The following is a 56674-nucleotide window of genomic DNA, read 5'->3' on the forward strand; positions in this document are numbered from 1 at the left end:
GTCCGTCTCTGGGGGGCGCCCGCGTTTTCGCTCCCCGGGGGGGGGGCGTGCCCGCCCCCCCGCGCCCCCCCCCCCGCTTCGAGGATGCCCGGCATTTCCCGCCCGAGCGGGCTCCCCGTTTGCAGAAAAAAATTCGAGAGCATCATGGTCAGAGATGTCGTATTCGTGTTCGGTCGTTCGTGGAGAGGGTAGAGGCTGCTGAGGTGGCGGCCGCCGACGAAGGAGTTCGAGATGACTCAGTACCTGTTTTCCGTGGTTATCGACGCCAGCGTTTACGACATTCCGCGCGAGGAGGCGCAGGCCTCCTACGACGCGACGGAGAAGTTCAATGACGAGCTCAGGGCCGAGGGGGCCTGGGTGTTCGCGGGTGGGCTCGGGCGCCCGGATGAGGCGACGGTGGTCGACAGCAGCGGGGCCGATGTGGTGGTGACCGACGGGCCGTTCGTCGAGACCAAGGAGGTTCTCGGTGGGTTCTGGGTGATCGAGGCCGCTGATCTCGATGCTGCCATGAAGATCGCGGCCAGAGCGTCGAAGGCGTGCGAGGCCAAGATCGAGATCAGGACGTTCGACGGCGCATGAGCGACGACACTCGCGCGCGGATCGATCGGATCTACCGCGAGGAGTACGGCCGGGTGGTCGCCTCGCTCGCTCGGCGCTTCGGCGATCTCGACATCGCCGAGGACGCGGCGGCCGAGGCCCTGCTCACCGCCATCGAACGGTGGCCGGTCGACGGCATTCCGCCCAACCCGGGCGGCTGGCTGACCAAGACCGCGGGCAACCGCGCGATCGACCGGATCCGCCGTGAATCACTGCGCGACTCGAAGCACCAGGCAGCCATGATCATCGAAGATCACGAACCGCACGAACCGACCGGACCGATCAACGACGACCGTCTCCGGCTCGTATTCACAAGTTGTCATCCGGCATTGGCGCCGGAGGCGCGAGTCGCGCTGACCTTACGCCTGCTCGGCGGGCTCACGGTCGGCGAGATCGCAAGTGCGTTCCTGGTAGCCGAAACGACTATGGCGCAACGCATCACCCGCGCCAAAGCCAAGATCAAAGCCGCGCACATCCCGTTCCGCGTGCCCGATCGCGATGACGTCACCGATCGGCTCGGCGGAGTGCTGGCCGTCGTCTACCTCATCTTCAACGAGGGGTATCTGGCTGGTGCGCAAGCTATTCGGGTCGACCTGATGGCGGAGGCGATTCGGCTCGGCCGCATCATGCGAGAGCTGCTGCCCGATGACGGCGAGGTCGCCGGGTTACTCGCGCTCATGGTGCTCATCGATGCGCGCAGTGCGGCGCGTTTCGCGGGCGGGGAGCTGGTGACCCTCGATGAGCAGGACCGTGGCGGCTGGGACCATGCCCTCATCGCCGAGGGGCACGCGCTCGTGCGCGAATGCCTCGCTCGAGTCGCGGCAGGTGGACCTCGACCTGGTCGCTACCAGCTCATGGCGGCGATCAACGCGGTGCACACCGACGCGGCGGACTCCCGCGATACCGACTGGAACCAGATCGTCGCCCTCTACGACCAGCTCTACGCCGTAACCCCCTCCGCGATAGTCGCCCTCAACCGAGCCGTCGCCATCGCCGAACTCGACGGCCCCAATGTAGCTCTGGCGCAAATCGATTCACTGCCGCTCGACGGCTACCACGCCTGGCACGCCGCCCGCGCCGATCTGCTCCGCAGGTTGGGCCGCGGCGCCGAGGCGAGGTCCGCCTACGACGCCGCGATCACCGCCACGCAGAACCCGGCGGAGCGCGCCTACCTGACCAGGAGGCGCGAGCATCTTGTGTAGAACTGTCGTTTCTTCCGGGGCCATCCAGGGGACGGCGCGCAGTCAGGGTGTCGTCGAAGGCATGGACTCGCTTGGTTATCGCGGTCCGTTCGTATTGAGGTAGAGGACAGGGCCGTCGCCGAATCTGCCCTGCTCGTTCATCGCCAGCAGCGCCGCCATGGCCTTGGCGGTGTAGACGGGTTCGAGGAGCAGGTGCTCGCGGTCGGCTGACAAGGTTTGGGCGCGTTCGCCTTCCGGCGTGGGATGCCCGTAACCGCTGCCGAGCCAGTCGGTGACGATGTCGATGTCCTCGACCCGCGGTTCGAGATCGGACAGGTCCGCACCTCGCTTACGCAGCAGTTGCGCGGTACGGCCGGCGAGCCGGGTGATCGTCGCCGGGTCCAACCGCAACGTGTCGTTGACTACGACACCCACTGCTCGGGTCGTCAAGCCTGCTATCCGCAAACCGAGCTGCAGCCCCGCGATCGTGCCACCGGATCCGACGGCGGTCACGAGGTGGGTGGGCTCGGGTAGCTCGCCGCGGTGTACTTGTCCGGCCAGTTCGAACGCGGCCTCGACGTATCCGAGGACGCCGATCGGTGAGGATCCGCCGGGCGGCAGGAAGTAGGGCAGATGCCCCCCGCTGGTGTGCCGGGCAAGCAGTATCGGCGCGGTGAGGATGGTCCGCGTCTTCGAATGCGTGAAATACAGTGCGGCGCCGCTGTTCTCGAGTCGGCCCAGCTGCGCACGGACGTGCTCGTCCACGGGCTGGTCGACGAGGGCGAGAGCGGCGCCGAGTCCGTGGTCGCGTGCGTACAGGGCGACGGCCAGGCCCCAGTTCGTACCCAACCCGCCGACGGTCAGGATGGTCCGAGAACCGCGCCGGTGTGCCTCGGGGAGAATCCATTCCAGTTTGCGGACTTTGTTGCCACCCCACCCGCCGTCACCGAATACGCAGTCGTCTTTGAGCCAGACCGGCGCGCCACTGGCGGGCAGCGCATCGAGTCGGCGGACCGGCGTCGGGCCGGAGTTCAGTCCGATATGCGGCAGGGTTTCGCGCAGGCGTGGAAAGCGTTGGTGCAGAAGCGGAGTGTTCATCGGCTGCCGCCGGCCGGTCCGAGGACTCGCTCGATGTAGTTGGTCCAGGTCGGGGCGTCGGCCACGTTTCCTCCTCGGAGTCGGTGCTGCCTACCGTAACCAGAGAAGCGATATGCGAAGGGTGAGCGGCGCCGCGAGCAGCTGCTGCGCGCGGCCATCGGCATCGAGGCCATCCAGCTCGCGGCCGCCGCTGCTGGTGTAGAACTGCCGGGTCTTCCGTCCGGCATATGGAGAACCGAATCGGTATACTTGTGTCATGAATGTGGCCGACTATGCGGAGCTTGCTGGGGTGTCACCTCGGCGTGTACGCGCGCTGGCCCGGGCAGGTGCTGTGCCGGCTCGCAAAGTGGGCGGCCGTTGGGTGGTGGATGCGCCTCGTCCGGTTCGGCGGGCGGCGCGGCGGCCGTTGTCGGAAGCATCGCAGCGCGCGCTTGTGCGCGCGCTGCACGCCAGATCATTGGGCGAATTGACCGGCCAGGCGCGTGCCCGCACGGCCGAGCGACTGAGGTTGTTGCGCACGGTGGATGATCCGGCCGAACTATTGGTCGATTGGTGGGCCGGGCGCCCACCGATACAGTTGGACGGCGGGTCCAATCTGGTCGTGCACGCCATCGCAGGGAACAAAGCGCGGGTCTGGGAGGTGCTTCACCGGCCCCGTCAGGAGTATTTGCGATATCCGTCGACACTGGCTCGGGTGGTTCGCGACGAACGGGCCATCCAGGGCCTGGCGCGCAGTGACCTTGCCGAGCGCGCCGGGGTGGATCGCGCTCTGGTGGTGGCCATCGAGCGGGCCGAATCGGTAGGCGATCTCATCGGTCTGCGAAAGGTGTTGCGGGCGTTAGGCGTCGAACCCACCGCGTTGCCGGCGATGGATCTGCGATGACCGAGGTCCTCCATGCGTGGTTGGAGGGTTACCACGCGGGAACATTCACGCGCGGGCCATCCGGACACGTTCGTTTCGACTACAGCGAGAGCGCGCCCACCACGCCGATCTCGCTGTCGCTGCCACGCACGGGTGGTGCGACCCGGCGTGCCGCGGCGAACTTTCTGGACAACCTGCTGCCGGACAATTCCGCGGCGCGATACCAGATGGCGTCGGTGTACGGAGTCGCGTCGGTCGACACCTTCGACTTGTTGAGCCAGGCCGGCGGCGACGTCGCAGGCGGACTGGTACTGACCGCAGAGGAAGGACCGCCCGACGTAGGGCCGTTGCTGCTCGATCCGGCCGGCGACGAGGACGTGGCCGCACGTATCGCCGCGCTGAAGCGGTCCCCGGATCAGTGGGTAGGCGCGGCATCCCCCGCGCGGTTCTCGCTGGCAGGCACACAGGGAAAGTTCGCGCTCGCCGATATCGGCGGTGAGTGGTACTGGTCGAATGCGACGGTGCCCTCTACGCACATCGTCAAACCCGCACGGCCAGGGCTATCCGGACTGGAAGACGTAGAAGCGATGGCTCTCGGGTTGGCATCGAAAGTCGGCGCCGGAGCACCGCAGGCACAGGTGATGCGGGTACTCGACCAGAGTGCCTACTTGGTCGAGCGATTCGACCGAGTGCGGACCGGGCAGGTCGCGGCGCGACTTCATGCCGAGGATATCGCCCAGGCGATGGGCAAGGGGCCTGCTGAGAAGTACGACGTCTCGGCACAGCAGGTCATTCGGTTACTTCGTGAACAGGTCGGCACCGAGATCGCCTATGCCTTCGTACGACAACTCGCGGTCAACACTTTTCTGGGCAATGCCGATGCACATGCCAAGAACTACTCCCTGCTGCTCCGGCCGGACGAAATTGTCCTCTCGCCGATGTACGACGTCGTACCGGTGGGGTTGTACCCGCAGTTCGATCAGAAGCTGGCGATGGGTATCGGCGGGGCGCGGCGTGCCGCGGAAGTCAGGCTGCCGCACTGGCGCAAACTCGCCCGGACATCGGGTCTGGTCGAAGATCGGGTAGTCGAACTGGTGACATCGCTGGCCCATTCCCTTCAGGAAGCGGTCGACGCTGTCGAGGTGGGATCGGCTGTTGATGAGATCGCTCGGAGCCGCGAACTGATCGGCAAGAACATCGCGTCTATCGCGGCGCCCGGCCGCTCGGCGCTACGGCACGAATAGGTCGCTACGGCACGAATAGGTCTGTGCCGGAGCACTGCATGGTCTGGCCCGCGGACAGGCCGGAGGTGCCTACGGCGCCGGTCAGGCGGACTGTGCCCCAGCCGGTGTGGACGTCGAAGCTGGGCATGTTGCCGCTTACGGAGCCGTGCTGGGTGGTCACGCCGGATTCGCCGGTGTCGAGGTTGGTCCAGTTCACGGTCGCGTGGTAGCCGAAGGGGCCGAAGGCCGAATCGCCGCGCGGCTGGACCGAGATGGTGCCGGGGCGGTCGTCCGACGAGGTCGCCACGAGGGACAGATAGAACGGGTACAGGTGGAAGTTGGCGTTCGAACCGAGGCACTGGATCTTCGCCTCGCGCACCTCCGCCGACGCTGTTCCGGTGCCGAGTAGCGAAATCGCGACGATGGCGGTGAGCCCGATAGTCGAACGCATCTGCGAAACCCCTTCCGATAGAACCTATCTGACCTACTCAGGTCACTAGTAGGCCAGGCTTTTTGACGGGATCGTGAAAGGGAAGGGCAGGTGGTAGGTGAGATCGCCGTCGCCGACCCACTGCGCGACCGGTTCGTAGTGGAAGGCCCGCAGGGGAGTGACACCGGCTGGGCGGTGTTCCGGAGCGGGTAACAGCGCGTTGATTCGAATGGTTACTGCTTTCTCACCGGCATCGACTTCCCAGTACCAGGGGATTCCGGCCTCGGCATACCGGGTGGTCTTCCGGGTCATGTCTTGAACGGAGTTCGACGGCGACAGGACTTCACCCGCGATAACAACGGCGGACGCGGGCACGTCCTGATCCTGGTCTGGCAGACACCGGTACAGGATGAAATCCGGATTGAGGAAGTCGTTCTTGGCTGTGAAGAATATCGGCTGCTCGACGTCGGCTTCGAAGCACTCGTCGTGTTCTGAACACACTGCCGACCAGGCAGACTCCAGTGCGTTGCGCAGGCGTACCGCGGCCCGCTGATTTCGGCGGGGCCCGGTGCGTGCCCGGATGACGCGACCATGGTCGAGTCCCTCCACACACTGCGCGATGGCGTCGGGCAGCGCTAGGAATTCCTCCCAGGTGAGCATTTCTGGGAGCGAACCGGCGCTGCCGAGGTCTGCGGTCACCTTGCAAGGCTAGCTTGCGTGACGCGCGAGGTCTCCGGGAAACACGGCGCTACCGGCTCTTGGGCCGTGGCAATGTTGGTGGCATGGCCGACGAAGCTCTCGCAGAGGCGGTGCAGTTGATGGGCCGAGAAGGGCACCGTCGACGCGGCGCTACGGGAATACGGGGAGTCGGTCCGGCGGGAGGAATTCCGCGCAACTGTTATTCGAGCGCGGACAACGCGGCGACTTCGATGATGCCACCGCGGCTGGTGTGTCGGCGAAAATAGCACGCAGGCAAGCAGATACACAGAGAAGTACGTAGGCGCCGTCTGCCGCACGAGGTGATGCAACCCACATAGTGGCAGGCCATCGGCTCCCGTAGCCTCACTCGCTATGAGCACTCCTGGGGGGAGCGACGGAGGGTCGCTATCTGTCGTACCCACTGAAGTCCAAGCCGTCGGCCGCTACGTCTACGGCATCGCCGAAGCGCTGCGCACGGCCCTCACCTCAGCCAACACTGAGGTCGACACCCTATTGGCGGGCGGCTGGAGCGGTGACCTGGCTACTTTGTTCGGTACTGGCTGGACCGAAACCCACGACGGCGGCACAACCATCATCACCGCGCTCACCGACATGGCCAACAAACTCGGCATCACCGCCGATAACTATCAACAGCAAGACACCAATCGCGCATACTCACTGAACACGTCCAGCCTTGACCTCCCGGGCCTGTGATGTCGGAATTCTCGGTCAATATGGACCAACTCGACCAGATCGTGGCCCGAATCGCCGGTCTCGCCGGCTACGTCGCCGACCACCTCGACGACATCGACGATCAGGTCGCGACCCTCAAAGGCGGCAGCTGGGAAGGCATCGCTGCCGACGCCTACCAGATAGCCCACACCCAATGGGTAACCGGTGCAAGAGAATTCGCCGATGGTCTGCGCGATATGAGCACTGCCGCCAAATCAGCGCACACCCGCTACGGCAATGCCGCCGACCTCAACAAGAAGATGCTGGGTAGCGCCTAGTGACGTGGACCATCGACACCGGCATGTACTACGACGCCGGCAACAAATGCCACGCCCTAGCCAACGACCTCAGCCTTGCCCTCGGTCCACTCAATGCCGCACTGCAACACCAGTGCGGCGGCATGGCCGGAAACCACGAATCGTGCAATAACTGGATCACCGCCTACGACAACCACGCCAACGAAATCGTTACTCTTGCCGCGACATTGGCGAACGCGCTGCTTCGCTATGGCGACGTCTTGCAAGCGAACGGCTACAACTGGTGGTACTCCAACCGCACCGCAGCGACCGGTTCGGAACCCACCAAACCCACCGAGTCGGAACCGCTCTACGACTCCGGTATGGCCTTGCCGGTCAGCTCGCGCGGCGACAATGGTCCGGGGCTGGACGAAGGCGTCATTGTCGGACTCCTGGAGCGAGTCGGACGAATCCCCAACGGTGACAAGGACAAACTCGGCATCGCCCGCGACGCGTGGAAAACCTTCGCCGAACATGCCACAGTCACCGGGGCCGCGACCACAATCAGCGGGGTCAAAGCCAAATTTGATGGCAACACCGACCCCAATATCATCGCCATCGACGAAAAACTTGCGACCCTCGAGCAGGCGGCAAAACTACTCGCAGAAGCTGCCAAGGGCATCGTCACGCCGCTGACCGAACACAATGACGCGCTCTCGACAATGCGCGAGGACATCGGCAAACAAGTCGCTGCCGCCGCGGTCGAGATCGGCGCAGCCATCGCGTTAACCGTGGTGATCGTCGGCGTCGCGGCCTTCCTGACCGCCGGCGTCGGCGCCGCCGCCGCTGGTGCGGGCGGGACCGCGGTCACCATCGAGATCGTGGAATCCACGGCAGTGATCATCAAGAACACCGTCACTGTGAGCCGCATGGTCACCGCCGTCGGCGCGGTCATCACCATCGGAGTGGCCAGCGGCGGATTCACCGCCATCCCCGATCTCACCCAAGCTGGGCTGACCGCGGCGGTCGGTGCGATCGCGGCCATGGCGGTATACATAGCGGCCGACGAGGCGGCCGACGATGAGCCGGTCTGGGACCGCACGGAGGAACGCACACGGAACCCCGCGCAGGATAAAATCCTGACCGACAAGGATATTAGGGAACTGAAATCCCGCGGTCATGACCCACATGACGTAAAACCGGATCCGCCGTCGCGATATGACCTTTACAAGGATGGAAAGGGGAACGTGTACATTAAGCCAAAAGGCGGAAAAGGCCCAGGCGACCCGACGGGGATTAGATTGCAATGACGGATGAGAAGCTTGTCGAAGTAGCCGTTTCTCTACGATTGACCGGTGTTTTCGACCCAGATGAGGTGACTGCGGCGCTGGGTCTTACGCCGTCCGATCAATGGCGCTCCGGTCAGCAGGGGCCCGCCCCCAAACTACGTAGAAGTTCCGATGGATGGGTTCTTCGGCTAGCGACCGGCGTCGGACAGGTTGGCGAGCAGGTCGACCGGGCTGTAGGGCAACTTGCACAGGTTAACGGGCATTTGCGGCACATTTTGTTGGGGCAGGGGATGTCCGGCTGTCTGATCGTCGCGGTGGACGCCCCGGCGGGTTGTTGGCCTGCAATCACCTTGTCGCATGCGACGCTCGAATTTCTAGCGCCTTCTGGACTTTCACTCGATATCGATATCATTTAGGAGTAATCAATGATCGATGAACAAGACGACCAAACTCCGGTGATTCGCACTGAAGTAATCGGAATTGGCGAAAATGACGCCGATGGGACGCATTTTCATCGGATCGTCACGAACTGGAGTCTGGAGGACGCGGTCGACGCGTTCCTCGACGAATTTAGTGCCGCCAACTCGGTGGCGACATACAGCACTTCTGGCGGCGAAATTCTGGTCGAGGCTGCGTTGGCAGGCAGAAGCTTTCCTTCTATGCACTTCGATCGTCGACTCCTGAACCGCCTTGTCTCTACAGGAATGTCGCTGCGGATCAAAACCGGGCCGCGCACAACAACATAGGCCATCGACAATCGCCGTACCCGATGGAAGAACTCGCATCCGCCGACACCAAGTTCACCCTGAGGCTCACCCACTTCGTCGCCGCCGCGATCGTCATCCCGGTGAAGCCGCCGCGGCGAGTGAGGCGGCGAAAGCGGCACGCAGGCAAGCCTTCTCGCGGTGATCGGGTACCTGCTGGATACGTCGGCGCTGTGGCGCCTGTTCCGTGAGAAAGATACGTCCTGACTCAGCGGGGACAGCACCGCTCGGCAGGCGTGGTCGACCTGGTCGTCTGCGCTACTGCTGTCCACCACGACCTGACCGTCTTGCACACTGACGACGACTTCGCGACTGTCGCCCGCGTGCTACCCGAGCTGCGCCAGCGCGACATACTTACGGGGTGACGGTCCGGCCACGCCGGATTAGCTACTGCAGCCTGTTTCGTATAGAGGTGGAATTCAATTAGTGAGTTTTTTATCACGGATATCTACCCGGTTAGCTTCATGGCTAACCCGTATGTCGTGGGCAGGGCCACGGGAAACTTTAAGATCGGACAGCAGGTGACGATACGCCGGGGTGATGGAACCGAGGTCAAAGGCACGCTCGAGTCGATGCACTTGAATAGATCGGAGTCGGGTGTCTATGCCCTCGTATTTTCGGAGGAAATATCGCGTGTTGCCCAGCCCGGCGACGTCATTTGTTTTGATGTGTCCTCGTTGCAGGAATGATCTTGGCGTAGGAGTCCTGTGCAGCTATGCCGGTGCTGTGCAGGATTTCCTACGCTCGTTCGGACTTGCCAAGAATCCGCTGTGTATTGCCCGAATATGTTGGCTACCAGGCTGATTGGCGGGTGGCGGCCGTGGCTTGGTCGATCAGGCGTTGGAGGTGGGCTTCTATTTTGTCGGGGGTGGTGGGGGTTACTTCGATGCGTTCGCCTTCTTGGATGAGGTAGCGGCCGTCGTTGGTGTAGTCGACCAGTTGGAGGGTGGTGCCGCCTTCTTGCCAGCCGTCGAGAGCGGGGCCGGTGGCTACACGGAATTCCGCGTAGGTGGTGAAGGGGCGTTTGAGGAATTTGAGGGCTTGTTCGGCGGGGGTGCGGTGGCGGGCGTAGGGGTCGGGGGTGTTGGCGAAGTCGTCGCGGTGGACGTTGAAGCCGCCGGTGGTGCCCGCGGGGGTTTTCGGGAGGATGGCCAGCAGGCGGGTGGTGATCGCGTGGGCCGGGCGTAGGGAGATCAGGATGTTGCCGCCCTGGCCGTATTCGGGGCCGGGGAGCTGGGCGGCGATCGCGCCGTTGCCTGCCTCGGTGGTGGCGCAGGCGCGGACCATGCGGGTACGGCCGTCCAGCCGGTGGCCGAACAGTTCGATGCGGATTTCGGGGTGCGCCAGGGCGTGTAGGGCGTGGTAGAGCGATTCGTCGGTGCCCATCTTGGCGATCAGCGCATCCGCGGCACGACGGCACTCCAGGTCGAATTCGACCTGGGTTTCGACGCCTGCGGTGAAGGTGAGGGGCCAGGGCATGCGGTCGCGGCCGAGCGTTTCCCAGGCGACCCAGAATTCGAACGGGGTCAGCTCCCAGGTGTCGGTCATGCGTCGCCACCGATCACCGGCGGGACGTGCAGGCGTTCGGGGCCGAGCAGTTCTTCGTGGACGCCGCGCAGGTAGTCGGGGGCCTGGTGCTCGTTCTCCTCGTCCTTGCCGCCGCCGCGTGCGCCGGGAGCGCCCATTCCACCCATGCCGGACATGCCCGAGCGGCCCGACGACGCGCCGGAACCCGCACCCGCGCCCGCACCTGCGCCCTGCTTCTGCCCGGCCGTGCCGGGGACTGCCGCGCCGGGGGTGCCCGCGCCCGCGCCTGCGCCCGCGCCACCGCCCGCTCCGCCACCGGAGCCGAGGCCGCCAGGGGAGGTACCCGCCGGGGTGGTGCCCGGGGTGGTGCCTGCCGGGGTCGTGGTGGTGGGGGTTTCCGGGGTTGTCGTGGCGGCGGTGGTCTCGTCGCCGGTCGTGTCGTCGCCGGTGGTGTCGTCTTCGGCCGGGTCGTCGGTGGTGGGGGTTTCCGGCTCCGTGGTGGTGGGAGTGGTGTCGTCGCCCGGGTCGGTGGTGGTGCCCTTGTCGGTGGTCGTGCCTTTGTCGGTGTTGGTGCCCTGCTTTTCCGTGGTGGGTTTGCCCTGCGGCTGGTCGGACTGGGGTTTCGCCGGCGTGGGGACCTTCGGGACCTGAGTGTCGGACTGTTCGGCGACCGGCTTGTAGACGGTCGTCATCACCTGGCGGGCGGCTGCCTCTGCGGCGTCGGCGCGGCCTGCGCTGGTGCTGTCCATGACCAAACCGGCGGCGGAGCCGAGCCCCGGCACGACCGCGTTGGAGAGCACGGTAACGACGACGCCCGCGACGGTGCTGCTCTGATTGTCGGACTCATGGGGAACCGAGTACTTCACCTGCTGGAAGCCTGAACGAGCTTCGTTCATCTTGTTGCCGATCAACCGCGCGGCCTGCTCGACCTTGTCGATTTCGGTGAGATAGCTGTTGGTGCTGGAAAGGGCCTGCGTCGCGGCGGTACCTGACCAGCCGCGCTCCATTTCGTTGTGGATGTTGTCGCGGAAAGCTGTTGCCTTGGCCTTGGTGTCATCCGCGAGGGTTGTCCAACCCGTAATGCTCTCACCCATTTTTGTGACGTCGATCGATTCGACAAACTTCATGATTCGGGAATGTTCCATGTCGACGAATGATTCCATCACGGGAGGAACCACTTGAGCTGTATATTCGCCCGAGAATCCGGAGGCCAGCGCCTTGTTGTCGCCATAGATTTGCGTGCGTTCTTTATTTCCGTCCGCCTGCGCATCCAATTCGGATTGCGCGGGCTCGATATCGGAGTCGAACAGCGAACCTACGCGGTTGGTGACCGTGCTGACGAAAGTGCTCGGATTGGATAGTCCGACAAGGAATTCTCCGAATGACATGTTGCCCCCCTGGAATCAATCGAGTTTGTTGGTCTGCTGCTTGATGGCCAACTGGGTGGCTTCGTCGCAGGCTTTGTATGCGGCGCCAGCTTTGCGGTACATGTCGGCCATCGCGGTGAGAATCTCTTGATGCTGGGTGATGGCGTCGGTGTACGATCCACTTCCGGCCTCGCCGCTGGCGAGTTTGGCGAACTTATCACCGAGGGCAATTGCGGATTCCAGGTCCCCGAACGAGTCGGCCTGGACCATTCTCTTTGCCCGAAAGGAAAGTTGATCGAGTTCTATCCGATAGTCATCACACCGCTGCGCACACCGGTTCGCTGCGTCCTCTTCGATGATGAGACGCCCGGCAGCCGCCTCACCTGCAAGTGTTTGAAATTGTTTCGCGGTCTCGTTCACGTCCGCCATTGTTGGCTTCTTTCTTGTCCTAAAGTCAACTATCTGGGAAGCAGTTGCACGAAATGAGGTGCTATCTCATTCACTCGCGCACACGGTGCGGTTGTCGACTTGCTGCTCGACGCCTTGCTTGCGAGGATCTCGATCCTGCCCTCGGCCGTGTCGAAGACAACGCCGCATTCATCGGACGGTTTCTTGTCCCCGAGCTCGTACTGCAGTGCGTTTCTTCCGGCGACGGTGACTTCTTGGAAGTCGTGATAATAATCGTTCGCGCGATACTCGGCGATTGTGTAGGTACTCGACAGGAACGATATGAAGAAGTCGCCTGCCCGCCAACCGCACCCCTTCCAGTCCTTCCTCGGCACCGAGAACGGGTTGTCGTCCTTCGACGCAGGGTCGGCCCCCGCCGCCTGCAACACGCTGTCCGACACCGTGCACGGGTCGAACAACTGCTCCTTGGTCAGCGGAGCCCCACTGGCCTCGGGCTGCCCATCGACCGCCTTGGAACATCCGGCGAGCGCCACTACAGCGCACACTCCGGCGGCAAAGCCAACCAGTCGCATCGTCTCTCCTCTTTCGCGCACAACAACCACTCGATGTCTTAGACGCGAGACCGGTCGTTTCGGTTCCATCCAGGGCAAAATCAGGCTGGGACGTTGGCTCCGTGGCCGAGGTCGCGCAGGGCGGCCTTGATCTTGGTTTGGGCCTCGTCGAGGGATTCGGGGGTGGGGTCGGTGTTCGCGCCCGAGATGTCGAAGTCGCCCATCGTGTAGGCGGGGAAGACGTGTGTGTGCAGGTGGGGGACCTCGAGGCCGGCGATGAGCAGGCCGGCGCGAGGGGCGTCGAAGGCGACGCGGACGGCCTGGCCGATCTTCTGGGCCAGGCCCATCATCCTGGCGATCACGGCGGGATCCGCGTCTTGCCACTGGTCGATCTCCGCGCGCGGGACGACGAGGGTGTGGCCCTGGGTGACGGGGCCGATGGTGAGGAAGGCGACGAATTCGTCGTCCTCCCAGACGAAGCGGCCGGGGATCTGACCTGCGATGATCGCGCTGAAGACGGATGCCATACCGGTGAGCGTAGCTAGATCGACACGAAATGCGACAGGATGCCCTGCACCTCGTAGATGTCGACCTGACGGTTGAATCGCTGCTTGACCGGCTCGCCGCCGCTGCCGATCCAGATGTAGAGCTCGGCGTCGAGGTCGAAGGTGCCCGCGGTTTCGACGGCGAAGTGGCTGATCGAGCGGTAGGGGATGCTGTGGTAGCTGACCTTGCGGCCGGTGACACCCTGTTTGTCGACCATGATCAGGCGGCGGTTGGTGAACAGCATCGCGTCGCGGACCAGGATGAACGCGGCATACACCTGCTCGCCCTGGCCGAACAGCTTCGCGTATTCCTGCTGGGCGGCGGCCGGATCTATGCGACCGGCATTACCCATCATCCCGTCGAGCAGGCCCATCATGTGCTCCCCGTTTCGGTGGCGGCTGCTGTGCCACACCTGGTTCCATTGTGGCGCAAGCGAAGCCGGGCGGCGAGATGCTGCGCAATACGTTCACCAGTTCGCCGATCGGCCGAAAAGTCGATCATGGGCACGATCGGTGCGGTCGGCCCTAGCGCGGCGACCTATGACGGCGCGACTAATCTAAGGGCCGTGCGCGTACTCGTCATCGGTTCCGGAGCCCGTGAACATGCCCTCGTCCTGGCGCTGCGCCGGGATCCGTCCGTGACGGCGGTGATCGCGGCCCCTGGCAACCCCGGCATCGGCCAACACGCCGAGCTGCGCCCGGTCGATCCCTGCGCCGCCGAAGACGTCGCCGCGCTGGCCGCCGAAGTGGCCGCCGACCTGGTGGTGATCGGTCCCGAGGTGCCGCTGGTGCTCGGCGTCGCCGACGTCGTGCGCGCGGCCGGGTTCCCGGTGTTCGGCCCGTCGGCCGACGCGGCGCGGATCGAGGGGTCCAAGGCGTTCGCGAAAGATGTGATGGCGGTGGCCGGGGTGCGGACCGCGCACAGCGAGATCGTCGACAGTCCGGCCGAGCTGGACGCCGCGCTGGACCGCTTCGGCCCGACCTGGGTGGTCAAGGACGACGGGCTCGCCGCAGGCAAGGGCGTGGTGGTGACCACCGACCGCCGCGCGGCCCGCGATCACGGCGCCGAGCTGCTCGAGCAGGGCCACCCGGTGCTGCTGGAGTCGTTCCTCGACGGCCCTGAGGTGTCGCTGTTCTGCCTGGTCGACGGCGAAACCGTGGTTCCGCTGCTGCCCGCGCAGGACCACAAGCGAGTCGGCGACGGCGATTCCGGCCCGAACACCGGCGGCATGGGCGCCTACACGCCGCTGCCGTGGCTGCCGGACGAGACGCTCACCGAGATCATCGACGACGTGGTGAAGCCGGTCGCGGCCGAGCTCGTCGCGCGCGGCAGTTCGTTCTCCGGCCTGCTGTACGCGGGTCTGGCGATCGGCACGAACGGCCCCGCTGTCGTCGAATTCAATTGCCGTTTCGGCGATCCCGAGACCCAGGCGGTGCTCGCGCTGCTCGACAGCCCGTTCGCCGAACTCCTGCACGCCACCGCGACCGGCCGCCTCGCCGAGGTCGACGCCCCGCGCTGGAAGGACGGTTCCGCGATCACCGTCGTGCTCGCCGCCGAGAACTACCCGGCGCGCCCGCGCACCGGCGATGTGATCACCGGTGCCGACGACGGCGCGCTGGAGGGCGAGACCCTGGTGCTGCACGCCGGTACGGATCAGCGCGAGGACAAGGCGCTGGTGTCGGCGGGCGGGCGCGTGCTGAACGTGGTCGGCGTCGGTGCGGATCTCGCGCAGGCACGGGAGCGGGCCTACGCACGACTCGCGGGAATCAAACTCCCCGGCAGCCATTTCCGGACCGACATCGGCGCGACCGAAGTTGTTGTTCCGGAACGCAACAGCGTCGTGGGGTAATTCGCGGACGATCAGTTGAGCCGCAGGCCGTGCATCGCGAGCCAGGCCTGCGGATCCACGTGCTGCCCGTTCTGGACGATTTCGAAATGCAGGTGCGGGCCGGTGGAATCGCCGCGATTGCCGATGCGCGCGATCTGCATTCCGGCGGGGACGCGCTCGCCCTGGGAAACGAAGAAGTCGTACATGTGGCCGTAGATGCTGATGGTGCCGTCGTCGTGGCGGATGCGGACCCACAGGCCGAAACCCTGCGCCGGTCCGGCTTCGACCACGGTGCCGTCGGCCACGGCGTAGATGGGGCTGCCGATGGGGCCCGCGATGTCGATGCCGCGGTGCAAGGTGCCCCAGCGGGAGCCGAAACCGGACGTGAACGCACCCTTCGCGGGCAGGCTGAACCCGCCGACCGACGGGGTCGATCCGGGCACCATCGCGCCGGGGACCACCGGGGCGCGCTGGCCCATCCAGTCCTGCCATTCACCCGACGCCGCGGCCGCCGCCTCCGCCTTGGCGCGTTCGAGGGTGGCGCGGGCCGCCGCGGCGACCACATGCGCCTCACGACGCTTCTCACCTGCGGCGATGGCATCGAGCATGGGTCTCACCGATTGGGGGTTCGGCAGCAGCTGCGGGGGATAGGCGATGGCCACGTGGAGCGCTTCGCCCGGCGCGAGCGGACGCTCGGCGACGGCGCCGCCGAACTGTCCGTCGGCCGCCACGAACACCGAGACCGCGAGCACCCCGACGATGAGCACGCGCCGTTCGAGCAGTACCTGGCGCACCCGCTCGCGACTGGGCCTGCGCGCCCACATCCCCTCGGCTTGCGCCTTGGGCCGCCGCCAGAAGACCTTGCGCACCTCACCGCTACGCAGTTCGCCCGCGATCTCACCGACCAGCGGATACCGCGCGGCCCACTCGGCCATCCGATCGCGCGCCCCGACCTTGGACGGCAGCTGTTCGCGCCAATTCGCTTGCAGGATTCGGCCATTGACGCTGACGGGCGGACGGCGAAGCGCATCGGTGTTCGAGTGCGCCGACTCGGGGCTGGTCGTTTCGGTGTCGGCGGGTTCCGCCGCCTTCGTCCCTGTCCGCTTCATTCCGCCCCCGCGCCCCGGCCCCGACGTGACCACAGGGGTCGCGCCGGTGGCTGCGTCTTCGCTGTCGGAGCCATTGTGCCGACCATATCCGTGAACGCTCGCAATCGGGTGCTCTACCGTCTCTCGGGTGTCCAGAGAATCGCGCCGGTCGGCCATTGCCCCTTTCTACGTCATGGATGTGTGGAAAGCGGCTGCTGAACGCGCCAGGTCGCACGGCGATGTGCTGGTGCTCGCGGCGGGGCAGCCCTCGACGCAGGCGCCCGCGCCGGTGCTGCGGGCGACCAGAGCCGCCATCGATCACGAATTGCTCGGCTACACCGAGACATTCGGCATTCTGCCGCTGCGCGAGGCCATCGCGGGCCATCACAGCGAGACCTACGGCTACGACGTGCACCCCGACGAGGTGGTGGTGACGACCGGGTCCTCTGGCGCGTTCACGCTGATCTTCCTGGCCGCCTTCGACCCGGGCGACACCGTGGTGGTCGCGCGCCCCGGCTATCCCGCCTACCGCAACACGCTGTCCGCTCTAGGCTGTGCGGTCGTCGAACTGGACTGCGGCCCGCAGACCAGATTCCAGCCGACCGTGGCGATGCTCGAGGCGCTGCCGGAGCCGCCGAAGGGTCTGGTGGTGGCCAGCCCGGCCAATCCGACCGGCACCATGATCGACCCCACCGAACTCGCCGCGCTGGCCCGCTGGTGCGAGCAACACGGCACGCTGCTGATCTCCGACGAGATCTACCACGGCATCACCTACGCGGGCGCGAGCACGCCGACCTCCTCGGCGTGGGAGTTCTCCCGCGAATCGGTGGTGATCGGTTCGGTGTCGAAATACTTCTCGATGACCGGCTGGCGGCTCGGCTGGATGCTGGCACCGGCCGACCTGCGCCCGGCGCTGCAACGGCTGGCGTCGAATATGACGGTGTGCCCGCCCGCGATCTCCCAATACGCGGCCGTGCACGCTTTCGGGCCGGAAGCCAAGGATGAACTGGACGGGCATGTGCGCCGGTACGCGCGCAACCGGTCGCTGCTCCTGGAGGGTTTGCCCGCGATCGGAATCACCGATCTCGCCCCCGCCGACGGCGCCTTCTACGCCTACGCCGATATTGGACATTTGACCGACAATTCCCGGGCCTGGTGCGCCGAGGTGCTCGCCGAAACCGGCGTCGCACTGGCGCCCGGACTCGATTTCGACACCACAAATGGAAACCACACGGTCCGTTTTTCCTTCGCAGGCGCCACCGACGACATCGCCGCAGCGCTGGAGCGTCTGGGAGGGTTCCTGAAGGGCTGATCGGGCCCCTTGTCAACAGTGATGTGCGACAACAACTTTGCGTAGTACGAACACATCTGTGCCGGGATACGGTAAAACTCAGTTATCCCGAATTCCCAGTGTTTCCCCGATGACGATTGCGCACGGTTGAACTGATGATGACTGGCACGTTGGCACGGTGACCACCGCAACGACCCCGAAAGGCGAACGACGTCGGCAGGCTCTGGTGGCGGCGGCGGCTGAGCTGTTGCTCGAAGGCGGCTTCGACGCCGTGCGACATCGTTCGGTGGCCTCCCGAGCCGATCTTCCACTCGCGTCGACCACCTACTACTTCGAATCGCTGGAAGATCTGATCGCCCGCGCCGTGGAGTTCAGCGGCGCGATCGAACTCGACGCGATGCGCCGCCGGGTCGGCGAGGTCAGCCATCGCAGGCGCGGCACCGACGCGACGGTCGAGCTCGTCCTGGACGTGCTCGTCGGCCCCGACGACGGCGACCTGGACGCCCGCGGCCAGCTCATCGCCCGCTACGAGCGTTCCGTGGCGTCGGCCCGTCATCCCGAGTTACGTGAGGTCCAGCTCCGACTACGCACCCAGCTCGAAGAACTGCTCGCCGACGTGCTGCGCCGCTCCGACCGAGTGGTGCGCCCCGAGCAGTTACGCAGGCTGGTGGCCGTCGTCGACGGCGCGGTGGTCGCCGCGCTGATCGAAGGCCACCCCGAGCCCCGCCGACCCGCCCGGGCCGGTCTGCTCGAAATGATCGACATCGTCGCCCCGCCCGTGGTCCCGAACATGATGCCCCAGCAGGCCGAACGGGTGCGGCAATTAGACTGAGTGCTCGTGAGCCTCGTCCCGAATGTCCTCGCCACCCGATACGCCAGCCCGGAGCTCGTCGCGCTCTGGTCGCCCGAGAACAAGATCGTGCTCGAGCGCCGGCTGTGGCTGGAGGTGCTGCGCGCGCAGGCCGAACTCGGAATCGATGTCCCCGCAGGGGTTGTCGAGGACTATGAACGCGTGATCGGCCAGGTGGACCTGGCCTCGATCGCCGAGCGCGAGCGGGTCACCCGTCACGATGTGAAGGCGCGGATCGAGGAGTTCAACGCCCTCGCCGGGCACGAGCACGTGCACAAGGGCATGACCAGCCGCGACCTCACCGAGAACGTCGAGCAGCTGCAGATCCGGCTCTCCCTCGAGCACGTCTACAAGCACGGCATCGCCATCGCGGCGCGGCTGGCCGAACGGGCCGCCGAGTACCAGACGCTGGTGATGGCCGGGCGCTCGCACAATGTCGCCGCGCAGGCCACCACGCTGGGCAAGCGTTTCGCCTCCGCCGCCGACGAGATGCTGGTTGCCCTCGCCCGGACGCGCGACCTGATCGACCGCTACCCGCTGCGCGGGATCAAGGGCCCGATGGGCACCGCCCAGGACATGCTCGACCTGCTCGACGGTGACGCGGGCAAGCTCGCCGCCCTCGAACGGCAGGTCGCCACCCACCTCGGCTTCGCGACGGTGTTCACCAGCGTGGGTCAGGTGTACCCGCGGTCGCTGGATCACGATGTGCTGTCCGCGCTGGTGCAGCTGGGTGCCGGGCCGTCGTCGTTCGCGCACACGATTCGGCTGATGGCCGGTCATGAGCTGGTCACCGAGGGTTTCCAGCCGGGCCAGGTCGGGTCGTCGGCGATGCCGCACAAGATGAACACCCGGTCCTGCGAGCGGGTGAACGGCCTGCAGGTGATCCTGCGCGGCTACGGCTCGATGGCGGCCGAGCTGGCGGGCGCGCAGTGGAACGAGGGCGACGTGTTCTGCTCGGTGGTGCGCCGCGTCGCGCTGCCGGACGCGTTCTTCGCCATCGACGGGCAGACGGAGACCTTCCTGACCGTGCTCGCCGAGTTCGGCGCCTACCCGGCGGTGGTCTCGCGTGAGCTCGACCGCTACCTGCCGTTCCTGGCGACCACCCGCATCCTGATGGCGGCGGTGCGCGCGGGCGTGGGCCGCGAGACCGCGCACGAGGTCATCAAGGAGCACGCGGTGGCGGTGGCGCTGGCCATGCGCGAGCAGGGGCGCGAACCCGATCTGCTGGATCGTCTCGCCGCCGATGAGCGGATGCCCCTCGACCGTGCCGGCCTCGACGCGGCGCTGGCCGACAAGGCCGCGTTCATCGGTGCGGCATCGGACCAGGTGTCCGAGGTGGTCGCGCAGGTGCAGAAGCTGGTCGAAGCCAATCCGGAAGCCGCGCGCTACACGCCGTCGCCGATTCTGTAGAGCCGTGCGAATCAGCCCGCCCCTGCCGCTTTTCCGGCGCAGGTGGCGGGCTTTCGCGCGTCGGAGTCGATACCGTACGCGGGTGAATCCGTACACGATCTTCACCGACATCATCGCCGGGGCCGCCCCGTCCTCGAAGGTTTACGAGGACGACGAAGTCCTCGCCTTCATGGACATTCGTCCTGTGACACCGGGGCACGTTCTGGTGGTGCCCAAGGTGCCCGCGCCGAGTCTGGCCGATCTCGATCCCGCCCTGGGCGGCAAGCTCTTTCAGGTCGGGCAGCAGATCGCCGCCGCGCTGCGCAGCAGTGAAGTGGCGGCCGACGGGGTGAATTTCTTCCTCGCCGACGGGGTTACGGCCGGGCAGGAGGTCTTCCATGTGCACCTGCACGTGATCCCGCGGACACCCGGCGACGGCTTCGGCTTGCGTGCGCGGCCGACTACACCCGCGCGGGCGGACCTCGACTACCTGGCAGGCTCGATCCGGGGCGCGCTCACCCGCTGACCTGCATTTTCGGGCGAAGCGGTCATTGCAAACCGGGGAGTTTGCTGAAGAAACGCCCGAAACGCTAAATGCTTCCAGTTCGTTCACCTGTGGGTTACCTTGGACTGTCATTGGCATGCGGTTATGGAGGGTAGATCGTGCGTCGTACAGGTGTTGCTGCTGTAGTGCTGGCTATTGCTCTCGGTGTGATCGGACCGGCGGTGGTTCACCCCACGGCGGCGTCCGCCGCGCAGATCATCGGAGTCAACGAACTGACTCCGCACCGGACGGCTATCACCGTCGCCTCGCCCGCGATGGGCCGCAATGTCGACCTACAGGTGCTGCATCCCGCGGGCGGTGGCTCGCGCGGCACGTACTACCTGCTCGACGGGCTCGACCCCGGCATCGGCCAGAGCACCTGGACCAACGCCACCGACGCCGAAGCCTTCTTCCGCGGCAAGAACGTCAACGTGGTGCTGCCGATGGGCGGCCAGGCCAGCTACTACACCGACTGGATCACCGATGATCCGCGTTTCGGCCGGTACAAGTGGGAAACGTTCCTCACCCAGGAACTGCCGGGCCTGATCGACGGGCACTTCAACGGCAACGGCGTGAACGGCATCGGCGGGCTGTCGATGGGCGGCAACGCGGCCTACATCCTGGCTGCCCGCCACCCGAGCCTCTACCGCGCGGTGGCCGGTTACAGTGCCTGTCCGGACATCGCGATGGCGGCGGGCGCGATGATGTTCTCCATCGTCAATCGCGGCGGCAATCCGGGCAACATGTGGGGCGCGCCCGGTAGTCCCGAGTGGGCCGCACACGACCCGGCGCTGATGATCGAAGCGCTGCGCGGCAAGGCGCTGTACATGTCCACCGGCACCGGCATCCCCGGCCCGCACGAGGCCGAACTCAAGCCGACGCTGGCCGAGAACATCTTCCTCGGCGGACCCATCGAACTCGGCGTCAACACCTGCATGGTGGCCTTCGACCAGCGCCTGCGCGGTGCGGGCATCGGCGCGAAGATCGACTATCACCCGGTGGGCACGCACTCCTGGTCCTACTGGCAGGACGCCCTGCACGCCTCGTGGCCGGTCATCGGACCCGCGCTCGGGGCCTGACAATCTCCACACGCGACCCGGTTCTGCGGCCGTAGAACCGGGTCGCGGTGCGTTCGGGCTACCTCGCGGATCGTCGACGCAGGACCGCGCTCGCGATCACGCCGATCACCGACAGCCCGGTGACGATCAGCACGTAACCCGCAGGCAGGCCGAGTATTTCGACGTATTCCTTGCTCACTATCCGGTCACGCACGGGCACGTTCTCGGCAGCGGGGCCGAAAATGAAATCGCTGGTGATGGTCGCGGGGTCGGGGATGTAGATCGAGAGTTCGGTGAGGTAGTTGTTGCCCGCGGCAAGCGCTTTCAGGTCCGGGTCGCTGGGTTCGCCGACCGGAGAGGCGAATTCGGTGGTGATGGTGTGGGGTTTCGTGTCGGGGTCGACGCGTGCCACCCGGTGGTCACTGAAGATGTAGAGGTGAACCGACTGGGGTGTGGTCGCGGCGGCCGACATGCGCATCGGGTACACGAGGCGGTCGGAGTCGAAGGTGAGAAGAACCGGGTCGAGGGCGCCGGAGAGAGACTTCGCGCTGGTCAGGCGCATAGCGACGAAGGACCAGCCCTCGCGTAGGTAGGGGTCGAGGGTGGCGCTCACTTCCGGGCGGAGCTGATAACCGTTGGTGTCGAGCCATTCCCGGATTCCGGCGAGGTCCCCGCCGCGCAAGGTGGTCGCCTCGAGCGGGCCCAGCTGCACCCGCCCCAGCACGTCGGGACCGGAACCGGGAGCGGCGCCGGAGGTGTCGCCGCCCAGCGAACCGCTGCCGAACCAGTCGTATTCGGTGACCCGCTCGGGCGCGGTCATGCGCGAGAGCTCGCGCAACGAGTCCGGATTCCCGGCCGAGACGGTCGCGGGTGTCGGTGTCGGCACGATCAGCGCCGCGTCGGCACCGGCGAACTGCATACCCAGCCGCATCAGCACGGTCTCGCGCCGTCCGTCCCAGCCGAGGACCGCCGACTCACTGTTCACCCTGGCCGAGCTGTCCCCGCTGACGACGCCGCCGCACGCGCACGCGTTCGCCGGCATCACCGCCCCGGACCCCGTGGCCAGCAGCACCCCGGCAGTCACGACCAACGATCGAATTGCGTACCGCATCCCCATGCGGTCAGGCTACGCAAATCGGGCCTTCGGCACGGCCACCAGCGGCCGGCGGCCGAGTTGGCGGGCCCGGTTGGAGTGGGGCGGCTACGGTGGACGGATGGCTGGCGAGAATGAGACTGTGTCGGCGCCGATCGCGAAGAGGGCGCCCTTCGAGCGGGTCCACCACGGTGACACGTTCGTCGACGACTACGAGTGGCTACGGGACAAGGAAGACCCCGAGGTCATCGCGTATCTGGAGGCGGAGAACGCCTTCACCGCGGCGCAGACCGACCAGCTGCAGCCCCTTCGGGACAAGATCTTCGACGAGATCAAGGCCAGGACGCAGGAAACCGATCTCTCGGTGCCGACGCGCCTGGGCGACTACTGGTATTACTCGCGCAGTTTCGAGGGCAAACAGTACGGCGTGCACTGCCGCTGTCCCATCGACGCGAAGGCCGAGGGAATCGACGCGTGGACGCCGCCGCAGCTCGAGGTGGGTTCCGAGATCGAGGGCGAGCAGGTGCTGCTCGACAGCAATATCCTCGCCGAGGGTCTGGACTTCTTCGCCCTCGGCGCGTTCTCGCTGAGCCACGACGGCAACCTGCTCGCCTACTCCGTCGACAGCTCCGGCGACGAGCGCTACACGCTGCGGATCAAGGACCTGCGCACCGGTGACCTGCTGCCCGACGAGGTGGCGGGCGCGGCACCGGGGGCCACCTGGTCGCTGGACGGTACGCACATCTTCTATCAGACGGTCGACGAGTCATGGCGCCCCGACACCGTGTGGCGCCACCGCGTCGGCACCGGTTCCGACGCCGATGTGACGGTGTTCCACGAGCCCGACGATCGCTACTGGGTGAGCGTCGGCGCGACCCGCTCCGAGAAGTACCTGATGGTCTGGCTCGGTTCCAAGATCACCACCGAGGGCTGGGTCCTGGAATCGGACAACCCAGAGGGCGAGTTCCGCCCGCTGTTGCCGCGCCGCGAAGGCGTGGAGTACTCGGCCGAGCACGCGGTGATCGCGGGCGAGGACAAGTTCCTGATCCTGCACAACGATGTGATCGACGGGGTGAAGGCGGAGAACTTCGTGCTCGCCGTCGCGCCCGTCACCGACCCGTCGGACATGACGACCCTGATCGGGCATCGCGAGGACGTGCGGCTCGAGGACATCGACGCCTTCGCCGACCACCTGGTGCTCGGCTACCGGCGCGACGCGCTGCCGCGCCTTTCGGTGTGGCCGCTCACGCCGGAGGGCTTCGGCGAACTGACCGAGCTCGACTTCGGCCTCGAATTGTTCTCCGCCGGTGCGGGTTCGAGCCCGGAATGGGAGCAGCCAACGCTGCGCGTCGGCGTCACCTCGTTCATCACGCCGATGCAGGTGTTCGACTACGTGCCCGCCACCGGTGAGCTGCTGCTGCGCAAGGAACAGCCGGTACTCGGCGGTTACGACGCGGGCGACTATGAGCAGCATCGTGATTGGGCCGTCGCCGCCGACGGCACCCGGATTCCGATCTCGATCATCAAGCGCAGCGGGCTGCCCGACGGGCCGAAACCCACACTGCTGTACGGATACGGCTCCTACGAGGCCAGCATCGACCCGTCGTTCTCGGTCTCGCGGCTGTCGCTGCTCGATCGCGGCATGGTGTTCGCGGTGGCGCACGTGCGCGGCGGCGGCGAGATGGGCAGGCTCTGGTACGAGCACGGCAAGACGCTGCTGAAGAAGAACACCTTCACCGACTTCGTCTCCTGCGCAAGCCATCTCATCGACACCGGTGCCACCGCACCCGACCGGTTGATCGCCGACGGTGGCAGTGCGGGCGGGCTGCTGATGGGCGCGGTCGCCAACCTCGCCCCTGAGCTGTTCACCGGCATCCTCGCCAATGTCCCCTTCGTCGACCCCCTCACCTCCATCCTCGACCCGTCGCTGCCGCTGACGGTGATCGAATGGGACGAGTGGGGAAACCCGCTGCGGGACAAGGACGTCTACGAGTACATGAAGTCGTACTCGCCCTACGAGAACGTCGAGGCCAAGGACTACCCGGCCATCCTGGCGATCACCAGCCTCAACGACACCCGCGTGCTCTACGTGGAACCGGCCAAGTGGGTGGCAAAGCTGCGCGCCACCAAGACCGGCGACAACGAGGTGCTGCTCAAAACGGAGATGACCGCAGGCCACGGCGGTGTGAGCGGGCGCTACGAGAAGTGGAAGGAAGTCGGCTTCGAGTACGCGTGGGTCCTCGACCGAGTGGGTCTCGCCGACGCGTAGGAGTAGTGCCGGTTCTCGGCCGCCTTGATCTGGACTGAGTGGAGGGTGCGACGAAGGAGTGCCCGGAGGGAGGGAAGATCGAGGGAACAGGCCGAGAACCCGCGGCGCCAGCCGCCAGAAGACACGAAATTCGTCGGGGCGTCATCGGGGTAGCACGTTGGCGTCACCTCGGGCTGTCATCGTTGGAGCATGAACGCTGAGCTGATCGTTTCGGTGTCGGGGATCCGGGATACGACTCGCGATGCCGCGATCGAGTTCGCGGGGGAGATGGACGCGCGGGGTGTGCGGCTGTCGTTGCTGGTCGCGCCGCGATTGAAGGGCAAGTACCGGCTGGTCGACGATCCGGCGACGCAGTCGTGGCTGCGCGGGCGGCGACTCGAAGGCGACGCGATCGTGCTGCACGGGTACGACCAGGCCGCCACCAAGGCCCGCCGCGCGGAGTTCGCCGACCTGCCGCGACACGAGGCGACGTTGCGGCTGAAGGCAGCCGATCGGGTGATGGAGCGGGTGGAACTGCGCACCCGGCTGTTCGCCGCGCCGCGCTGGGACGCCTCGTCCGGTGCGCTGGCCGCGCTGCCCGACGTGGGGTTCCGGATGGCATTCGGGCTCACCAGCATGCTCGACCTGGAACGCGATGTGGCCCAACGTGCTCGGGTGTACGGGATCGGCGAGGGTTTCCGGGCCGAACCGTGGTGGTGCCGGGCGCTGGTGATGGGTGCCGCGCGCACCGCACGGCGCGGTGGCGTGCTGCGGTTGGCGGTGTCGGCGGCGCAATTGCAGCGGTCGGGCCCGCGCCAGGCGATGTTCGACGCGGTCGATCTCGCGCTGTACCACGGTGCCCGCAGCGACGTATACCGCTGGGAGCCATACCCGGAAGCCAGAGCTGCCTGACCAGGCCGCCGCCGCGCGCACACTGGCGAACAGCGCGCGGCGGTAGCCTCGGAATCGAGTGTGTCGACACTCGACAGTGCATATGTTTCCCGGAGTTTCGAGCCTTCTCGCCGCACACACGGCGGTTATCATTGCCCAGTTGATCGAGTGGTTTCCGCTAGTTGTTAAAACAGCAGGAGGCAGCGCTGATGACGGGCACCGCGACGAAAGTCGCGACAACGACGAAATATATGTCCTGGGTGACATTGGCGCTGATGACCACGAGTTCGGTGGCCAGCCTGCGATCCGCGCCCACGATGGCCGTATACGGATTGGCCTGTGTATTCCTGTACATCATTCCCGCGATTCTGTTCCTGATGCCGACCTCGCTGGTCGCCGCGGAACTCGCGTCGGGATGGCAGGGCGGGGTGTATCAATGGGTCAGCGAGGGATTGAGTAAGCCGCTCGGATTTCTTGCCGTCTGGTGCCAGTTCGCCATGACGATCTTTTACTATCCGAGCCTGCTCGCGTATGTCGCAAGCACTTTCGCCTACATCATTCATCCGTCGCTGGCTTCCAACGGCCTGTACGTGGCGATCGTGATCATCACCGTCTATTGGGCGGGTGTGTACGTGTCCTCGCAGGGCACCAAGACCGTGGCCGGATTGTCGAGTATGGGCCTGGTCATCGGCACGCTGATCCCCGGCACGTTGCTGGTGGTTCTCGGTCTGGTATTCCTCGCACAGGGCAATCCCTCTGCGGCCCCGATGGATTCGTCGCACCTGCTGCCCGCGTGGGCCGGGTTGGCGAGCCTGGTGCTGATCGTGAACAACTTCCTGTCCTACGCGGGCATGGAGATGAACGCGGTGCACGTGTCGTCGCTGAAGAACCCGGCCAAGGAATTCCCGAAGGCGATGTTCCTGGCCATGGGCCTGGTGCTGGTGATCTTCATCCTGCCCGCGCTGGCGATCAGCTGGGTCGTCCCCTCGGCCAGCCTGAGTCTCACCGCGGGTGTGATGCAGGCCTTCGACGCGTTCTTCGGCCACTTCGGGATCGGCTTCCTCACCCCGATCATCGGTATCGCGCTGGTGGCCGCCGCACTCGGCGGCATGCTCACCTGGCTGGCCGGACCGTCGAAGGGGCTGTTGCTGATCGGGCGCAGCGAGGGCTATCTGCCACCGATCCTGACCCGGCTCAACAAGCACGGCGTGCAGCAGAACATGCTGGTGGCGCAGGGTGTGTTCACCACGCTGATCGCGCTGCTCTACGCCTTCATCCCCAATGTCTCCAGCGCGTACTGGATTCTGTCGGTGATCACCACGCAGGTGTATCTGATCATGTACGTGCTGATGTTCGCCGCTGCCGCCAAGCTGCGCAGGGACAATCCCGATCACCCGCGCGGCTACCGGGCGCCCGCGCTGATGGGGCTGTGCGCGCTGGGTGCCGCCTCCTCGATCGCCGCGTTCGCGATCGGTTTCGTGCCGCCCTCGCAGTTCGGCGCGGGCAGTCCGCTGGTGTACGTGCTCATCGTGGGTGGCGGCTTGGGCATCGTGGGTCTGCTCATCCCGTACCTGTTCTACCGAAACCGCAGGGACAGCTGGAAATTCGCCGTACCGGAAGGGCAGCAGGCATGACGACCGGAGACGCCCCCGACCGCAAGCGACGCTGGATCTACGTCACCGCGGGTGTGCTGCTCGTGGTGTTCGCCCTGATCGGGCTCTTCACTTTCACCGAGATCCGCGAGAACACCCAGGCGAGCGCGAAAGCCGAGCAGCTGCACAACAATCTGCTCGCCGCCGGTCTGCCCGCGCCGGAGACGGACGTGATCGCCAACGCGCTCGGCGACGACGGCGGGTCGGTGTGCCAGGACCCGGGTTCGCCGCTGATCAAGGCGAAATACCAGGCCTCGATCACCAACGGTGCGGCCGGGCCGGGGCAGCGTCCGGTCATCGGCCCGCGCGACACCACCGAGGCGGTCGCGCTCACGATCGCCACCTACTGCCCGGATCGCTTGCAGGACTATCTTTCTCATCTCGACACCCTGAAGCTGGACGACACCACGAAGTGAGGCGCGAAGAGATGACCGATGATGTGACGGCGCTGCGCAGCAAGGTTTCCGGGCTGATGGGCCAGGCGAAAAAGGATCTGGCCCAGCTCGTTTCGTTCAAATCCGTCGCCGACCCGCGCCAGTTCCCGCCGGAAGGATGTGAGCAGACGGCGCAGTGGGTGGCCGACGCGTTCGCCGCGGCGGGACTGACCGAGGTCGGCCTGCACGAGACGCCCGACGGTAGCAAGGCCGTCATCGCGTCGAAGCCGGGGCCGCCCGGCACGCCGACGGTGCTGCTGTACTGCCACTACGACGTGCAGCCGCCGCTCGACGATGCCGCGTGGCAGACGCCGGTCTGGACGCTGACCGACAAGAACGGGCGCTGGTACGGGCGCGGGGCGGCCGACTGCAAGGGCAATATCGTCACGCATCTGACGGCCCTGCGCGCGATCGGACCCGACTTCCCGATCGGGATCAAGGTGGTGGCGGAGGGTTCGGAGGAACAGGGCACCGGCGGCCTGGAGAAGTTCGTCGTCGCCAATCCCGCTCTGCTGCAATCGGATGCGATCCTGGTCGCCGACTGCGGCAACTTCGCCGTCGGGGTACCCACGTTCACCCAGACCCTGCGCGGGATGGTGAATGTGGTGCTGACGGTGAAAACCCTGGAAGGGCCGATGCATTCGGGAATGTTCGGTGGACCGGCGCCGGATGCGCTCGCCGCGATGATCCAGCTGCTGTCGTCGTTGCGCGATGCCGAGGGCAACACCACGATCGACGGACTCACCGACGATCAGAAGTGGACCGGTGTGCAGTATCCGTCGGCAGACTTCCGGTCCGACGCGGGTGTGCTCGACGGCGTCGAACTGCTCGGCAACGGCACCGTGTCCGACATGCTGTGGGCGCGGCCCGCGCTCACCGTGCTCGGGATGGATGTGCCCGCGGTGGTCGGGTCGTCGGCGGCGATCCAGCCGAGCACCAAGGCCAGGCTCAACCTGCGCATCCCGCCCGGCACGGAACCCAAGCAGGCCTACGACCTGCTGGAGAAGCACCTGCGCGCGCACGTGCCGTGGAACGCCGAGCTCGACATCGAGGTCGAGGCGCTCGGCGAACCGTTCGTCGCGTCCACACAGGGGCCTGCCCGTTCCGCCATGGAACAGGCGATGGCGACCTCCTACGGCCGCGACGTGACCACCGAGGGGCAGGGCGGATCGATCCCGCTGTGCAATGTCTTCCAGGACACCTACCCGAAGGCCGAGATCATGCTGATCGGCGTCGAGGAACCGAAATGCCTGATCCACGCCCCCAACGAGAGCGTGGACCCCACCGAGATCGAACACATGGCACTGGCCGAAGCCCTGTTCCTGACCAGCTACCGCTGACTCAGAACTGGCCCTGGTCCTCGGGTTCGATGACGCGGAACTCGGTGCCGGCCGGGGCCATCTCGGTCAGCCTGCCGAAGTAGATGCCCTGGGCCGACGGGGTGATGATGCCGTGGTGGATGGGCACCGCGGTGCGGGGGTTGACGGCGCGTAGGTAGTCGACGGCCTCCGAGATGCGCATCCACGGGGCGACGGCCGGGATGGCGAGCACGCCGACCGGGACCGGCGGCACCCAGAGCGAGTCGCCGGGGTGGACCAGCTGGGCGGGGTCGGCCTCGGTGCCGAGCTGGAAGACGGTGTTGTCGATCACCGGGATCTCCGGGTGGATCACCGCGTGCCTGCCGCCGCCGCCGGTGATCTGTAACTCGCCGATGTCGAGCACCTGACCAGCCGAAACCGGCTCCCAGCCCTCGCTGCGCTGCTGCGCGGTCTGCGGATCCGACAGCAGGCGGGCACCGGGATTGTTCTCGATGAGGTCGCCGATCCGGTTCGGATCGATGTGGTCGGGATGCTGGTGGGTCACCGCGATCGCGTCCAAGCCGGTGATGCCCTCGAAGCCGTGCGCGAAGGTGCCGGGGTCGAACAGCACTTTCACGCCGTGCAGTTCCACGAGGATGCAGGAATGACCGAAGTGGGCGATGCGCATACCCGATGCTAAGCCGCCGCGACCCCGGAACGCGGGCACGACGGCCCTGTCAACTAGGATTTCTGGGGTAACCCACACACCACTTGAGGAGCAACGCGTGGCACGAGTCGTGGTCGAGGTCATGCCGAAGGCCGAGATTCTGGACCCCCAGGGACAGGCCGTGGTCGGCGCGCTCCCGCGTCTGGGATTCGCCGGAATCTCGGATGTGCGGCAGGGCAAGCGATTCGAGCTCGAGGTGGACGACAGTGTGTCGGACGCTCAGCTCGAGCAGATCGCCGAGGCGCTGCTGGCGAACACGGTGATCGAGGACTGGAAGGTCGTTCGGGTCTCGTGAGCGCACGCATTGGCGTAATTACTTTTCCCGGAACGCTCGATGATGTCGACGCCGCTCGGGCGGTTCGGCTGGCCGGCGCCGAGGCTGTGAGCCTGTGGCATGCCGATGCCGATATCAAGGGTGTCGACGCCGTGATCGTGCCCGGTGGGTTCTCCTACGGGGATTACCTGCGGTGTGGGGCGATCGCGCGATTCGCGCCGGTGATGGGCGAGGTTGTTCGCGCCGCCGGGCAGGGTCTGCCGGTGCTCGGTATCTGCAACGGATTCCAGGTGCTGTGCGAGGCCGGGCTGCTGCCGGGTGCGCTGACCCGTAACGAGGGACTGCACTTCATCTGCCGGGACGAGTGGTTGAAGGTCGAGGGGACCGATACCGCGTGGAGTTCGCGGTACGAGCCGGGTGCGCAGATCCTTGTTCCGCTGAAGTCGGGCGAGGGGCGTTACCAGGCATCGGAGAAGGTGCTCGACGAGCTCGAAGGCGAAGGCCGCGTGGTGTTCCGGTACGCGGGTGACAACCCGAACGGATCGCAGCGCGGGATCGCCGGGATCTCCTCGGCCAACGGGCGGGTCGTCGGTTTGATGCCGCACCCCGAGCACGCGACCGAGGCATTGACCGGACCCAGCGACGACGGTCTCGGAATGTTCTTCTCGGTGATCGATAGTTTCGTCGGCGCCTAGAGACTGTCGATGATGTAGAAGTCGACCCCGTTCGCCATTGCCAGGTGGGCGGGGCCTACTGCTTGATTGCCCAGAAATCCGCGGCGGGTGGCCGGTCCGTCCAGCACCAGACCGGTTTCCGCCGCGGCGATGATGGCTTCCACCTCGAGTGTGCCTGTCGTGTCGGCCAGGGTGTTCAGCAGGTGGATCGCCTCGTAGGTGGAGTTGCTGAAAGTCGTCAGCGCCGGGGCGAATTGGCCCTGATGCCGCTGGTAGCGGGCGCGCCGGGACCGGCCCTCGGTGGTGCGGTTGTCGATGAAGAAGCTCGAGGCCACGTAGAGGTTGGTGTTCGCCGACGGGCCCGCGCTGAGTAGGACGTTCTCGTCGACCGCCGGGCTGAGGCGGGGCATGACGGTGGGCAGGCCGGTGGCGGCGAACTGGCGATTGAAGCGGGCGGTGTCGGCGCCGACCATGAGGATCAGGACCGCGTCGGCCAGCAGCAGCGCCGGGTTCTCCAGGAAATCGCTGAAATCGGTGGTGCCGAGGGGGACGTAGTGCTCGACGATGATGTCGTACGGGTTGGGCAGGGATCGGCGCAGGGCCAGTGCTGTCCGGCGGGGCCAGATGTAGTCGTTGCCGATCACCGCCCAGCGGCGCACTCCTAGTTCGCGGCCCATCCAGGCGGCCGCGGGGACTGTTTGATGGTCGGGATGTTCGCCTACCAGCAGGACACCGGGGCGTTCGTCGGGAAGGCCCTCGTGGTCGGTGGCGTAGAGGTAGGGGACGCGGGCGTCCACGGCCTCGGCGACAGCCCGGCGCACCGCCGAGGTGTGCCAGCCGGTGATCGCGCCGACCATTCCGGTGGCCAGGAAGGCCGCTACCTCGGCGGCGACTTCGGCCGGTTCGCGGCCGCCGTCGATGGTCGTGAGGTGGATTTCGCGGCCGAGAATTCCTGTGCCGCTATTGATTTCGTCGACGGCCAGGGAAATGGCGGCGGTACACGATGGCGCGATGATGCCACCCGGACCCTGCGTGGGGACGATCGAGAGAATCTCGATCGTTTCATCCCGGCTCTGACCGAACAAAGGCACTCTGTACTCTATCGCCAAGTGCGAACAGGATTGTTCGAATGAATTTTTCGGCAGGTGGGAATGCAATCGGTGGCCATCATAAGTGGGTATTCCACGCTGCACGGCGCGCTGCGCTCCGCGGAGCGCAACTGGGTAGGCCGGCTCGAATCGGCGTTGTCGGCTGACAACCTCACGGCCGATCATTGGGCGATCCTGTCGCAGTTGTCCACCGACGACGGGATGACGATGTCGGAACTGGCCGCGCAGGCGCGGCTCGCCCCGTCCTCGGCCACCCGGCATGCGGACAACCTGGCCGAACGCGGGCTGATCTTCCGGGTCGCCGCCACCGACGATCGGCGCCGGATCCTGATCGGGTTGAGCAGCCTCGGGGCCAAGCTGGCCGCCAGGATCCGCGCGCAGGAGAAGCTAGCGGAGGAAGAGTTACGGTCGCGCCTCGGGATTCGCCGCTACGGCGAATTACTGGCGGCGCTCGCGGTGATCGCCGAACGCGACGACTGATCAGGCACCGTACTTCCCGATGCGGGGTGCCCGGGCGCGGTGTCGTGCCTAGGATCGCAGGATGCCGGTTTCCTTGACAGCGGCCACGGCCAGCGGATTGTGTGCCTTCATCGATGCGTCACCCTCGCCTTTCCATGTGTGTGCGACGGTGGCGGCCGAGCTGGACGGCAACGGGTTCACGCCATTGACCGAGGCGTCGGCATGGGACGACGCGGGCGGGAAACACTATGTGGTGCGCGGTGGTTCGCTGATCGCGTGGGCAGATTACGACGCGGTGCCCGCTGCTCCGTTCCGGGTGGTCGGCGCGCATACCGACAGCCCCAACCTGCGGGTGAAGCAGCATCCCGACCTGGCGGGTGCGGGTTGGCAGCTGGTCGGGCTCGAGCCGTACGGCGGTGCCTGGCTGAACTCCTGGCTGGACCGGGAGCTCGGTCTCTCGGGGCGGCTCAGTGTGCGCGAGGGTGCGCGGATGCGCGATGTGCTGGTCCGCGTCGACGAGCCGATCCTGCGGGTGCCGCAGTTGGCTATTCACCTGTCCGAGGACCGGCGCGGGGTCACCCTCGACCCGCAACGGCACGTGAACGCCATCTGGGGGATCGGCGACGCACCCGCGTCGTTCCTGGATTTCGTCGCCGAGCGGGCCGGGGTCGACGGCGCCGACGTGCTCGGCTGGGAACTCATGACCCACGACCTCGCGTCGAGCACGATCGTCGGTCGCGATCTGGATCTGGTGAGCGCTCCGCGCCTCGACAACCAGGGCACCTGCTACGCCGGGTTGCAGGCGTTCCTCGCGGCCGCCGACGAGCCGGGGGCGGCGACGGCGGTGCTGGTGATGTTCGACCACGAAGAGGTCGGGAGTCAGTCCGATCGTGGGGCGCAATCGGATCTGCTGCCCGCGGTGCTGGAGCGCATCGTGCTGGCCCGCGGTGGTGGGCGTGCGGACTACCTTGCCGCGCTTGCCGGTTCGGTGGTCGCCTCGGGTGATATGGCGCACGCGACGCACCCGAACTACCCGGACCGGCACGAGCCCGCGCATCGCATCGAGGTCGGCGGTGGGCCGGTGCTCAAGGTGAATCAGAACCTTCGCTACGCCACCGACGCGGCGGGCGCGGGTGCGTTCGCGCTCGCGTGTGCGCAGGCCGACGTGCCGCTGCAACGCTATGTCCACCGTGCCGACCTGCCGTGCGGCTCGACCATCGGGCCGATGACGGCCGCCCGCACGGGGATGTCGACCGTCGATGTCGGCGCACCGCAGCTCGCGATGCACTCGTGCCGCGAGCTCATGGGCGCCGCCGACGTCCCCGCCTACGCGTCAGCCCTCGCGGCGTTCCTGACCCCGGAAGCGACGGACTGACAGATTCGACGATCGGCTCTGGTCGACGCCGCGCTCAGGTGGTCGCGAGTTCCGGCGTCGTCGAAGGCTTTCGGGTGGGGCGGTAGGTGATCACCGCGTAGACGATCACAGCGAACGTGGCCCACACGTAACTGCTGCCGATGATCTGCTGCCACCAAGCCCAGGCGAGTTCCTTGTCGCCCGAATGTGGCAGGACCCACTGCGGGCCGACGATGAACATCACCGTGAACAGGGCGACGAGGGTGGTGAAGGCGCGGGAGCGGCGACGGTCGGCCATGCTGACGGCGACGACCAGCGCGGGGGCCACCCAGACCCAGTGATGCGACCACGACACCGGCGAGACCAACAACACCGCGGCCGCGTTCACCAGGAGCGCGCCGACATCGTTGCCCGCGCCGATCAGCCGGTACATCCAGACCGAGGCCAGCCCGATCGTCAACGCCGACAGGCCGATCCACAGGCCGGTCGCCAGCGATTCGTCCATGCCGAGGCGGAACAGGGTGCCCTTGATCGACTGGTTGCCCGCGAAGTAGGGCGTGCCGATGCGGCCGGTGTCGGACACGGTGTGGAACCAGTACTCGACCGAGTCCTTGGGGAACAGCAGGAAGCCGACGCCCACCGCGCCCGCGGCCGACGCGACCATGGTGGCCGCGGCCTTCCAGTCCCGGCGGATCAGGAAATACAGCAGGTAGCCTGCCGGAATCAGCTTGATCGACACCGTGATGCCGATCAGCATCCCGCGCGGCCAGAACGGCTTGCGCGCGAGAATGTCGATGGCGACCACGGCCATCAGGATCAGGTTGATCTGGCCGAAGTTGAAGGTCTGGCGGACCGGTTCGAGGTACTGGGCGAGGGCGAGCCCGGCGATCACCACGGCGAGTACCGAGATCCGGTCGAGCTCGGGACGCACGCGAACCAGCACCAGCCACAGCACGATCCCCAGGCTCGCCAGCGAGGTCAGCAGCACGACGACCTCGGCGACGACCAGCGGCATCAAGGCCAGCGGCACGAAGAACATCGCGGCCAGCGGGGGATAGGTGAACGGCAGCCCGAGCCCGTACACCGGCGGCATCGGGCCGTACAGGTCGCCGCCGTCGAGCCACACGCGCGCGCCGTTGCGGTAGACCTGCAGGTCGATGAACCCGTGCCACCAGTGCGCGAGGAGCGCGATCACGGCGGAGACCACGAACAATCCGATGGCGGCGGTCAGCCATTTCGAGCTCGGTTCCGTGGCCTGCGCGGCGACAGGCGGCTCGACCTGCTCGGAAACCCCCGGACTTTCGTTCACGGCGCCAGAGTAACGGGTACCCCTGTGGCCCAACCGCAAGTGTGACCAGACCGAATCCGGCCGCCTCCCCAGCTCGAGGCAGTACGGGCGGCGGGCGGTTATCGCGCAACCATTAGACTCTGCAGATCAAGTTCCCCCCGGCCGAAAGGACCCTGGTCTCCCGTGACACTGCAGGTCGACACCGTCGCTACCGCCGCAGCCACCCCGGATGCTCCGCAGCCGTACAAGGAACTCGGTCTCAAAGACGACGAGTACGCCCGCATCAAGGAGATTCTGGGCCGTCGGCCCACCGATGCCGAGCTGGCGATGTACTCGGTGATGTGGAGCGAGCACTGCTCCTACAAGTCCTCCAAGGTGCACCTTCGCTACTTCGGTGAAACCACCACCGACGAGATGAAGGCCTCCATGCTGGCCGGGATCGGCGAGAACGCCGGCGTGGTCGACATCGGCGACGGCTGGGCCGTCACCTTCAAGGTGGAAAGCCACAACCACCCGTCCTACGTGGAGCCCTACCAGGGCGCGGCCACCGGCGTCGGCGGCATCGTGCGCGACATCATGGCCATGGGCGCCCGCCCGATCGCGGTGATGGATCAGCTGCGCTTCGGCGCGGCGGACGCCCCCGACACTCGTCGCGTTGTCGACGGTGTGGTGCGCGGCGTCGGCGGTTACGGCAACTCCCTCGGCCTGCCCAATGTCGGCGGCGAGACCGTGTTCGACGCCTCCTACCAGGGCAACCCCCTCGTGAACGCGCTCTGCGCGGGCGCGATGCGCGTGGAAGACCTGCACCTGGCCTTCGCCTCCGGCGCGGGCAACAAGATCATCCTGTTCGGCGCGCGCACCGGCCTCGACGGCATCGGCGGCGTGTCCGTGCTCGCCTCGGACTCCTTCTCCGGTGACGAATCCGGCACCGGACGCAAGAAGCTGCCCGCCGTGCAGGTGGGCGACCCGTTCACCGAGAAGGTGCTCATCGAGTGCTGTCTCGACCTGTACGCGGCCGGGCTGGTCGTCGGCATCCAGGACCTCGGCGGCGCCGGGCTCTCCTGTGCCACCTCCGAACTCGCCGCGGCGGGCGACGGCGGCATGCACATCGACCTGACCAGGGTCCCGCTGCGCGCCAAGCACATGACCCCCGCCGAGATCCTGTCGAGTGAGTCGCAGGAGCGCATGTGCGCGGTCGTCACACCGGAGAACGTGGACGCGTTCATGGCCGTCTGCAAGAAGTGGGACGTGCTGGCCACCGACATCGGTGAGGTCACCGACGGCGACCACCTCGTCATCACCTGGCACGGCGAGACCGTGGTGGACGTGCCGCCGCGCACCGTCGCCCACGAGGGCCCGGTCTACGAGCGCCCGGTGCAGCGTCCCGACACCCAGGACGCGCTGATCGCCGACACCACCGCCACCCTGACCCGGCCGAAAACCGGCGACGAGCTGCGCGAGACCCTGCTCACGATGATCTCGAGCCCGCAGCTGTGCAGCCGCAAGTGGATCACCGAGCAGTACGACCGCTATGTGCGCGGCAACACCGTGCTGGCCGAGCACGCCGACGCGGGCGTCGTCCGCATCGACGAGTCCTCGGGCCGCGGTATCGCACTGGCCACCGACGCGTCGGGCCGCTACACCAAGCTCGACCCGTACACCGGCGCGCAGCTGGCGCTGGCCGAGGCGTTCCGCAATGTCGCCACCACCGGCGCCACCCCCAAGGCCGTCACCAACTGCCTGAACTTCGGTTCGCCGGAGGATCCGGGCGTGATGTGGCAGTTCCAGCAGGCCGTACGCGGTCTCGCGGATGGTTGTGCGGCGCTGGGCATTCCGGTGACCGGCGGCAACGTGAGCTTCTACAACCAGACCGGCAAGGACGCCATCCTGCCCACCCCGGTGGTCGGCGTGCTCGGCGTGATCGACGATGTGCACCGCCGCATCCCGACAGGCCTCGGCCTCGAGCCGGGTGAGTCGCTGATCCTGCTCGGCGAGACCCACGACGAGCTGGACGGCTCGATCTGGTCGCAGGTCACCCACGATCACCTCGGTGGTGTGCCGCCGAAGGTCGACTTCGCCCGCGAGCAGCTGCTCTCGGAGGTGCTCACCTCGGGTTCGCGCGACGGCATGATCTCCGCCGCGCACGACCTGTCCGAGGGTGGTCTGGCACAGACCGTCATCGAGGCGGCGCTGGCAGGCGAAACCGGTTGCCGCATCGTGCTTCCCGAGGGCTCGGACCCGTTCGTGCAGCTGTTCTCCGAGTCGGCCGGGCGCGTGCTCGTCGCGGTGCCGCGTTCGGAGGAGACCCGTTTCACCAAGATGTGCGACGCGCGGCAGCTGCCGTGGGTGCGCATCGGCGTGGTGGACCAGGGCTCGGATTCGGTCGAGGTGCAGGGCCAGTTCTCCGTGACACTCGCGGAATTGCGCGAGGCGTTCGAGGGCACTCTGCCTAAGCTGTTCGGAGCGCACACCGCCTGATCAACAGAGGAGTCGAGCTTGTGACCAGTGGGGATACGAGCTCGGCTTCTGCACCGGTAGTTCGCGATAACCTCTTCATCAGGGGAATTCACCTGGTGGAGAGGTTTTTTCATCCCAATTACGCTGGGCTGATCGTGGCAACGATGTTCTTCGGGCTGTCGCTGACGCCCTCGCTGCTGCCACGTGACTGGTTCTTCCAGGGACTGGTCAGCGGGATCAACGCGACGATCGGCTACGGGCTCGGCTGCGCGCTGGCTTGGGCCTGGCGCAAGTGGATCGCGCCGCGGATCACCTGGCCCGAGCGGGTGCGCACGGCGTGGGCTCGGCGGCCGAGCTGGTTGCTGGTCGCGCTGAAAAGCGCGATCGTGCTGGCGTGCCTGATCTTCGCGGTGCTCATGAGCATCCGGTCCTCGAAGTGGCAACGGCAGATCACCGATCTGATGGGGATGGAGCCGGTGTCGGACGCGGGGTATCCGCGGACGGTGCTGGTCGGCGCGGTCGTTGTGGGTCTGCTGATCTGGATCTCGCGGCTGGTGGTGCGGCTGGTGCGCGTGGTGTCGCGCGCGCTGAACCAGTGGGTGCGGATTCCGGCCGCGTTCGCGCGGCCGCTCGGGGTGATCGTCGTGGTGGTGGCCGCGGCGATGTTGTTCAACGGCGTGTTGGCGAAAGGTTTTTTCGCCGTGGCTAATTCGGCGTTCAGCGCGCGCAACAGCCATACCTCACCGAATGCGGTGCAGCCGACGCTGCCCGAACGTTCCGGCAGCCCCGACTCTTTGGCCAAGTGGGACACCCTCGGTTCGGAGGGGCGGTGGTTCGTGGCGAACGCGCCGACCGCCCTCGCGATCGGTCAGGTCACCGGAAAACCCGCGCGCGAACCGATTCGGGTCTACGCGGGGCTGGAATCAGGGGACGGCGTCGAGGCGCAGACCGATGTGGCCATCGCCGAACTCGAGCGCACCAAGGCTTTCGAGCGCGAAGTGCTCGTGGTGATCAGTACCACCGGCACCGGCTGGGTCGATACGACCAGTGCCGAGGCGGTCGAGTTGATGTTCGGCGGCGACACCGCGCTGGTGGCGACGCAGTACTCGTATCTGCCCAGCGCGCTGTCGTTCCTGTCCGACCGGGACAAGTCGATGACCATGGGGCGCACGCTGTTCGACAAGGTGTACGACCGCTGGTCGGTGCTGCCCGAAGACGCAAGGCCCAAGCTGCTCGTCTACGGTGAGAGCCTCGGTTCGCAGGGATCGGAGGGCGCGTTCTCCGGCTTGGCGGATATCCGCAACCGCACCGACGGTGTGCTCTGGGTGGGCCCGCCCAATTCCAACCGGCTGTGGTCGGAATTCGTGACCAGACGCGACCCCGGCACCGAGGAGATCACCCCGATCTACGCCGACGGAATGTCGGTGCGGTTCGCGGCGAATGCCGATCAGCTGACCGAGCCGACGCCCGCGTGGAACGACCCGCGCATCGTCTACCTGCAGCACGCCTCCGACCCGGTGGTGTGGTGGTCGCCGGATCTGCTGTTCTCGAGCCCGGATTGGTTGCGGGAGAGGCGCGGACCCGATGTGGCACCGGCGATGTCGTGGTATCCGATCGTCACGTTCTGGCAGGTGGCGGCGGATCTGCCGCGCGCGCAGACGGTTTCGGACGGGCACGGTCACAACTACGGCAACCTGGTGCCTGACGCGTGGGCCGCGGTGGCCCAACCGCCGGACTACACACCGGAATTGGCTGCCCGGATTCGCGTGTTCCTCGAAGAATCCATGGCTACCGAGCATCAGCTGAAGTGACGAACCGCCGGGCGCCGAACCCCTCGATCGGCGCCCCGGCGGTTCGGCTCACGACACCGATTTGAACGGATTGTGTTCGGCGATCAGCTGTTCCAGCCGTGCCTCGTCGATCCGGCCGATCAGTGACTGAGTCTCCTGCTGGTCGCGCACGACCTTGGCGAGGGTGAAGCAGCTGGTCACCAGGAACAGGCCCGACATCGCCAGGAACGCGCGCTGCCAGCCGTCCAGCGGCAGATAGGCGATTCCGGCGCCGGTCCCGAACAGGCTGACAGCGAACGCGATCGCGGCCTGGGCCATGTAGGCCGAGGTGTTCTTCGGCTTGGTGTTTGTGCTCATGGCTCTCAGTGTGCTGATCCGGCGCTCGGCGATCGCGCGTACAACTACTCGAGTGCGGTACGTAGTTTGTGAGCGGCTCCGCAGGCACAAATCCGGTGATTGTCTCCTACCGGCGGCCATACTGGGGCGGTGACCGAGCGCGCTTCGACTTCCGCGATGCTGCGTGCGCGCGGCAGCGTTGTCGCGCGGCGCGTTGAGGACGCCGTCGATCTGAATTATGTCGGATTGGTGCTGGCGACGCTGTTTTTCGGGCTGTCGGTGACGCCGTCGCTGGTGCCGCGTGACTGGCTGTTCCAGGGGCTGATCAGCGGGATCAACGCCGCGATCGGGTACGGGCTCGGGTGTGTGCTCGAATGGGTGTTCCGGCGGTGGGTGCGGGCTCGGCTGCCGATTCCCAGCCCGTCGGATCGGCTGCGGTATGCGATCAAAGCGACCGTGCTGGTGGGGTGTGCGCTGGTCGCGGCGGTGATGCTGGTGCAGTCGGCGCGATGGCAGCGTGAGATCACCTCGCTGATGGGGATGGCGGGCACCACCACGCCCGCGTATCTGCGCACCGGGCTGCTCAGCGTGGCCGTCGGGGTGGCTGTGGTGGCCGCGTACCGGACGGTGCGGATCATGGTGCTCGGGCTGGCTCGTCAGCTCAATCGGTGGGTGCGGGTGCCGCGCGAAGTGGCGCCGGCCGCCGGGTTGCTCGTACTGGTCGTGCTCACGGTGACGATCTTCAACGGTGTCGCCTCGCAGGCGTTCTTCGCGGTGGCCAACTCGGCGTTCAGCGTGCGCAACGACCGGACCACGCCGTACGCGGTGCAACCCATCGCGCCGGAGCGATCGGGGAGTCCGGGGTCGCTCGCGCCGTGGCAGACATTGGGGTTCGAGGGGCGGTGGTTCGTTTCCAACGGTCCTAGTGCCGCCGCGATCACCGAGGTGACGGGAAAGACCGCGCGCGAACCTATTCGGGCGTATGTGGGGTTGGAGTCGGTGGCGCGGGACCAGACCGCAGCGCAGCTGGCTGTCGCCGAACTCGAGCGGACCGAAGCCTTCGAACGTGAGGCGATGGTGGTGGTCACGACCACCGGGACCGGCTGGGTCAACGGGATGGCGGCAGGGGCCGTGGAGTATCTCTACGGCGGTGATACGGCGATCGTGGCGACCCAGTTCTCGTATCTGCCCAGCGTGCTCTCGTTCCTGTCGGACCGGGAGAAGGCGGCCGCGGCCAGCCGGGAGCTGTTCGAGGCGGTGTACGAGCGGTGGTCGGCCCAGCCGGAAGGGCATCGGCCGAAGCTGTTCGTCTACGGGGAGAGTCTGGGGTCGCAGGGGTCGGAGGAGGCGTTCGACGGGCTGGCCGATCTTCGCGAGGAGGTCGACGGCGCGTTGTGGGTCGGGCCGCCCAATTCGAATCGGTTGTGGAGCCAGTTCGTCGATCGCCGCGATCCGGGGTCACCCGAGGTGGCGCCGGTGTACGCGGACGGGCTGGTCGTTCGATTCGCCGATGACGCAACGGATTTCGCCGGCTCGGAGCCGTGGCGCGCACCTCGCATCGCCTACCTGCAACATCCCTCCGACCCGATCGTGTGGTGGTCGGCCGATCTGATCTTCACGCAGCCGGATTGGTTGAGCGAGCCACGTGGTTCCGATGTGTCGACCCAGATGCGGTGGGCGCCATTCGTGACGTTCTGGCAGGTCACGGCCGATCTCACCAATGCGCAAGGGGTTGTGGACGGGCACGGGCATCGGTACGGGAGTTTGGTGCTGGACGGGTGGTTGGCCGTCGCCGCGCCTGACGGGGTGAACGGTGACGTTGTCGAAAGTATCCGTGTCGCATTGGAATCGGCGGAGACCTATGAGCGGGAGGTGAAGTGAGACGACTCGAAAGTGCTGCGGCGCTGGTCCTTCCGCTGCTGTGGAACAATCGGGTCCTTCCCGCCCTCCATCTCCCCCTGCGCGGGCGCACCGCGGCGAACATCGCGTTTGCGACGGGATACACGAAGCTCTTCCGAGGTAGCCCGAACTGGTTTTCGGCCAGCGGGTTCCGGTGGGGGCTGGGTAGCGTGGCGATAGTGCTCGCCGGCTACGCCGTTGCCCTGGCGGTCCCGTCGCTGCGTCGGCTCCCACTCGAAATCGCCGTCCGCGCACCGGAAACGTCGACCCTCGAATGGATTGCCCTGCATATCCCCGTCGGCACCGTCCTAGCCGAGGAAGCGATCTTCCGGGGCACCCTCGATCCGCTACTCGCCGAGAGCGTCGGCGCCCCGGTGATCAGCGCCGTCGACTTCGGTCTCTGGCACATCCAACCGGCAAGAGCCGCGGAAGATCCGGTACTCCCGACGGCCCTGGCAACCACCGTCGCAGGGCTCGTCTTCACCGAACTCCGCCGCAGGTCGGGCAGTGCCACCGCACCCGCGCTCCTGCATCTGGCGATCAATGCCGGGGGAGCGCTCGCGCCCACCGCTGCCCGATGGGTCGACGGGCTGAGGCGCTAGCTCAGGCCGTGGCGACGAAACCGGCGACGGCCTCGGTGAAGGCGTCGTTGTCGTCGCCCGCGGCGGTGTGCGCCGCCGTGCTGATCTCGGCCAGGCGGGCGTGCGGTGCGAGGGCAAGGAAGGCCGCGGCGCCCTCGTCGCTGACGACATCGGACTTGCCGCCGCGGATCAGCAGGACCGGGATGGTCAAGGCCTCGGCGGCGGCCTCCATCTCGACGATGCGGGCGTCCGGGTCGTCGTTGACGTCGCTGATCAGGTCGGGATCCCAGTGCCAGTACCAGCGGCCGTCACGCTCGCGCAGGTTGCGCAGCAGGCCGTCGGCATTGTCGGGGCGCGGCCGGTGCGGCAGGTAGGCGGCGACCGCGTCGGCGACCTGGTCGAGGGTGTCGAAGCCGTCGCGGTGCCTGCCGAGGAAGTCCATGACGCGCTCCACGCCCGCGGATTCCGAGCGGGGCACGATGTCGACCAGCACGAGCGCGCGGATCGCGCTGCCACCCGGCTTCGCCGTGGCGAGCAGCCCGGTGATCCCACCCATGCTGGCCCCGACCACCACCGCGCCCGCCTCCCGCGTCGCACCGAGCTGCTCGAGCACGGTGTGCAGGTCGGCGACCATCACATTCCTGGAGTAATCCGCCGTCGGCGACCAATCACTGTCACCGTGCCCACGCGCGTCGACGGCGACAACGCGCATCCCCGCCCCCGCGAGCGCCCGCCCCGTCCGCTTCCACGAATACCGATTCTGCCCACCACCGTGCAGCATCACGACCAACGGGCCGTCCTCCGCACCGAAGCAGTCAGCGACCAGGGTGAGCCCGTCGGCACCGCGCAATCGCAGCGTGGTCGGCTCCAGGGGACCGGTAACACTCATAGGACGAATGTACGACGCCCCCAACCCACCCCCGCCGCCGGGCGATAGATCGGTGGTCGGAGCAGGGGAAGTCTGTCAGAGGTCGGTAGCGTCTCGGGTATGGCTGGACGGAATGTGGTTGATCCCGCGGAGGTGCGGGCGGCTGTGTTGGGTGTGGGGGAGTGGTTGCGGGATTCGGCGTTGCCGGTGCCGGGGCGGCGGGAGTTGGGGGCGGCGGTGAAGGGGACGGTGCGGGCGTTGGCGGGGAGTGCGCCTGGGCATTCGGTGGAGGTTCGGGTGCCGCCGTTCGTGGCGGTGCAATGTATCGAGGGGCCTCGGCATACCAGGGGGAATCCGCCGAATGTGGTGGAGACCGATCCGCGGACGTGGTTGTTGCTGGCCACGGGGCTGTTGTCGTTCGAGGCGGCGGCCGAGTCCGGTGCGTTGACGGCCTCGGGGACAAGGGCGGGGGAGATCGCGGGGTGGCTGCCGATCGTGGCGTTGCCCGCGAAGTCCGACCCGGCCGCCGGGTAGCGGCAACCGGGTCGCCGGGCTCAGGCGGCCGCGGTGTGCTTGCGGTGCAGGCCCTTGTAGTCGTAGTAGCGGGTGATGATCGTGCCCGCGATGACGGCGATCGCGATGCCGAGCAGCGACATCCAGATGCCGCGGTCGAGACCGGCCGCGTAGCCCGCGTCGAAGTATAGGATCGAGCGCACGCCGAGGAACACCTGGTGCATCGGCTCGAATTCGGCGAGCCAGGCGAGGTAGGTCGGCGTCGCCTCGATCGGGACGGTACCGCCGGAGGACGGCAGCCCGAGGATGACGAACAGGGTCAGGTTCACCAGCAGACCCGCGGTGCCGAGAGCGGCCAGCGTCATCAGGGCGGTCCAGCCCACAGCGATCATCGCGAGCACCGAGAAGAGGAACAGCGCGAGCGGATTGTCGACCGGCATGCCCACCACCTTCGCCACCAGCAGGAACACCAGCGAAACAACCACCGCGACCAGCGCGGATACCCCCCACTTGATGAGCAGCGTGCGAAAGCGCGAGATCGGGGTGGGCGGATAGTGCACCGACCAGGGGCCGTACTCGGTGGGCAGGAAGCCGAGCTGGGAATCGATCATCGTGTGGATGACCATCGCCCCGACCATGCCCGCCAGTAGCAGCAGCAGCGAGTAGAAGAACGCGGTGAGGCCGATCCCGGTACCGCTCGGCAGCGGGCGGAAGTCCTGCGCGACCACATCGATCGGACTCTCGAGGGTGAGCATCGCCGCACCGGACACCTGCGGCGGCGGTGCGCCCGCCGGTGTCTCGGCCAGGGTGGCCTGTACCTGCTCGGTCAGCTGGATACCGACCTGCTTGTCGACCTCGGTCAGCGCCTGATTGCCGATGCGCTGCATGATCCCGACGCCGTAGGCGCCCATGCGCGGATTGGACTGCAGAGTGATGATCGGCCGTTCCATCTCGCCGGGCACGATGCTGCCCGTACCGAGAATGCCCAGGCGTTTGCTGAAATCGCCGGGGATGATGATCGCGCCGTACACCTGCCCGGTGCGCAGCAACTGTTCGGACTCCGATTTTCCGACGACGCGCAGGTCCACCTTGTCGGCGGGCACGCCGGCGACCAGCGCGTCGGTGACCTGCTTGCCGAAATCGACCTGCTTGCGTTGCTCGCCCGAGCCCATGACGTCGCCGACATCGGAATTGACCAGCGCGATCGGGAAGTTGTGCAGATTCTTCTCCGGGTCGGCGATATAGCCCAGGTACATCACCCCGAGCAGGGCGGTGAGCACGGTCAGTACCGCAGTGGGCGAGAGCACGATCCTGGCCCAGTGACGCCGATCCAGAATCGGTGTGGCGAACGTCGCTCCGCCGGCGGGTGTCTGTCCGGAATCAATCAGCTCCGCGTTGGTGTTCTCACTATCCGACCCGGTTTCACCGGCTGCAACGTGTGCACTGTCGTCCGTCGTCACGATCCGCACCGTAACAGCTCTTTGTGGCCGATCGGCGGGTTCGTGACCGGTGGATTGCTGCCGGGATGCGAGCGCGCGTACTACCTGTCGCAGATGACCCGTAGACTGACGAGTGCCCCCAGCCCGCCCGAACAGGGAGCAAACGGTGACCGACGTCGATCCCACGATCGTCCCCACGCCCAATACCCCCGACGAGATCGAACACGACCCTCGCGAGGAGTGTGGCGTCTTCGGCGTCTGGGCTCCCGACGAAGACGTGGCCAAGCTCACCTACTACGGCCTGTACGCCCTGCAGCATCGCGGGCAGGAGGCGGCCGGAATCGCCGTTTCCGATGGTTCACAGATCCTGGTCTTCAAGGATCTCGGCCTGGTCTCCCAGGTCTTCGACGAGCAGACTCTCGCGGCCATGCCGGGGCATATCGCCGTCGGACACTGTCGCTACTCCACCACCGGTGGCGTCACCTGGGAGAACGCGCAGCCGATCTTCCGCACCACCTCCGTCGGCTCCGGCCTGGCGCTCGGCCACAACGGCAACCTGGTGAACACCGCTGAATTGGCCGGTCGCGCACGCGAACTCGGCTTGATCGGCGCCGGTGTGATCGATGGCCGCCCGCAGATGACCGGCGCCACCTCCGACTCCGATATCGTCACCGCGCTGCTGGCGCACGCCTCGGCGGACTCCAGCATCGAAGCCGCCGCGATGGAACTGCTGCCGCAGCTGCGCGGCGCGTTCTGCCTCACCTTCATGGACGAGCACACCCTCTACGCCGCGCGTGACCCGCACGGCGTGCGCCCGCTGGTGCTGGGCAGGCTCGATCGTGGCTGGGTCGTCGCGTCCGAAACCGCCGCGCTCGACATCGTCGGCGCCGCGTTCGTCCGCGAGATCGAGCCGGGCGAGCTGCTGGCCATCGACTCCGAGGGCGTGCGCTCCATGCGCTTCGCCAATCCCGAGCCCAAGGGTTGCGTCTTCGAGTACGTGTACCTGGCGCGTCCCGACACCACGATCGCCGGTCGCTCGGTGCACTCCACCCGCGTGGAGATCGGCCGCAAGCTGGCCAAGGAGCATCCGGTCGACGCCGACCTGGTGATCCCGGTGCCCGAGTCGGGCACGCCCGCCGCGGTCGGTTACGCCCAGGGCTCCGGCATTCCGTACGGCCAGGGCCTGATGAAGAACGCCTACGTGGGCCGCACCTTCATTCAGCCGAGCCAGACGATCCGTCAGCTCGGCATCCGGCTCAAGCTCAACCCGTTGAAGGAAGTGATCCGCGGCAAGCGGCTGATCGTCGTCGACGACTCCATCGTGCGCGGCAACACCCAGCGCGCGCTGATCCGCATGCTGCGTGAGGCAGGCGCGCTCGAGATCCACGTGCGCATCGCGTCGCCGCCGGTGAAGTGGCCCTGCTTCTACGGCATCGACTTCGCCTCGCGCGCGGAGCTGATCGCCAACGGCACCGGTGCCGACGACAGCTACGCCGACATGGTCGAGAACGTGCGCCGCTCCATCGGCGCCGACACCCTCGGCTACGTCTCCACCGAGGGCATGATCGCCGCCACCGAACAGCCGCGCTCGCGCCTGTGCACCGCCTGCTTCACCGGCGACTACCCGATCGAACTGCCGCCGGAGGCCGCCATCGGCAAGAACGTGCTCGAGGGGATGCTCTCGGGCAAGGCCGAGTCGAAGCTGCTGGGCGAGAACGCGAACGTGGACGCGCTCAGTCGCCCATAAGGCGCGTCGGCCGTAGGACGCGGCACGCTACACCTCACCAGAGGGGTCGGACAGGATAAACCTGATCGGCCCCTTTTGTGTTGTGTACGAGAGTAATTCCGGTGACCCGCAATTTCGTAAGATTAGTTCATAACATGGCGGCAATTTTTCGGACCATTTGAAACTGGCCGGTAATGGTTCACCTGTACGGTCCCTCGATATATCGCTAGCTCACCATGTAGTCGTCGCTCCTGTGATCCGGGTGCGGCGGCTGCGCGGCGTTCGAGAATGGGACCTGATGTTGAACAAGGCACGAAGTACGCGCGCGAAACAAATTGCCGCAGTGGGTATTACCGCTGCTGTCGCCGCCGCGCTGGCCGGTTGCGGCTCTGGCCGTACCGATGAAGCGGGCTCCGGTGCGGGCCTGGTCGTCGGCACCACCGACAAGATCTTCTCGCTCGATCCCGCCGCGGCGTACGACAACGGTTCGCTGCTGGTGGAGAACCAGATCTATTCGTATCTGCTGAACTTCGCGCCGGGCGATACCACGCCCAAGCCCGATGCGGCGGAAAAGTGCGAATTCACCACTCCCACGGTATACACCTGCAAGATCAAGTCCGGGCTGAAATTCGCCAGCGGTAACCCGTTGACCGCCAAGAGCGTGAAGTTCTCCTTCGACCGGATGGTGAAGATCAACGATCCGCACGGTCCCGCGTCGCTGCTGGGCAATCTCGACAAGACCGATGTGATCGACGATCTCACCGTCGCGTTCACCCTGAAGGTCGCCAATGATCAGACCTTCCCGACGATCCTGCCGACCCAGGCAGGCCCGATCGTGGACGAGAAGGTCTTCCCGGCCGACAAGGTCGCCACCGACGACGAGGTCGTCGCCGCCAAGGGTTACTCCGGCCCGTACACGATCAGCAGCTACGACAAGAACAAGCTGGTGGAGTACCAGGCCAACCCCGACTACCAGGGCATCCTCGGCACGCCGAAGAACACCACGGTGTCGACCAAGTACTACGCCACCTCCGACAACCTGAAGCTGGACCTGCAGAACGGCGCCATCGACGTCGGCTACCGCTCGTTCACCCCCACCGATATCGACTCCCTGCGAGCCGATTCCAAGGTGAAGGTCACCGACGGCCCCGGCGGCGAGCTGCGCTACGTCGTGTTCAACATGAACACCATGCCGGGCAACACGCCGGAGCAGAAGCTGGCCGTACGCAAGGCATTCGCGTCGTCGGTCGATCGCGAGGCGCTGGCCGCCGGCGTCTACAAGGGCACCTACCAGCCCGCCTTCGGCTACGTGCCCGCCGGCATGGCCGGTTCGGCCGAGCCGCTCAAGGATCTCTACGGCGCCAAGCCGGACAAGGCCGCTGCCGCGAAGTTCCTCGCCGACGCGGGCGTCGCCACCCCGGTGACGCTGAACCTGCAGTACAACCCCGACCACTACGGCTCCAGCTCCTCGGAGGAGTACGCGGCGGTCAAGTCCCAGCTCGAGGCCTCCGGCCTGTTCAAGGTGAACCTGCAGTCCACCGAGTGGGTGACCTACCAGAAGGAGCGCGCCTCCGACGGTTACCCGATGTACCAGTTCGGCTGGTTCCCCGACTTCCCGGACGCCGACAACTACCTGACGCCGTTCTTCGGCCCGAACAACTTCCTGCAGTCGCACTTCGAGAACCCCGGCATCAACGCCCAGCTCACCGCCGAGGCCACCGAGTCCGACCCGACCAAGCGGACCGAGTTGCTGAAGAAGATCCAGACCGATCTGGCGCAGAACTACCTGCCGACCCTGCCGCTGCTCTCGGGTAAGCAGGTCGCGGTGTCGAAGCCGGGCGTCAACGGTGTCGATCAGACCCTCGACGGCTCCTTCAAGTTCCGGTTCACGGTCCTGAGTAAGTAGGCGACGGGCAAGTGAGTGACGTTGCCGCTGCGCCCGGATCACCGATTCGGGCGCGGCGTTTCGGGTGGATGCGCGGCGGGGGTTCCCGCCAGGTGGCTTTGCTGCGGTACCTGCTGATTCGGCTGTTGCTGATTCTGCCCACCGCGTGGTTGCTGGTGACAGTGGTGTTCTTCCTGATGCGGGTGATCGGTGACCCGATCAGCGCGGCCATGGGTGGCAGGCTGACCCAGGACCAGATCGAGGAACGCAAGGAAGCGGCTGGGCTCAATCGCCCTATCCTGACCCAATATTGGGAGTACATCACCGGCTTTCTGCACGGTGACTTCGGACGGACCCAGGACAACCAGCAGATCAGCGAGGTGGTGATCACCTACGGTGCCGCCACCTTCGAACTCGTGTTCTGGGGCCTGCTCGTCGCGTTCGCCGTCGGCGTTCCGCTGGGCAGATACGCGGCGACACACCGGGATACGCCCTCGGACGCGTTCCTGCGGTTCGCCGCGGTGCTGGCCTACGCGGCGCCGGTGTTCTTCGTCGGCATGCTGCTCAAACTGATCTTCTCGGTGTGGCTTGGCTGGTTCCCGGTCGGCGGGCGGGCAAGCACGGATGTAGAGCTCGCGCTACAACATGTTTCGCCGAAGACGAACATCCTGATCATCGATTCGATCCTCTACGGCGAACCGTCCTATGTGCTCGACGTACTCGAACACGCGGTGCTGCCCGCGGTGGCGCTCGGCCTGCTCACCGGCGGCATCTTCCTGCGGCTGGTGCGGGTGAACCTGATCCAGACGCTGCGCAGCGATTTCGTCGAGGCGGCGCGGGCGCGCGGGTTGTCCACGCGGGTGGTCACCGGCAGGCACGCGGTGCGCAACGCGCTGATCCCGATCATCACGGTGATGGGCATGTGCATCGCGATGATGCTCGGCGGCGCGGTGCTCACCGAGACCACGTTCGAATGGAAAGGGTTGGGCTATCAGCTCGCCGAGTATCTGCGGGCGCGCGACTTCATCGCGGTGCAGGGCATCGTGGCGTTCATCGCGCTGGTCGTCGCGGTGATGAGCTTCGTCGTGGACGCCATCGTCGCGCTGATCGACCCGAGGGTGAGGTTCTGATGAGCACCGCTGTGAAACGGCGGCGTCTGCCCGGCGCCGAGCTGTTGTCGAAAACCGCTGGTCTGCAACGGGTCACCCTCATCACCGGGCTGGTGCTGGTCGGGGTGTTCGTGTTCGTTGCGGCGTTCGCGCCGTTGCTCGCGCCCTACGGGCTGGCCCAGAACACCGCTGACGGTGTGGCTTTCGTGCCGCAGCAGGGTCCCTCGGCCGAGCACTGGTTCGGTACTTCGGTGCGGAGCGAGGACGTGCTCTCGCGGGTGCTGTTCGGTGCGCGCACCGCGCTGCTGGTGATCGCGATCTCGGTGACGCTGTCGCTGCTGATCGGCGTGCCGCTGGGCCTGCTGTCGGGGTATGTGGGGCGCTGGGTCGACAAGACGCTGGTGCTGATCATGGACGCCATCTACGCGTTCCCGTCGCTGCTGCTGGCCATCGTGGTGTCGATCGTCGTCGCCGGTGGTACGTCGAGCAGTCTCGGCGGCATGCTGTCGGCGGCCATCGCGATCACGGTTGTCTATGTGCCGCAGTACTTCCGGGTGGTGCGCAACGCGACGGTCGCGGTGAAGACCGAGCCGTACGTGGATGCCGCCAGGGTGACCGGCGCGTCGACGACGCGAATCATGTTCCGGCACATCCTGTCCAACGTCACCGGCTCGCTGCCGGTGATCGTCACGATCAACGCCGCGGACGCCATCCTCACCCTCGCCGCCCTCGGTTTCCTCGGATTCGGCATCGAGCCGACCCAGGCCGCCGAGTGGGGATACGACCTGAACAAAGCGCTCAACGATGTCTCCAACGGCATCTGGTGGACCTCGATCTTCCCCGGAACCGCGATCGTGCTGGTGGTGCTCGGGATGACGCTGGTCGGCGAGAGCCTCGACGAAACATTGAACCCGCTGCTGCGCACCAGGCGTGCGGTCACCTCGGCAGACAAGGAAACAGTCGATGAGTGAGAAGACTGCCGCACTGGCCGTTTCGGGCCTTTCGGTCACCTTTTCGACCGACAGCGGCCCCGTGAACGCGGTGCGCAATGTGTCCTACGAGGTGTTCCCCGGTGAGGTGCTCGCCATCGTCGGCGAGTCCGGGTCGGGCAAGTCGGTGAGTTCGCGCACCGCGATCGGGCTGCTGCCGCATTCGGCTTCGGTGCGCGGGCTGGTCACCATCGGCGATCGGCCGGTCACCTCGATGACCGAACGTCAGCTCACCGCACTGCGCGGTGGCGAGGTGTCGATGGTGTTCCAGGAACCGGCGCGGGCGCTCGACCCGCTGTTCACGGTCGGGTTCCAGATCTGTGAAGCGCTGCGCGCGCACAGCGGGATGAGCCGGAAAGCCGCCAAGGCCAAGGCGATCGAGCTGCTGCGCACGGTCGGGCTGCCCGACCCCGAGCACCGGGTGGACTACTACCCGCATCAGCTCTCCGGCGGGCAGAAGCAGCGGGTGATGATCGCGATCGCCATCTCGTGTGAGCCGAAGGTGATCATCGCCGACGAGCCGACCACCGCGCTCGATGTCACCGTGCAGGCCGAGATCCTGGAACTGCTGCGGGATCTGCGTGATCGGCTCGGCAGCGCGATCGTGCTGATCACCCACAACATGGGTGTCGTCGCCGACCTGGCCGACCGGGTGGTGGTGATGCGCGCGGGCGAGGTGGTCGAACAGGCGCCGGTGCACGAGCTGTTCGCGAGTCCGAAGGCCGACTACACCAAGGCGCTGCTCGATGCCGTTCCGCATCTGGGTGCGGCGACCATCGAGCGGCCCGCGATCGACCGGACCGTCGAGCCGGTGCTCGATGTGAAGGATCTGGTCGTCACGTTCCCCGGGCCGTTCGGGCGGCCCGCTTTCCGTGCCGTCGACGGCGTCAGCTTGCAGATCAGGCCGGGGGAGACCCTGGGGCTGGTCGGCGAGTCGGGGTCGGGAAAGTCGACCATCGGGCGCTGTGTGGCCGCGCTACAGCGGCCGAGCGAGGGGCACGTGCTGATTCGCGGGCAGGACATCGCGGAGCTGTCCCAGCGCAAACTGCGGCCGATCCGGCGGCGGTTCGGGTTCGTGTTCCAGGACCCGGCGGGTTCGCTCAATCCGCGCCTGACCGTCGGCGAATGCGTCGCCGAACCGCTCGTGGTGCACGGCATCGGCGACAAGGCGAGCATTCGCGAGCGGGTCAGGCACATGCTCGACGACGTGCAGCTGCCCGCGGGCACCGAGAACCGATATCCGCACGAACTGTCCGGTGGGCAGCGTCAGCGGGCGAGTCTGGCGCGGGCACTCGTGCTCGACCCGGATCTGCTCGTGGCCGACGAGCCGACCAGTGCGCTGGATGTGTCGGTGCAGGCGGCGGTGCTCGAGCTGTTCGCCGAGTTGCAGCGTGGTTGCGGTTGGGCGTGTCTGTTCATCAGCCACGACCTCGCCGTCGTCGACCAGCTGGCGGACCGGATCATGGTCCTGCGCGAGGGATCCTGCGTCGAGGAAGGCGACAACGAACAGATCCTGCGCAACCCGCAACACGAGTACACCCGCCGCCTCGTCGCCGCCGTTCCGGTCCCCGACCCGGTCCAACAGCGGCGCCGCCGCGCCGAGATCGCCGCCACATTCGCCACGGAGCTGGAACAATGACCTAGGAGCCGCACGACACCCGGACTGGCGGATCACTTAGAGTTACTAGGCATCTATCCGCCGATTCGGTTTGGAGCTTTCCCCCACAATGACTGAACAGACACCCAGCGGTGCAGGCGCTTCCTACGCTGCGGCAGGCGTGAGCATCGAAGCCGGTGACCGCGCCGTCGAATTGTTCGGACCATTGGCCAGGAAGGCCAGCCGACCCGAGGTGCAGGGCGGTATCGGCGGCTTCGCCGGGCTGTTCGCGCTCAAGGGCGGATACCGGGAACCGCTGCTCGCCGCCTCCACCGACGGCGTGGGCACCAAGATCGCCGTCGCCCAGGCGCTGGACAAGCACGACACCGTCGGGCTGGATCTGGTCGCCATGGTCGTCGACGACCTGGTGGTGTGTGGCGCAGAGCCGCTGTTCCTGCAGGACTACATCGCCATCGGCAAGGTCATCCCGGAGAAGGTCGCCGAGCTGGTCTCCGGCATCGCCGAGGGTTGCATCAAGGCCGGTTGCGCACTGCTCGGTGGCGAGACCGCCGAGCACCCGGGCCTGATGGATCCCGATGACTACGACCTGTCCGCCACCGGCGTCGGTGTCGTCGAGGCCGACGCGGTCCTCGGCCCCGACCGGGTGCGCCCTGGCGACGTCGTCATCGCGATGGGGTCGTCGGGTCTGCACTCCAACGGCTACAGCCTGGCGCGCAAGGTGCTGCTCGACATCGACCGGATGTCGCTCACCGGCTACGTCGAGGAGTTCGGCCGCACCCTCGGTGAGGAACTGCTCGAGCCGACCCGCATCTACGCCAAGGACTGCCTCGCGCTGATCGCCGAAACCGACGTGCGCACGTTCTCGCACGTCACCGGTGGTGGCCTGGCCGCCAACCTGGCGCGCGTGCTGCCCGCGGGCCTGGTGGCCGAGCTGGATCGTGGCACTTGGAACCCGGCACCGGTGTTCAAGATGATCGCCCAGCGTGGACGCGTGGAGCGCATCGAGATGGAGAAGACGTTCAACATGGGCGTCGGCATGGTCGCGATCGTGGCGCCCGAGGACGCCGATCGTGCGCTGGCGGTGCTCACCGCCCGCCACATCGACTGCTGGACGCTGGGTCAGGTCAAGAAGGCCGCCGATGTCGAAGCGCCGCGTGCGGTGCTGCTGGGCGACCACCCCAGGTTCTGAGCAACGACAACCACCACTGAGCCGGGTCGCGATCGCCGCGACCCGGCTCAGCTGCGTTGCGGGGGTTTGTTCCGGCCACCGATCGGTTAACCCCTACCCGGAGAGTCTGCGCGGCGGCTCGGGGTGGTCGGGGCCTCGGGGCGAGCGAACACGACGAGCGTCCTGTGCATGCACAGGACGCTCGTCGCGTATTCAGGTATTCGCCGTAACTGCTACTGCGAGCCTGTCGTCACTCACCTGAGAACGGCTGGAAGGGGGAGGCCAGCAGGCCTCCCCCTTCGTCGCTGTCAGGTCAGCGGCGCCAGCTGTCGTAGCCGTCGTCCTCGTCGTTCCAACGAGACGGCGACTCGTCCGCATCATGCTCATCGGACAGCACTGCACCACTCCTTGGTTGGGAGTAGGGCGGAGCATCGCTATCCGACAGCTCGCGCTGAAGGCTCGCGAAGTCGGTCGGCGCGGAGCTGTACTTGAGCTCACGTGCGACTTTGGTCTGCTTTGCCTTAGCCCGGCCACGGCCCATGGCTGACCCCCTCGCGTCACTGCGGGGCGGCCTGGGGTTTGTTGGCGGCCCCGTTCGAATTAATACTCTTCCTGACAGACACTTTAGCGTGTGTCAGACCGTCGCGCTCCCAGGAGTGGGTGAAGACCTGTCGAAGCGCCCCGGTTTGCCCCTTCTTCGCCCAGACTGCCCGGTCTCAGATGACTCCCGGGATCGCCCGGATCACGCCGACTCTGGCGTCGCCGCCGAACACCGCGGTGGCCGCGAGCTGAGTGTGCTGATCGGTCCACTCGACGCCGAGTTCGCGCAGAATCGCCAGCGTCAGCGGCATCCGGGCCCGATCGTGACCGTCTTCGATCTTGTACGCGAAGGCCCTTCCGTCGGGTAGCGCACCCGCGTGGACGCCGTCGGCGCCGATCTTGCAGAACAGTCCAGGGGTCGCCGACATGGCCAGCAGATCCGGCCCGCTCGTGCCGGAAATCACTCGTGGATTCGCCCGAACGGCATCGGCGATCCGGCGCGGCGCGGTGCCGGATTCGGCCGTGGTGAAGCCGGCGAAGGCGCGCGCGAGGTTGATCAGCGAGACGGGCACGATCGGCAGGCCGCAGCCGTCGATGCCCAGATCGGTCTCCGGTTCGCCGGTGACGTCGGCGACGGTGGCCAGGACCGCTTGCTGGAGTGGGTGCTCGATCTCGAGATATCCGGTGCGCGGCCAGTCGTTGATCGCGCAGGTCGCCAGCATCGCGGCGTGTTTGCCGGAGCAGTTCATGTACAGCGGGCTCGGGCCTTCGCCGGTGATCGCGGCGGCGCGGGCCTTTTCCTCGAACGGCAGGTCGGGTGGGCACGCGAGGTCCGCGGCGGTGCAGCCGAAGCGGTCGAGCAGGCGACGGACGAGTGCGATGTGGTCGGGTTCACCGAAGTGGGAGGCGGTGGCGATAGCGAGTTCGTCGTCGTCGACGGGGTCGAAACCGTTGCGTAGCAGGGCCAGTGCCTGCATCGGCTTGTTGGTGGAGCGCGGGAAGATCGGGCCGTGGATCTCGCCGAGTTCGAGGGTGGGGGTGCCGAAGGCGTCGAGGATCACGACGGATCCGCGGTGCACGCACTCACGGAAACCGGAGCGGACGACTTCGACCAATTCGACACTCATTCGCTGACCTCCGTGCTGACCTGCGGACCGTTCATCCCCGGACCTCCACGGTGATGCCGGTGCGGGAGCGGGTGTGGCGGTCGATCTGCATGTGCACATCGGCGGAGATGGTCGGTTCCTCCGCGCGCAGGCGTTCGAGGCGGGCGGGGTCGGCGCCGGTGAACAGATCGCGCACGGTGATGCCGTGTTCGGGGACGTGGACCACGCGGACTTCGTCGCCCGCGCCGATCGTGCCCTCGGTGAGCACCCGGAAGTAGGCGCCGGTGTCGGATCGCAGGGCGAAGCGTTTCACCCAGCGCGGTTCGCCGGACCACTGCTGGAAGGTCGCGCAGGGCACGCGGGGCGCGCTCACCTCGAGGAGGGTGTCGCCGATCGCCCAGTGCGCGCCGAGTACCGCGTCGCTGACCGGGAGGCCGGTCAGGCGCAGGTTCTCGCCGAACCAGCCCGCGGGTAGTTCGCGGTCGAGTTCGCCTGCCCAGCGGTGGGCGTCCTCCTCGGCGTAGGCGTAGACGGCCTGGTCGAGGCCGCCGTGGTTGGCGGTGTCGCAGACGTGGTCACCGGCAAGGCCGAGTGCGGCCACGGCTACGCGGCCATCGACCGGACGCTTGTCGATGGCGGTGCGGCCGACGCGCGTGCGGACCTCGATCTCGGCGTGCACGACGCACACGGCCTCGACGCGGCCGGTATCGCCCACGCGCATGGCCGGACGGTTCATCGCCCGCGCAACCGGTTGACGGCGGCGCGCCCCGCCTGCTCGGTGTCGTCGGCGGGGATCGAGTCGGGGTCGATGGCGGCGGCCATGCTGCCGACCACGAGTTCGGTGCCCGCGGGGACCGAACGCTTGACCAGGGCCAGGGCGATCGGGCCGAGTTCGTAGTGGTCGATGACGGTGCCGAGGCGGCCGACGGTGCGGCCACCCGCGGTCACGTCGTCACCGGTCGACGGGCGCTCGTCGGCCGAGCCGTCGAGGTGCAGGAGCACGAGATTGCGCGGGGGCTTGCCGAGGTTGTGGACCCGGGCGACGGTTTCCTGCCCGCGGTAGCACCCCTTGTTCAGGTGGACGGCCCCGTGCTCCTCGATGCCGCCGATCCAGCGGGTCTCGTGCGGGATCGTGCGATCGTCGGTGTCGACGCCGATGCGGGGCCTCAGCGCGGCCACTCGCAGCGCCTCGTAGGCCCACATGCCCGCCGGGGCGGCCCCGGCCTCGGTGAGCCTGGTCCACCAGGCCGACAGCTCGGTCCGGGGGACGATCAGGTCGAAGGAGTCCGGCATCCGCCGCAGGAATCCACCACCGGGCAGCGCCGCGACGACGTAGGTCTCCGGCAGCTGTGCGATGCCCAGCGCGTCGAGCAGGGTGTCCACTCGGGGGCCCAGCAGGCTCAGCACGGCGTGATCGGGGGCGGCCTCGGGTTTGGCGTCGGCCCAGAACACCATCTTCTTCAGGAACGCCAGCAGCTCGGCGCCGCGGTCGGCCTCGGTATCGAGCCACAGGGTGCCGTCGAGGTCGGTGAGGACGAAGTGATTGAGGATGCGGCCGTTGAGATCGAGGTCGAGCGTCTCGGCGCTGTGC

The 56674-nt window shown here is 66.7% G+C and carries 56 protein-coding genes (1 of these 56 only partly in view); 35 read left to right on the top strand and 21 right to left on the bottom strand.

Going from position 1 to position 56674, the window contains the following annotated elements:
• Nucleotides 1-231: 231 nt before the first annotated feature.
• Nucleotides 232-579: a YciI family protein gene (locus tag ACFWPX_RS26325; RefSeq protein WP_378929915.1), complete on the top strand. Its 348-nt coding sequence runs from the start codon at nt 232-234 to the stop codon at nt 577-579.
• Nucleotides 576-1799 (top strand): RNA polymerase sigma factor, encoded by a 1224-nt coding sequence (locus tag ACFWPX_RS26330; protein WP_378929917.1) that lies wholly within the window; start codon nt 576-578, stop codon nt 1797-1799. Before ACFWPX_RS26325 ends, ACFWPX_RS26330 begins: the two co-directional genes overlap by 4 nt.
• Nucleotides 1800-1874: 75 nt before the next feature.
• Here the strand turns inward: ACFWPX_RS26330 and ACFWPX_RS26335 are convergent, their stop codons facing one another.
• Nucleotides 1875-2876 (bottom strand): 1-aminocyclopropane-1-carboxylate deaminase/D-cysteine desulfhydrase, encoded by a 1002-nt coding sequence (locus tag ACFWPX_RS26335; RefSeq protein WP_378929919.1) that lies wholly within the window; start codon nt 2874-2876, stop codon nt 1875-1877.
• Between the two features lie 256 nt (nt 2877-3132).
• Here ACFWPX_RS26335 and ACFWPX_RS26340 point away from each other — a divergent pair, with 256 nt between their 5' ends.
• A complete protein-coding gene (locus ACFWPX_RS26340) occupies nt 3133-3759 on the top strand; it encodes a hypothetical protein (protein WP_378929920.1) in 627 nt (208 codons plus the stop codon).
• Entirely contained in the window at nt 3756-4982 is a 1227-nt protein-coding gene (locus tag ACFWPX_RS26345; protein ID WP_378929922.1) for a HipA domain-containing protein, read from the top strand. The genes ACFWPX_RS26340 and ACFWPX_RS26345 overlap by 4 nt, the downstream gene beginning before the upstream one ends.
• A 4-nt stretch (nt 4983-4986) precedes the next feature.
• Here ACFWPX_RS26345 and ACFWPX_RS26350 read toward each other — a convergent pair whose 3' ends face one another.
• A complete protein-coding gene (locus tag ACFWPX_RS26350; RefSeq protein WP_378929924.1) occupies nt 4987-5412 on the bottom strand; it encodes a hypothetical protein in 426 nt (141 codons plus the stop codon).
• Nucleotides 5413-5457: 45 nt separating this feature from the next.
• Complete coding sequence (locus ACFWPX_RS26355) at nt 5458-6090, bottom strand: Uma2 family endonuclease (protein ID WP_378929926.1); 633 nt, start codon at nt 6088-6090, stop codon at nt 5458-5460.
• Nucleotides 6091-6462: 372 nt separating this feature from the next.
• On the opposite strand from ACFWPX_RS26355, the gene ACFWPX_RS26360 reads away from it, so the two are divergent.
• The 5 genes from ACFWPX_RS26360 to ACFWPX_RS26380 are packed head-to-tail and all read left to right on the top strand — an operon-like array spanning nt 6463 to nt 9093.
• The gene (locus ACFWPX_RS26360; RefSeq protein WP_378929928.1) at nt 6463-6804 is read left to right on the top strand and encodes a WXG100 family type VII secretion target; all 342 of its coding nucleotides are present in this window, start codon (nt 6463-6465) and stop codon (nt 6802-6804) included.
• On the top strand, nt 6804-7100 hold the full coding sequence (locus tag ACFWPX_RS26365; protein WP_378929930.1) for a WXG100 family type VII secretion target: 297 nt from the start codon (nt 6804-6806) through the stop codon (nt 7098-7100). Before ACFWPX_RS26360 ends, ACFWPX_RS26365 begins: the two co-directional genes overlap by 1 nt.
• Nucleotides 7100-8368: a polymorphic toxin type 33 domain-containing protein gene (locus ACFWPX_RS26370; protein ID WP_378929932.1), complete on the top strand. Its 1269-nt coding sequence runs from the start codon at nt 7100-7102 to the stop codon at nt 8366-8368. Before ACFWPX_RS26365 ends, ACFWPX_RS26370 begins: the two co-directional genes overlap by 1 nt.
• Nucleotides 8365-8763, top strand: coding sequence for a DUF4279 domain-containing protein (locus ACFWPX_RS26375; RefSeq protein WP_378929934.1), 399 nt, complete (start codon nt 8365-8367; stop codon nt 8761-8763). Before ACFWPX_RS26370 ends, ACFWPX_RS26375 begins: the two co-directional genes overlap by 4 nt.
• Nucleotides 8764-8772: 9 nt before the next feature.
• Nucleotides 8773-9093, top strand: coding sequence for a hypothetical protein (locus ACFWPX_RS26380; protein ID WP_378929936.1), 321 nt, complete (start codon nt 8773-8775; stop codon nt 9091-9093).
• Nucleotides 9094-9903: 810 nt separating this feature from the next.
• On the opposite strand, the gene ACFWPX_RS26385 is transcribed toward ACFWPX_RS26380, so the two are convergent.
• The 6 genes from ACFWPX_RS26385 to ACFWPX_RS26410 all read right to left on the bottom strand — a co-directional run bounded on the left by ACFWPX_RS26385 (nt 9904) and on the right by ACFWPX_RS26410 (nt 13883).
• Nucleotides 9904-10659 (bottom strand): ESX secretion-associated protein EspG, encoded by a 756-nt coding sequence (locus ACFWPX_RS26385; protein WP_378929938.1) that lies wholly within the window; start codon nt 10657-10659, stop codon nt 9904-9906.
• Nucleotides 10656-12026 (bottom strand): hypothetical protein, encoded by a 1371-nt coding sequence (locus ACFWPX_RS26390; protein WP_378929940.1) that lies wholly within the window; start codon nt 12024-12026, stop codon nt 10656-10658. The genes ACFWPX_RS26385 and ACFWPX_RS26390 overlap by 4 nt, the downstream gene beginning before the upstream one ends.
• Before the next feature lie 15 nt (nt 12027-12041).
• Nucleotides 12042-12425: a hypothetical protein gene (locus ACFWPX_RS26395; RefSeq protein ID WP_378929942.1), complete on the bottom strand. Its 384-nt coding sequence runs from the start codon at nt 12423-12425 to the stop codon at nt 12042-12044.
• A gap of 38 nt (nt 12426-12463) precedes the next feature.
• The gene (locus ACFWPX_RS26400; RefSeq protein WP_378929944.1) at nt 12464-12985 is read right to left on the bottom strand and encodes a DUF3558 domain-containing protein; all 522 of its coding nucleotides are present in this window, start codon (nt 12983-12985) and stop codon (nt 12464-12466) included.
• Nucleotides 12986-13065: 80 nt separating this feature from the next.
• Nucleotides 13066-13491 carry an HIT family protein gene (locus tag ACFWPX_RS26405; protein WP_378929946.1) on the bottom strand — a complete coding sequence of 142 codons (426 nt, stop codon included), beginning with the start codon at nt 13489-13491 and terminating at the stop codon, nt 13066-13068.
• A gap of 14 nt (nt 13492-13505) precedes the next feature.
• Nucleotides 13506-13883 carry a PH domain-containing protein gene (locus ACFWPX_RS26410; protein ID WP_378913857.1) on the bottom strand — a complete coding sequence of 126 codons (378 nt, stop codon included), beginning with the start codon at nt 13881-13883 and terminating at the stop codon, nt 13506-13508.
• A 192-nt stretch (nt 13884-14075) separates the two neighbouring features.
• Here ACFWPX_RS26410 and purD point away from each other — a divergent pair, with 192 nt between their 5' ends.
• Nucleotides 14076-15359, top strand: a complete 1284-nt coding sequence (gene purD / locus ACFWPX_RS26415) for a phosphoribosylamine--glycine ligase (protein ID WP_378929947.1) — start codon at nt 14076-14078, stop codon at nt 15357-15359.
• A gap of 11 nt (nt 15360-15370) precedes the next feature.
• On the opposite strand, the gene ACFWPX_RS26420 is transcribed toward purD, so the two are convergent.
• Entirely contained in the window at nt 15371-16447 is a 1077-nt protein-coding gene (locus ACFWPX_RS26420) for a M23 family metallopeptidase (RefSeq protein WP_378929949.1), read from the bottom strand.
• Between the two features lie 127 nt (nt 16448-16574).
• On the opposite strand from ACFWPX_RS26420, the gene ACFWPX_RS26425 reads away from it, so the two are divergent.
• The 5 genes from ACFWPX_RS26425 to ACFWPX_RS26445 all read left to right on the top strand — a co-directional run bounded on the left by ACFWPX_RS26425 (nt 16575) and on the right by ACFWPX_RS26445 (nt 21579).
• On the top strand, nt 16575-17738 hold the full coding sequence (locus ACFWPX_RS26425) for a pyridoxal phosphate-dependent aminotransferase (protein ID WP_378913863.1): 1164 nt from the start codon (nt 16575-16577) through the stop codon (nt 17736-17738).
• A gap of 157 nt (nt 17739-17895) precedes the next feature.
• The gene (locus ACFWPX_RS26430) at nt 17896-18549 is read left to right on the top strand and encodes a TetR/AcrR family transcriptional regulator (protein ID WP_378913865.1); all 654 of its coding nucleotides are present in this window, start codon (nt 17896-17898) and stop codon (nt 18547-18549) included.
• Between the two features lie 6 nt (nt 18550-18555).
• Entirely contained in the window at nt 18556-19977 is a 1422-nt protein-coding gene (gene purB, locus ACFWPX_RS26435; protein WP_378913867.1) for an adenylosuccinate lyase, read from the top strand.
• 82 nt (nt 19978-20059) lie between these two features.
• Nucleotides 20060-20482 (top strand): HIT family protein, encoded by a 423-nt coding sequence (locus ACFWPX_RS26440; protein WP_378929951.1) that lies wholly within the window; start codon nt 20060-20062, stop codon nt 20480-20482.
• Nucleotides 20483-20619: 137 nt separating this feature from the next.
• Nucleotides 20620-21579 (top strand): alpha/beta hydrolase, encoded by a 960-nt coding sequence (locus ACFWPX_RS26445; RefSeq protein ID WP_378929953.1) that lies wholly within the window; start codon nt 20620-20622, stop codon nt 21577-21579.
• A 58-nt stretch (nt 21580-21637) separates the two neighbouring features.
• On the opposite strand, the gene ACFWPX_RS26450 is transcribed toward ACFWPX_RS26445, so the two are convergent.
• Nucleotides 21638-22642: a DUF2330 domain-containing protein gene (locus ACFWPX_RS26450; protein WP_378929955.1), complete on the bottom strand. Its 1005-nt coding sequence runs from the start codon at nt 22640-22642 to the stop codon at nt 21638-21640.
• Nucleotides 22643-22772: 130 nt separating this feature from the next.
• Here ACFWPX_RS26450 and ACFWPX_RS26455 point away from each other — a divergent pair, with 130 nt between their 5' ends.
• The 5 genes from ACFWPX_RS26455 to ACFWPX_RS26475 all read left to right on the top strand — a co-directional run bounded on the left by ACFWPX_RS26455 (nt 22773) and on the right by ACFWPX_RS26475 (nt 29216).
• Nucleotides 22773-24920, top strand: a complete 2148-nt coding sequence (locus ACFWPX_RS26455) for a S9 family peptidase (protein WP_378929957.1) — start codon at nt 22773-22775, stop codon at nt 24918-24920.
• Nucleotides 24921-25109: 189 nt separating this feature from the next.
• Nucleotides 25110-25811 (top strand): DUF2334 domain-containing protein, encoded by a 702-nt coding sequence (locus tag ACFWPX_RS26460; protein ID WP_378913876.1) that lies wholly within the window; start codon nt 25110-25112, stop codon nt 25809-25811.
• Nucleotides 25812-25999: 188 nt separating this feature from the next.
• Complete coding sequence (locus ACFWPX_RS26465) at nt 26000-27424, top strand: APC family permease (protein ID WP_378929959.1); 1425 nt, start codon at nt 26000-26002, stop codon at nt 27422-27424.
• Nucleotides 27421-27858, top strand: coding sequence for a hypothetical protein (locus ACFWPX_RS26470; RefSeq protein WP_378929961.1), 438 nt, complete (start codon nt 27421-27423; stop codon nt 27856-27858). Before ACFWPX_RS26465 ends, ACFWPX_RS26470 begins: the two co-directional genes overlap by 4 nt.
• 11 nt (nt 27859-27869) lie before the next feature.
• On the top strand, nt 27870-29216 hold the full coding sequence (locus tag ACFWPX_RS26475) for a dipeptidase (protein WP_378913882.1): 1347 nt from the start codon (nt 27870-27872) through the stop codon (nt 29214-29216).
• A 1-nt stretch (nt 29217) separates the two neighbouring features.
• Here ACFWPX_RS26475 and ACFWPX_RS26480 read toward each other — a convergent pair whose 3' ends face one another.
• A complete protein-coding gene (locus ACFWPX_RS26480) occupies nt 29218-29862 on the bottom strand; it encodes an MBL fold metallo-hydrolase (protein ID WP_378913883.1) in 645 nt (214 codons plus the stop codon).
• Nucleotides 29863-29959: 97 nt separating this feature from the next.
• On the opposite strand from ACFWPX_RS26480, the gene purS reads away from it, so the two are divergent.
• Nucleotides 29960-30196 carry a phosphoribosylformylglycinamidine synthase subunit PurS gene (gene purS, locus ACFWPX_RS26485; protein WP_056818769.1) on the top strand — a complete coding sequence of 79 codons (237 nt, stop codon included), beginning with the start codon at nt 29960-29962 and terminating at the stop codon, nt 30194-30196.
• On the top strand, nt 30193-30870 hold the full coding sequence (gene purQ / locus ACFWPX_RS26490; protein WP_378913885.1) for a phosphoribosylformylglycinamidine synthase subunit PurQ: 678 nt from the start codon (nt 30193-30195) through the stop codon (nt 30868-30870). Before purS ends, purQ begins: the two co-directional genes overlap by 4 nt.
• Here purQ and ACFWPX_RS26495 read toward each other — a convergent pair.
• Entirely contained in the window at nt 30867-31940 is a 1074-nt protein-coding gene (locus tag ACFWPX_RS26495; protein ID WP_378913886.1) for a substrate-binding domain-containing protein, read from the bottom strand. The genes purQ and ACFWPX_RS26495 overlap by 4 nt on opposite strands.
• Before the next feature lie 60 nt (nt 31941-32000).
• On the opposite strand from ACFWPX_RS26495, the gene ACFWPX_RS26500 reads away from it, so the two are divergent.
• Nucleotides 32001-32438, top strand: coding sequence for a MarR family winged helix-turn-helix transcriptional regulator (locus tag ACFWPX_RS26500; protein ID WP_378914051.1), 438 nt, complete (start codon nt 32001-32003; stop codon nt 32436-32438).
• A 61-nt stretch (nt 32439-32499) separates the two neighbouring features.
• Nucleotides 32500-33792: a M18 family aminopeptidase gene (locus ACFWPX_RS26505; protein ID WP_378913888.1), complete on the top strand. Its 1293-nt coding sequence runs from the start codon at nt 32500-32502 to the stop codon at nt 33790-33792.
• A gap of 34 nt (nt 33793-33826) precedes the next feature.
• On the opposite strand, the gene ACFWPX_RS26510 is transcribed toward ACFWPX_RS26505, so the two are convergent.
• Nucleotides 33827-35080 (bottom strand): glycosyltransferase 87 family protein, encoded by a 1254-nt coding sequence (locus tag ACFWPX_RS26510; protein ID WP_378929963.1) that lies wholly within the window; start codon nt 35078-35080, stop codon nt 33827-33829.
• Between the two features lie 162 nt (nt 35081-35242).
• On the opposite strand from ACFWPX_RS26510, the gene purL reads away from it, so the two are divergent.
• Together purL and ACFWPX_RS26520 are read left to right on the top strand one after the other, a co-directional pair.
• Entirely contained in the window at nt 35243-37537 is a 2295-nt protein-coding gene (purL, locus tag ACFWPX_RS26515; protein ID WP_378929965.1) for a phosphoribosylformylglycinamidine synthase subunit PurL, read from the top strand.
• Between the two features lie 143 nt (nt 37538-37680).
• Nucleotides 37681-39327 (top strand): alpha/beta hydrolase, encoded by a 1647-nt coding sequence (locus tag ACFWPX_RS26520; RefSeq protein ID WP_378930019.1) that lies wholly within the window; start codon nt 37681-37683, stop codon nt 39325-39327.
• A gap of 48 nt (nt 39328-39375) precedes the next feature.
• Here the strand turns inward: ACFWPX_RS26520 and ACFWPX_RS26525 are convergent, their stop codons facing one another.
• On the bottom strand, nt 39376-39663 hold the full coding sequence (locus ACFWPX_RS26525; RefSeq protein ID WP_056818759.1) for a YiaA/YiaB family inner membrane protein: 288 nt from the start codon (nt 39661-39663) through the stop codon (nt 39376-39378).
• 156 nt (nt 39664-39819) lie between these two features.
• Here ACFWPX_RS26525 and ACFWPX_RS26530 point away from each other — a divergent pair, with 156 nt between their 5' ends.
• Together ACFWPX_RS26530 and ACFWPX_RS26535 are read left to right on the top strand one after the other, a co-directional pair.
• Entirely contained in the window at nt 39820-41523 is a 1704-nt protein-coding gene (locus tag ACFWPX_RS26530) for an alpha/beta hydrolase (protein ID WP_378930021.1), read from the top strand.
• Nucleotides 41520-42143, top strand: coding sequence for a CPBP family intramembrane glutamic endopeptidase (locus ACFWPX_RS26535; RefSeq protein ID WP_378929967.1), 624 nt, complete (start codon nt 41520-41522; stop codon nt 42141-42143). Before ACFWPX_RS26530 ends, ACFWPX_RS26535 begins: the two co-directional genes overlap by 4 nt.
• 1 nt (nt 42144) lies before the next feature.
• On the opposite strand, the gene ACFWPX_RS26540 is transcribed toward ACFWPX_RS26535, so the two are convergent.
• On the bottom strand, nt 42145-43011 hold the full coding sequence (locus tag ACFWPX_RS26540; RefSeq protein ID WP_378929969.1) for an alpha/beta fold hydrolase: 867 nt from the start codon (nt 43009-43011) through the stop codon (nt 42145-42147).
• Between the two features lie 99 nt (nt 43012-43110).
• Here ACFWPX_RS26540 and ACFWPX_RS26545 point away from each other — a divergent pair, with 99 nt between their 5' ends.
• Nucleotides 43111-43524, top strand: a complete 414-nt coding sequence (locus ACFWPX_RS26545) for a sterol carrier family protein (protein WP_378929971.1) — start codon at nt 43111-43113, stop codon at nt 43522-43524.
• A gap of 20 nt (nt 43525-43544) precedes the next feature.
• Here the strand turns inward: ACFWPX_RS26545 and ACFWPX_RS26550 are convergent, their stop codons facing one another.
• Nucleotides 43545-44963, bottom strand: a complete 1419-nt coding sequence (locus ACFWPX_RS26550) for a YhgE/Pip domain-containing protein (RefSeq protein WP_378929973.1) — start codon at nt 44961-44963, stop codon at nt 43545-43547.
• Nucleotides 44964-45108: 145 nt separating this feature from the next.
• Here ACFWPX_RS26550 and purF point away from each other — a divergent pair, with 145 nt between their 5' ends.
• The 6 genes from purF to purM all read left to right on the top strand — a co-directional run bounded on the left by purF (nt 45109) and on the right by purM (nt 53458).
• Nucleotides 45109-46689 carry an amidophosphoribosyltransferase gene (gene purF, locus ACFWPX_RS26555; RefSeq protein ID WP_378929975.1) on the top strand — a complete coding sequence of 527 codons (1581 nt, stop codon included), beginning with the start codon at nt 45109-45111 and terminating at the stop codon, nt 46687-46689.
• A 277-nt stretch (nt 46690-46966) separates the two neighbouring features.
• A complete protein-coding gene (locus ACFWPX_RS26560) occupies nt 46967-48574 on the top strand; it encodes an ABC transporter substrate-binding protein (protein ID WP_378913906.1) in 1608 nt (535 codons plus the stop codon).
• 68 nt (nt 48575-48642) lie between these two features.
• Nucleotides 48643-49683 (top strand): ABC transporter permease, encoded by a 1041-nt coding sequence (locus ACFWPX_RS26565; RefSeq protein ID WP_378914053.1) that lies wholly within the window; start codon nt 48643-48645, stop codon nt 49681-49683.
• Nucleotides 49683-50633, top strand: a complete 951-nt coding sequence (locus ACFWPX_RS26570) for an ABC transporter permease (RefSeq protein ID WP_378913908.1) — start codon at nt 49683-49685, stop codon at nt 50631-50633. The genes ACFWPX_RS26565 and ACFWPX_RS26570 overlap by 1 nt, the downstream gene beginning before the upstream one ends.
• Nucleotides 50626-52290 (top strand): ABC transporter ATP-binding protein, encoded by a 1665-nt coding sequence (locus ACFWPX_RS26575; RefSeq protein WP_378929977.1) that lies wholly within the window; start codon nt 50626-50628, stop codon nt 52288-52290. The genes ACFWPX_RS26570 and ACFWPX_RS26575 overlap by 8 nt, the downstream gene beginning before the upstream one ends.
• Before the next feature lie 88 nt (nt 52291-52378).
• On the top strand, nt 52379-53458 hold the full coding sequence (gene purM, locus ACFWPX_RS26580) for a phosphoribosylformylglycinamidine cyclo-ligase (protein WP_101464588.1): 1080 nt from the start codon (nt 52379-52381) through the stop codon (nt 53456-53458).
• Nucleotides 53459-53750: 292 nt separating this feature from the next.
• Here purM and ACFWPX_RS26585 read toward each other — a convergent pair whose 3' ends face one another.
• The 4 genes from ACFWPX_RS26585 to ACFWPX_RS26600 form a co-directional block, all read right to left on the bottom strand.
• On the bottom strand, nt 53751-53978 hold the full coding sequence (locus ACFWPX_RS26585) for a DUF3073 domain-containing protein (RefSeq protein ID WP_266297215.1): 228 nt from the start codon (nt 53976-53978) through the stop codon (nt 53751-53753).
• Between the two features lie 175 nt (nt 53979-54153).
• Entirely contained in the window at nt 54154-55104 is a 951-nt protein-coding gene (locus ACFWPX_RS26590; protein WP_378913913.1) for an asparaginase, read from the bottom strand.
• Between the two features lie 31 nt (nt 55105-55135).
• Nucleotides 55136-55804, bottom strand: a complete 669-nt coding sequence (locus ACFWPX_RS26595; RefSeq protein ID WP_378929979.1) for an MOSC domain-containing protein — start codon at nt 55802-55804, stop codon at nt 55136-55138.
• Nucleotides 55805-55815: 11 nt separating this feature from the next.
• Nucleotides 55816-56674, bottom strand: partial view of a YgfZ/GcvT domain-containing protein gene (locus ACFWPX_RS26600; protein WP_378929981.1) — the 3' portion only. It continues 245 nt past the right edge of the window; 859 of the gene's 1104 nt are visible here — the last part of the coding sequence; the start codon falls outside the window, past its right edge; it ends in the stop codon at nt 55816-55818.

This window comes from Nocardia sp. NPDC058518 (assembly GCF_042719655.1).
In the GTDB taxonomy this organism is placed as follows: Bacteria; Actinomycetota; Actinomycetes; order Mycobacteriales; family Mycobacteriaceae; genus Nocardia.

Excerpts from the sequence above, each read along its gene's own strand:
- ACFWPX_RS26325 (WP_378929915.1), top strand. The coding sequence starts at position 232 with ATGACTCAGTACCTGTTTTCCGTGGTTATCGACGCCAGCGTTTACGAC.
- ACFWPX_RS26330 (WP_378929917.1), top strand. The coding sequence starts at position 576 with ATGAGCGACGACACTCGCGCGCGGATCGATCGGATCTACCGCGAGGAG.
- ACFWPX_RS26335 (WP_378929919.1), bottom strand. The coding sequence starts at position 2,876 with ATGAACACTCCGCTTCTGCACCAACGCTTTCCACGCCTGCGCGAAACC.
- ACFWPX_RS26340 (WP_378929920.1), top strand. The coding sequence starts at position 3,133 with ATGAATGTGGCCGACTATGCGGAGCTTGCTGGGGTGTCACCTCGGCGT.
- ACFWPX_RS26345 (WP_378929922.1), top strand. The coding sequence starts at position 3,756 with ATGACCGAGGTCCTCCATGCGTGGTTGGAGGGTTACCACGCGGGAACA.
- ACFWPX_RS26350 (WP_378929924.1), bottom strand. The coding sequence starts at position 5,412 with ATGCGTTCGACTATCGGGCTCACCGCCATCGTCGCGATTTCGCTACTC.
- ACFWPX_RS26360 (WP_378929928.1), top strand. The coding sequence starts at position 6,463 with ATGAGCACTCCTGGGGGGAGCGACGGAGGGTCGCTATCTGTCGTACCC.
- ACFWPX_RS26365 (WP_378929930.1), top strand. The coding sequence starts at position 6,804 with ATGTCGGAATTCTCGGTCAATATGGACCAACTCGACCAGATCGTGGCC.
- ACFWPX_RS26375 (WP_378929934.1), top strand. The coding sequence starts at position 8,365 with ATGACGGATGAGAAGCTTGTCGAAGTAGCCGTTTCTCTACGATTGACC.
- ACFWPX_RS26380 (WP_378929936.1), top strand. The coding sequence starts at position 8,773 with ATGATCGATGAACAAGACGACCAAACTCCGGTGATTCGCACTGAAGTA.
- ACFWPX_RS26385 (WP_378929938.1), bottom strand. The coding sequence starts at position 10,659 with ATGACCGACACCTGGGAGCTGACCCCGTTCGAATTCTGGGTCGCCTGG.
- ACFWPX_RS26390 (WP_378929940.1), bottom strand. The coding sequence starts at position 12,026 with ATGTCATTCGGAGAATTCCTTGTCGGACTATCCAATCCGAGCACTTTC.
- ACFWPX_RS26400 (WP_378929944.1), bottom strand. The coding sequence starts at position 12,985 with ATGCGACTGGTTGGCTTTGCCGCCGGAGTGTGCGCTGTAGTGGCGCTC.
- ACFWPX_RS26405 (WP_378929946.1), bottom strand. The coding sequence starts at position 13,491 with ATGGCATCCGTCTTCAGCGCGATCATCGCAGGTCAGATCCCCGGCCGC.
- ACFWPX_RS26410 (WP_378913857.1), bottom strand. The coding sequence starts at position 13,883 with ATGGGCCTGCTCGACGGGATGATGGGTAATGCCGGTCGCATAGATCCG.
- ACFWPX_RS26420 (WP_378929949.1), bottom strand. The coding sequence starts at position 16,447 with ATGAAGCGGACAGGGACGAAGGCGGCGGAACCCGCCGACACCGAAACG.
- ACFWPX_RS26455 (WP_378929957.1), top strand. The coding sequence starts at position 22,773 with ATGGCTGGCGAGAATGAGACTGTGTCGGCGCCGATCGCGAAGAGGGCG.
- ACFWPX_RS26460 (WP_378913876.1), top strand. The coding sequence starts at position 25,110 with ATGAACGCTGAGCTGATCGTTTCGGTGTCGGGGATCCGGGATACGACT.
- ACFWPX_RS26465 (WP_378929959.1), top strand. The coding sequence starts at position 26,000 with ATGACGGGCACCGCGACGAAAGTCGCGACAACGACGAAATATATGTCC.
- ACFWPX_RS26470 (WP_378929961.1), top strand. The coding sequence starts at position 27,421 with ATGACGACCGGAGACGCCCCCGACCGCAAGCGACGCTGGATCTACGTC.
- ACFWPX_RS26475 (WP_378913882.1), top strand. The coding sequence starts at position 27,870 with ATGACCGATGATGTGACGGCGCTGCGCAGCAAGGTTTCCGGGCTGATG.
- ACFWPX_RS26480 (WP_378913883.1), bottom strand. The coding sequence starts at position 29,862 with ATGCGCATCGCCCACTTCGGTCATTCCTGCATCCTCGTGGAACTGCAC.
- ACFWPX_RS26500 (WP_378914051.1), top strand. The coding sequence starts at position 32,001 with ATGCAATCGGTGGCCATCATAAGTGGGTATTCCACGCTGCACGGCGCG.
- ACFWPX_RS26505 (WP_378913888.1), top strand. The coding sequence starts at position 32,500 with ATGCCGGTTTCCTTGACAGCGGCCACGGCCAGCGGATTGTGTGCCTTC.
- ACFWPX_RS26520 (WP_378930019.1), top strand. The coding sequence starts at position 37,681 with ATGTTCTTCGGGCTGTCGCTGACGCCCTCGCTGCTGCCACGTGACTGG.
- ACFWPX_RS26525 (WP_056818759.1), bottom strand. The coding sequence starts at position 39,663 with ATGAGCACAAACACCAAGCCGAAGAACACCTCGGCCTACATGGCCCAG.
- ACFWPX_RS26530 (WP_378930021.1), top strand. The coding sequence starts at position 39,820 with ATGCTGCGTGCGCGCGGCAGCGTTGTCGCGCGGCGCGTTGAGGACGCC.
- ACFWPX_RS26540 (WP_378929969.1), bottom strand. The coding sequence starts at position 43,011 with ATGAGTGTTACCGGTCCCCTGGAGCCGACCACGCTGCGATTGCGCGGT.
- ACFWPX_RS26545 (WP_378929971.1), top strand. The coding sequence starts at position 43,111 with ATGGCTGGACGGAATGTGGTTGATCCCGCGGAGGTGCGGGCGGCTGTG.
- ACFWPX_RS26560 (WP_378913906.1), top strand. The coding sequence starts at position 46,967 with ATGTTGAACAAGGCACGAAGTACGCGCGCGAAACAAATTGCCGCAGTG.
- ACFWPX_RS26565 (WP_378914053.1), top strand. The coding sequence starts at position 48,643 with ATGCGCGGCGGGGGTTCCCGCCAGGTGGCTTTGCTGCGGTACCTGCTG.
- ACFWPX_RS26570 (WP_378913908.1), top strand. The coding sequence starts at position 49,683 with ATGAGCACCGCTGTGAAACGGCGGCGTCTGCCCGGCGCCGAGCTGTTG.
- ACFWPX_RS26575 (WP_378929977.1), top strand. The coding sequence starts at position 50,626 with ATGAGTGAGAAGACTGCCGCACTGGCCGTTTCGGGCCTTTCGGTCACC.
- purM (WP_101464588.1), top strand. The coding sequence starts at position 52,379 with ATGACTGAACAGACACCCAGCGGTGCAGGCGCTTCCTACGCTGCGGCA.
- ACFWPX_RS26585 (WP_266297215.1), bottom strand. The coding sequence starts at position 53,978 with ATGGGCCGTGGCCGGGCTAAGGCAAAGCAGACCAAAGTCGCACGTGAG.
- ACFWPX_RS26590 (WP_378913913.1), bottom strand. The coding sequence starts at position 55,104 with ATGAGTGTCGAATTGGTCGAAGTCGTCCGCTCCGGTTTCCGTGAGTGC.
- ACFWPX_RS26595 (WP_378929979.1), bottom strand. The coding sequence starts at position 55,804 with ATGCGCGTGGGCGATACCGGCCGCGTCGAGGCCGTGTGCGTCGTGCAC.